Source organism: Bradyrhizobium sp. BWC-3-1 (genome assembly GCF_032917965.1).
Classification (GTDB): Bacteria; Pseudomonadota; Alphaproteobacteria; order Rhizobiales; family Xanthobacteraceae; genus Bradyrhizobium; species Bradyrhizobium canariense_D.
Map to the genome: position 1 here is coordinate 6,364,922 of NZ_CP136625.1, position 57,671 is coordinate 6,422,592.

Below are 57,671 nucleotides of genomic sequence, written 5' to 3' on the forward strand. Positions count from 1 at the left end.
CGAGCTGAGGGCCAGCGCGAGGCCGTCGGCGCGCTCGGCGCCGGCGAGCCAACCGTGGGGCGCTTCGGCGAGGTGCGCGGCGACACCGTGCATTTCGACATCATTGACAAGGTCGGCAACATGGTGTCCTCGACGCCGTCGGGAGGCTGGCTGCAATCCTCGCCTGTCATTCCCGAGCTGGGTTTCTGCCTCGGCAGCCGCGCACAAATGTTCGATTTGGAGGAGAACCAACCGAGCTCGCTCGCGCCGGGCAAACGGCCCCGCACCACGCTGTCGCCGACCATGGCACTGCGCGACGGCGAGCCTTATCTCGCCTGGGGCTCGCCCGGCGGCGACCAGCAGGACCAGTGGATCACGCAGTTTTTCCTCCGACACGTCCACTGCAATCTCAATCTCCAGGAGTCGATCGACGCGCCGGCCTGGCATTCCGAGCATTTCCCGATCTCGTTCTGGCCCCGCACCGCGCGCCCCGGCGTGCTCGTGATCGAGAACCGCGTGCCGAAGGCGACGATCGAGAACCTGCGTGAGCGCGGACATATCGTCGAGGTCGGTCCGGACTGGTCCGAAGGCCGCCTCACCGCGGCCTCGCGCGTCGGTCCGCGCCGCCGCGCCGCCGCCAATCCGCGCGGCATGCAGGGCTACGCCGCAGGACGCTAAAGGCAGCACATGACCTGGTCGATCATCGCGCGCGATTCTGCTACCGGCCAGTTTGGCATCGCCGTTGCCACGCGCTTCTTCGCCGTCGGCGCGCGTGTCCCCTACATCGCGGCGGGCCTTGGCGCCATCGCGACGCAGGCTTTCGTCAATCCTTATTACGGTATCGACGGCGTCAAGCTGCTGCGTGAGGGCCTCAACGCGCACGACGTGCTGGCCGCCCTGCTCGCGACCGACGACGGCCGCGAGAGCCGCCAGATTCACATCATGGACGCCAGCGGCGCGATTGCCGCGCATACCGGGCGCGACTGCGTGGATTGGTGCGGGCACATTGCGGGCAGCGGCTTCTCGATCGCCGGCAACATGCTCGCGGGCGCCGACGTGCTCGACGAGACCGCAAAAACCTATATCGCCAATGACAGCCTGCCCTTCCCGCGCCGCCTGCTTGCCGCGCTGCGCGCGGGCGAGGCCGCTGGCGGCGACAAGCGCGGCAAGCAGTCCGCCGCGCTCCTGATCCACGGCGAGGAGGAATGGCCGGCGCTGGACCTGCGCGCCGACGATCATCCCGATCCGCTCGGCGAGCTCGAGCGGCTCGAGCGCGTCAGCCACGAACTCTGGGTCCACTTCCGCGTTTCCATGCCAACCCGGCAGAACCCTGCCGGCAACACCGATCGCAGCGTCATCGACGCCAGCATCGCCGCAGCGCGCGCAATACGCTCATGAACCCGAGCCCCCTCATCGAGATCAGCGATCTGCGCATTCGTTTTCACGGCGACGACGGCTGCGTCACCCATGCGGTCGACAGCGTCGATCTCAGCGTCGCCAATGGCGCGACGCTCGGCCTCGTCGGCGAATCCGGCTGCGGCAAGAGCGTGACGTCGCTGGCGATCATGGGCCTGCTGCCGAAGCAGAGCGCGGAGATCTCCGGCGCGATCCGCTTCGACGGTTTCGACCTGCTTAAGACGTCGGACCAGACGCTGCGGGACCTCCGCGGCAACCGGCTCGCGATGATCTTTCAGGAGCCGATGACCTCGCTCAATCCGAGCTTCACCATCGGCGACCAGATCATCGAGACGATTTTGCGCCACCGCGGCGGTTCGCGCAGGAGTGCGCGCGAGCGGGCGATCGATCTGCTGCGTCGCGTCCACATCCCCTCGCCCGAGCGGCGGATCGACGAATATCCGCACAAGCTCTCCGGCGGCATGCGCCAGCGCGTCATGATCGCGATGGCGCTCGCCTGCGACCCGCGGCTGCTGATCGCGGACGAGCCGACCACCGCGCTCGATGTCACGCTGCAGGCGCAGATCCTGGAGCTGATGCGCGAATTGAAGGCGGCGAGCGGCGCTGCCATCATCCTGATCACCCACGATCTCGGCGTCGTCGCCGAAGTCTGCGACGAGGTCGCGGTGATGTATGCCGGCGAGATCGTCGAGCGCGCGCCGGTGGACGAGCTGTTCTCAGCGCCGCAGCATCCCTACACCGTCGGCCTGCTCGGCTCGATCCCGCGGCTTGACCATCGCGCCGACCAGCTCGCCACGATCGAGGGCATGGTCCCGAACATGATGCAGCCGCCCGCGGGATGCCGCTTCGCCGCACGCTGCCCCTTCGTGCTGGACGCCTGCACCAAGGCGCCGCCCCCGCTGCTCGAAGTCAGCCCCGGCCACCTCTCGCGCTGCCTGCGCGCCCCGCTCGAACGTCTGGTGTCGTGATGGCTCTGCTCGAGGTTCAGGGTCTGCTCAAGCATTTCGTCGCCGAGCGTTCGCTGTTCGGCCGGGCGCTGGCGCATGTCAAAGCCGTCGATGGCGTTTCCTTCTCGCTCGATGCCGGCAAGACGCTAGCGCTGGTCGGTGAATCCGGCTGCGGCAAATCCACCGTTAGCCGCCTGATGCTGCGGCTGATCGAGCCGGATGCAGGCACGATCCGTTTCGAAGGCCGCGATCTGCTCTCGCTCGACGCCGGCGCACTGCGCGCCTTTCGCCGCGAGGCGCAGATCATCTTCCAGGACCCCTACGCCTCGCTCAATCCGCGCATGACCGTCGGCCAGATCCTGACCGAGCCGCTGGCGCTGCACAATCTGGTGCCGCCCGCCCGGCGGCGCGAACGCGTCGAGGAGATCCTGCGGCTGGTCGGGCTGGAGCCGCGGCTGGCGCGTCGTTACCCGCACGAGTTTTCCGGCGGCCAGCGCCAGCGTATCGCCATCGCCCGCGCGCTCGCGGTCGAGCCGAAACTGATCATCTGCGATGAGCCGGTCTCGGCGCTCGACGTCTCGATCCGCTCGCAGATCCTCAATCTGCTGCGCGAGCTGCAGGACCGGCTCGGGCTGGCCTACATTTTCGTCTCGCACGACCTCGCGGTGGTCAAGCACATCGCCGACCACGTGGCGGTGATGAATCTCGGCCAGATCGTCGAGACGGCGGCGGCGGACGCGCTGTTTGCCGCACCGCGTCATCCCTACAGCCGGGCTCTATTGTCCGCGATTCCCGTGCCTAAACCGCGGGCAAAGCGCAGCCGCATTGTGCTGCAGGGCGAAATCCCCAGCGCGCTCAATCCGCCGCCGGGATGCCGCTTCCACACCCGCTGCCCCTACGTGGTCGACCGTTGCCGCAACGAAATGCCTCAGCTCGTGCAGGATGGCATCGGACATGCAACGGCATGCCACCGAACGTCGGAACTGCCGTCGTCCGAGGCGATCGTCCCAACGGACGGCGGCTTCTCCCCGGTTCTCGAAAAATTGGTCGCCGCCTTCAGCGGCGGCCCGGAAGCAGTCCGCGGCAGCGGGGTTAGTTCATTGGGGACGAACCCGGCATAGCCGTAAAACAGAGGTTGAGAGCGATGAGTCCTATGCGTTTGGCACTCCTGGCGTCGGCATTGCTGACGTCGCTCGTAGGCGCGGCCCAAGCCCAGACCACACTTCGCATCGGCATCGCCGAGGATCCTGACATCCTCGATCCCAGCATCGGCCGCACCTATGTCGGCCGCATCGTGTTCTCCGCCTTCTGCGACAAGCTGTTCGACATCGACGAGAAGCTCAACATCATGCCGCAGCTCGCGCTGTCGCATGAGACCTCGCCCGACGGCAAGGAGATGACGATCAAGCTCCGGCCCAACGTGAAATTCCACGACGGCGAGCCGCTCGACGCGGAAGCCGCAAAGTTCTCGATCGAGCGTCACATGACGCTGCCGACCTCGTTCCGCAAGTCCGAGCTCGCCAGCGTCGACCATGTCGAAATCGTAGACCCTCTGACCATCAAGCTGGTGCTTAAGACACCTTACTCCCCGCTGATCGCCCAGCTGACCGACCGCTCCGGCATGATGGTGTCGCCGAAGGCTGCCAAGGAGGCCGGCGACAAGTTCGGCCTGCATCCGGTCTGCGCCGGTCCCTACAAGTTCGTCGAGCGCGTGCAGCAGGACCGCATGGTCTTCGAAAAATTCGCCGACTATTGGAACAAGGACAACATCCATATCGACCGGGTGGTCTTCCTGCCGATCGTTGACGCCACGGTGCGCCTTGCCAACCTGAAGTCCGGCGGACTCGATCTGATCGAGCGCGTGCTCGCCACCGACATCAAGGACGTGCGTGCGGATTCGCGGCTCGTGCTGTCGACGGCACCGGAGCTCGGCTATTACGGCCTGACCGTCAATATCGGCAACGACAAAGCAAAGGGGCCGCTCAGCCAGTCGGCGAAAGTACGCCAAGCGCTCGATCTGTCGATCGATCGCGAAGCTCTCAACCAAGTTGTCTTTAACGGCGAGTTCACCCCAGGCAATCAATGGGTCAGCCCGACACATCCCTATTACCAGAAGGCGTTCCCGGTCCACGGCCGCGACGTCGCGAAGGCCAAGGCGCTGCTGAAGGAAGCGGGCATCACCTCGCCGGTGACCGTCGACTACATGATCCCCAAGGGCGCGGAGAACGAAGCGGTTGCCCAGGTGATCCAGTCGATGGCGGCGGAAGCGGGCTTCGACATCAAGATCCGCGCGGTCGAATTCGCGACCACCTTCAAGCAGGCCCAGGCCGGCGAGTTCCAGATCTTCCAGATCAACTGGAGCGGCCGCATCGATCCCGACGGCAACTCCTACATCTTCATGCGCAGCAAGGCACCGCAGAACGATGGCGTCTATTCGAACCCGGAAGCCGACAAGCTGATGGAAGACGGCCGGCTGACCGCCAAATTCGATGAGCGCAAGGCGATCTACGAACAGCTGACCGGGATCGTGCTCAACGATTTGCCGATCATCTACATCTACCACCGCACGCTCCTGATTGCGCACACGACCAAGCTCCAGGGTTACAGGCAGATGCCCGACGGGCTGGTGCGCGTGGTCGGGCTGAAGTTCAAGTGACGAAGCTGACGATAGATGCGTGTCCCGGACGCGGCGCAGCGCGTAAGCGCTGCTCCGCAGAGCCGGGACCCATAGTGACGGCACATCGTGAAAGATGGGTCCCGGTTCAGCAGCGCAACATTGCATGTTGCGCTGCGCCCGGGACACGGGCCGGACCATGCTGAACTTCCTCGCCCGCCGCATCGCGCAGATCGTGCCGACACTGTTCTTCGTGTCGGTGCTGATCTTCTCGCTCCAGCAATTGTTGCCAGGTGATCCAGCGCTGGTGATGGCCGGTGAGGAGCGCGATCCCGCCGTGATCGAGCAGATGCGCCAGCAATACCGGCTCGATCAGCCGATCCCCGTGCAGTACGTTTATTGGCTCAAGGGCGTTCTATCAGGCAATTTCGGTGAATCGCTGCGCAACAAGATGCCGGTGCGCGAGCTGATCGCGCAGAAGCTGCCGGTGACGCTCCAGCTCGGCTCGATGGCGATGTTGATCGCGCTCTTGATCGGCATTCCCGCCGGCATCGTCTCCGCCGTGAAAAGGGGCACCGTCTGGGATTATGGTGCCAATTTGTTCGCGCTGTGGGGCATCTCGACGCCGAATTTCTGGCTCGGCATCATGCTGATCTTCCTGTTCTCGATCGAACTCGGCTGGCTGCCGGCGTCCGGCTACGTGCCGTTGACTGAGAACTGGCGCGCGAGCCTCGCCGCCACCATCATGCCGGCCTTCGTGCTCGGCAACGCAATTTCCGCGGTCCTAATGCGGCACACCCGGAGCGCCATGCTGCAGGTGCTGGAAAGCGACTATGTCCGCACCGCGCGCGCCAAGGGATTGTCCGAACGCTCGGTCATCCTCAAGCACGCCATGCGCAACGCACTCACGCCAATCATTACGCTCGGCGCGCTCGAGCTCGGCACGCTCTTGTCGGGCGCGGTTCTGACTGAGCAGATCTTCTCCATTCCGGGCTTCGGCAAACTGATCGTGGACGCCGTGTTCAACCGCGACTACGCGGTGGTACAGGGCGTCGTGCTGGTGACGGCGACGGTCTACATCACACTGAACCTGGTTGCCGATGTCGCCTACATCCTCGTCAATCCGCGGCTACGGGGCTAGACTCATGACCGATGCCGCCCTGCCCGCTGCTCCCATCGCGCAAGCTGACGAGCTGGACAGCCCGGCGCGTCGCGCCCGGCGGCGCCTGTTCAAACGCAAGGCCGCAGTGTTCGGACTTGTCATGATCAGTTTGTTCGTCGGCTTCGCGGCTCTCGCGCCGCTCGTCGTTCCCTACGATCCCATCGCGACGAGCTGGAGCCTGGTTCGCAAGCCGCCCACGACGGCGCACTGGTTCGGCACCGACGAGCTCGGTCGCGACATCCTGAGCCGCGTCGTCTACGGCGCCCGCGCCTCGCTGCTCGCCGGCCTCACCTCGGTGGCGATCGCTCTGGGCGTCGGCGTTCCGCTCGGCCTGCTTGCCGGCTATCGCGGCGGCTTCGTCGATGCACTGATCAGCCGGATGACTGACGCGATGCTGGCCTGCCCATTCCTGATCCTGGCGATCGCACTCGCCGCATTCCTCGGTCCGAGCCTTGGCAACGCCATGATCGCGATCGGCATCTCGGCAACCCCGATTTTCATCCGCCTGACCCGCGGCCAGGTGCTGGTTGTCAAGGCTGAGGACTATGTCGAGGCGGCGCGCGCGCTCGGCAATCCGCCGTGGCGGATCGCGTTCTCGCACATCCTGCCGAACATCCTGCCGGCGCTGCTAGTGCAGGCGACGCTGTCGATTGCGGCCGCCATTATCGCCGAAGCCGCGCTGTCCTTCCTTGGCCTCGGCCAGCAGCCGCCGGCGCCATCCTGGGGCAGCATGCTCAACGCAGCGCAGCGCTTCCTGACCCAGGCGCCGTGGATGGCGATCTGGCCGGGGCTTGCGATCTTCCTCGTGGTGCTGTCGCTGAACCTGCTCGGCGACGGCCTGCGCGACGCGCTCGATCCACGCCAGCGCTAGATCACGACCTCGCGCATCACGCGGCGGCAATCCATCTCGTATTCGAGATCGACCACCGGCGGCCGGGCATAGTGCCAGGTCAGGCCGGACCGCAACGCCCCGCGGCGGACGAGTTCGTCGACCAGCGCGTGGTGGAAGTCGTGCACGGAATAGGCCTGCACGCCGGTCGTGTCCTTCCAGCCGAAGCCGAAGGCCGTCATCCTGTTCTCCATCTGGGACGTCGTCGTGAAGCGCACCTTCTCGCGAAGGCCTTCCGGGCTGAGGTCGCGGTAGCGCACGGTGCGCTCGACATAGGTCCCGCCGCCCTCGCGCGCCTCGGCGCCGCCGGAAATCACGAAGCTCGGCGTCTTCGAGCTTGTCGGCCGCGTGAAGGAGAACGCGTAGAACGACGGCTCGGCCGGTGGATCGATCTCTGGACAGACATTGCTGCGCGCCACCGGATTGGTGGTGCCGTCGAAGATGCCCCATTCGGACAACGTCTTCACATAGTGCAGGTTGAACGCGCGAAAACCTTCTTCGCTGAAGGCCGCGGGCGAGCGCAGTTCGCAAGCGCAGAAGGCCGTCAGCGGCCGCCCCGCCTCCTGGATATGCTTCGCGGCAAGCGCAAAGCCTTCGGCGAGCGGCACCAGCCGGTCGAAGCGGACGCGCTCGATCTCATAGCCATCGTCTGCGGCCGCACCGGCCGAATACTGGAATACGGACGGAATGAAACGGTAGTTGCCGGCGGAGAATTCACCAATCATGTCGGACTCCTATTCCAGTTGCATGCGAATGCCCTTGTCGCCGTTAAGCAGGCGCTTCAGGTGAAAGCCGGCCAGGGAATCGCCGGCATGCATGCCGACCAGCGCCGCGAAAGCCGGCATGGCGGCGGCATCACCGGCTTCCATCTTGGCAAAAGCTTCGGAATACAGCGCCGTTTCCGGCGCAGCGAATTGGGCCGGCGTCAGCGGCTCGAACGCGCGCAACGCTTCGCTGCGTCCGCGCAGCATCAGCTCCCCGACGGGACGACCTCGAAAATTCTCAGCCGCCTCGGCGATGCCGGCACTGACGCAAATCCGCGTGCCCAGATGCTTGTTCGCGGCTTCCAGTCGCGCCGCGATGTTGATGGAGTCGCCATACGCGGTGTAGTCGAAAAACCGGTTGCCGCCGAAATTTCCGACCAGTGCCGGCCCGGCGTGAATGCCGATGCGGGTGGTGCCGAAATTCACCCCTCTCGGCTTCCAGCGCGCGGAAAAATCCTCCGCCCAGGCGTCGAGCTCGTGCGCGCAGGCAACCGCACGCGTCGCATAATCGGGCTGATCTCCGGGCGCATTGAAGAGCACCTGGATTGCATCGCCGATGATCTTGGCAACCGTCCCCTCATGCGTGAAGACGATTTCGGTCATGCCGCCGACATATTCGTTGAGAAGCGCGCCCAGCGTCTCCGGCGGCGCACTCTCGACCAGCGAGGTGAAGCCCGTTATATCCGTGAAGATGGTCGCGATATCGCGCCACTGCACTTCGATTCCCTCGCTCTCACCGCCGGCCGCCAGACGCTTGGCGAGCTCGGGCGAGAAATGACGCGAGAGCGCGGCGTGAGCGCGCTCGGCTTCCGTCTGGCGGCGCCGCGCCTCCCGCAGCATCTCGATATGGCGGATGGTCTTCTCGATCGTCATCTCCAGGTCGGCGAAATCGATCGGTTTGGTCAGAAAGTCGAACGCGCCGCGGTTCATCGCAGTGCGAATGTTGCTCATATCGCCATAGGCCGACAAGATGATGGTGGACTTCTTGTCGTCCGCTTCCTGGAGCTTCGCCAGCAGTGACAACCCATCCATCCTTGGCATGTTGATGTCGGAGACCACCATGTCGACATGCGGATTCTGCTCGAGCGATTGCAACGCCTCGACGCCGTCTCGCGCGAACATGATGGTCACCGACCCATCGCGAATCTGCTTGCGGAATTTTTGCAGGACCAACGCCTCGAGATCCGGCTCGTCGTCGACGAAGAGGATGGTCGCGGTCATGCGGCTTTCTCGAGCCTTGTGTCGATTTCCTGCCGCAGCAGCGCGAAATCGATCGGCTTGGTGAGGAGTGCGACCGCGCCGCGCTCGATCGCCTTCCGGCGCGTCTCGGCGTCGCCATAGGCGGTGATCATGATGACGGGAACGTTCGGATGCGCAAGACGCACCTTCGGCAGCATGTCGAGCCCGCTCATGCCGGGCATGTTGATGTCGGACAAAATCAGGATCAACGAGGGATCGCGCACCTCGGCGGCGAGCTTCAGCGCATCGGGTGCCGACGACGCGAATTCCATCTGGAAGCGGCCGGCGCGCAAATCGCGCCGAAACTGCTGCCGGAACAGCGCCTCGACGTCGGGCTCGTCATCGACGACCAGGATGTAAACGTTCAAGTCTTGCCTCCGGAAGTGCCGTCCGCCGCCATTACGCGCGGCAGGGTGATGATGAATTCGGTGAATACGCCTGGTGCGGTGTTCACGTCGATCGTGCCGCCGTGCTGTTTCACCACGATGTCATGGCTCATGGAAAGGCCGAGCCCGGTGCCCTCGCCGGCCGGCTTGGTGGTGAAGAAGGGATTGAACATCTTCTCCTTCACCTCGGACGGGATCCCGGTGCCGTTGTCGCGAATGCGGATTTCGACCCTGTCGCCGAGCGTTCTGGTTGCTGCGCGCAGGGTGGGCTCGAAGGCGTCTGCGGCGCTCTCCTTGCGCTGGGCAGTGGCGTAGAAGCCATTCGAGATCAGATTGAGGACGACTCGCGTAATTTCCTGCGGATAGATATCGACCATGCCTGCGGCGGGGTCGAAGCCGCGCTCTATCGTGACGTTGAAGCCGGGCTTCTCGGCTCGCGCGCCGTGATAGGCGAGGTTGAGGCTTTCCTCGACGATGGCATTGATGTCCGCCGGACGGCGCTCTCCGGAGCCCTCGCGCGAATGCAGGAGCATGTTCCTGACGATGGAATCGGCGCGCTTGCCGTGCTGCACCACCTTTTCGAGGTTGCTCCTGAGCATGCCAGTCAGCTCGTCGACCTCCGCCTTCGTCTTGCCGTCGAGCGAGGCCGCCTGCAGCGCCTCGTTGAGCTCGTCGATCAACTCGGTCGACACCGCCGAGAAATTGTTGACGAAATTGAGTGGGTTCTTGATCTCGTGCGCGATTCCCGCCGTGAGCTGGCCGAGCGACGCGAGCTTCTCGGTCTGGACCAGGCGGTCCTGCGCGGTGCGAAGATCGTCGAGGGATTGCGACAGCTCCGTCGTGCGCTTGCGCAATTCGTTCAGCAGTCGCGTATTCTCGATGGCGATGACGGCTTGCTTCGTGAAGTTCTCAACCAACGCGATTTGCTTGTCGGTGAACGGCCGGACCTCCTTGCGATAAACCGCGACGGTTCCGATCAGCTCGCTTTCCCTCATCATGGGCACGATTACGATCGTACGGGCGCCGGCGACGTCTGAGATTCCACGAATGGTCGGACCTCCGGCAAGATAGGCCGGAGTTTGTTGCACATCGTGAACGTGGACGACTTGACGTGTTCTGACGACCACGGCAAGCGCGCTCTCCGGATGGGGACGGATCGCCATATCTTTCCGCGAAGCCGCGAACGCAGGCGGCACATTGTAGTCCGCAGCAATTGTGAAATTCTCTCCATCCCACAAATTCATGACGCCGAAACTCGCGCCACAGACTCGTGTGGCATTCTCGAGCATCTTGTGGAACACCGGTGCGAGTTCGCCCGGAGACGAACTGATGACCTGCAACACTTCCGACGTCGCCGTCTGCTGCTCGAGCGACTCGGTCAACTCGGCGGTTCTCACCTCGACCTTCTTCTCCAGGTCCGCATAGGATTCCTGCAGGCGCTCGCCCATGTCATTGAACTGGTCCGCGAGCCCCTCCAGTTCGTCTCCGGTTCGGATCGAGATGCGCTGGGAGAAATCGCCACTGCCGATGCGCTCGGCACCGCTGCGCAGCGCCTGGATCGGCCCGACCATGCGGCGCGCGAGGAATATCCCGGCAAGCACCGCGAAGATCGACGCCGCGAGCAGCACGAATGCAAGCCGTTCCAACGCGGCATAGAGCGTCGCATAGGCCTCCTCGACCGGGAGCTCGACGAACATGGTCCAGTGCAGCGGCGCGATCGGGGCCGACGCGGTCAGCACCGTCTGTCCCTGGAGATTGCGCGCTTCGGAAAGCGGGTCGAACGCGGCGCTGCCTCCGGCAAGCGCGGCGCGCACCTGGGTGAGACCAGACATGTCGGTGTTGCGCAGGACCAGGCTGATATCGGGGTGCGCGATCAGGCGTCCCTCCGGACCCACCACGTAGGCGTGTCCGTGCTCGCCGACCTTGATCTGGGAGACGACGTCCCAGATCAGCTTGAGATTGACCTCCGCGATACTGACGCCGGCATCCTTGCGCGACCCAGCCTGCGCCAGGGTCATATACGGCTCGGACTCCCTGCGGAAATAGACCGGACCGTAATAGACCTTGTGCGCGACCGCCTCGGTAAACTTCGGATCCTCCGACAGGTCGATCCCGCTGTCGGTCGCGTCCATGGCAAGCCGCGAGACCCGGAGCCGCTCCTTGCCGGTCGCATCGACCTGCGCGAGCTCGGTGACCGCAGGGACTTGGCGCAGCAGCCGCAGCGCATCGAAGCGGCGCTGCTCGAGCGAGCCCGCCGACCAGGGCAGCTGCGTGGTCCAGCCGAGCTGGCTCTCGATCTCCTTGACGAACTGACCGATCTTGGCAGCGGCCGCCTCGGCTTGTTCATGCTGAACCCGGATCAGCGCGGCCTTGTGCTCGCGATAATAGAAGAGGACCTCGAACAGGCCGTTGGCCAGCAGCGCGATCGCGACGACGGCCACGAACAACGCGACATATTTGGTGAACAGCCGCGTCCTGATCCCCTGCCCCGGCATCGTACCGGACGCGACGCCATCCCGCGCGGCGCTCGGCAGCGTCCGTGCTTGCGGGGTGTCGGGATGGAGGGGAAGGCTCATCCCGCTGAACCTAGCAAGAAGACCGGACCTTGTCTCTCGCGAGCGCGGGAAAGCCTGATGGCAGCCGGGCCCCGAGGCAAATAGAAAAGGGCGGCAGCGGATTGGCCGCTGCCGCCCTCGGGTTCGCTTTATCGGTGGCCTCAGGTCGGCCGCAGCGCCTTGGCGTTGAGGTCGAGGTCGTTGACCTGCTTGTTCCGCTCGGAATCGGCCGCCGCGCGATGGTCGGTCGCCAGCACCACGTAGACCGCCGGCAACACGAACAGCGTGAACAACGTGCCGATCGACATGCCGGCCACGACCACCAGACCGATCGAGAAGCGGCTGGCGGCCCCTGCGCCGGTCGCGGTCAGGAGTGGGATCAGGCCCGTCACCATCGCGGCCGTGGTCATGAGGATCGGCCGCAGACGAATACGGGCCGACATTTCGATGGCGGAGCGGCGATCGAGCCGCTCGTTGATCTGGAGCTCGTTGGCGAACTCCACCATCAGGATGCCGTGCTTGGTGATCAGGCCCACCAAGGTCAGCAGGCCGACCTGGGTGTAGATGTTCATGGTCGCCACGCCGAAGAACAGCGGGATCAGTGCGCCAACGATCGCCATTGGCACCGAGATCATGATGACCAGCGGATCGCGCAAGCTCTCGAACTGCGCCGCCAGCACCAGGAAGATGATGATCAGCGCGAAGCCGAAGGTGATCGCGAGCTGGTTGCCTTCCTGCACATACTGTCTGCTGTCAGCCAGATAAGCATGGCTGAAGCCTTGCGGCAGGTTTTTGGCCTCGCTCTCGAGGAAGTCGACCGCCGCACCGACGGTCACGCCGGGCATCGGCACGGCCGAGAAGGTCGCTGAATTGAGCTGATTGTAATGTGTCAGCGAATTCGGCTCGGTCTTGGTCTCGATCGACACAACCGTCGAGAGCGGAAGCTGCTGGCCGGTATTGGTGGTCACGTAGTAGCCGGCGAGCGATTCCGGCGAGAGCCGCTGGCCGCGCGGCACCTGCGGGATAACTTGATAGGAACGGCCCTCGAGGTTGAAGCGGTTGATGTAGTTGCCGCCGAGCAGCACCGCGAGCGTGCTGCCGAGGTTCTGCATGTTGACGCCGAGATCCTGCGCCTTGGTGCGGTTGATCGTCACCTTCACGTTCGGCTGGTTGTAGGCAAGATCACTGTCGGAGACGATGAACATTCCGCTCTTGCGGGCGGCGGCCTTCAGCTTCTCCATCTGTTCGTAGACAGTCTGGAAGCTGGCGGTGGAGTTGATCACCATCTGCACCGGGAGGCCGCCCGGACCGCCCGGCAGCGGCGGCAGGTTGAAAGCGAACGCCTGCACGCCCTCGATCTTGGAGAGCTCGGCCTGCACCAGCGACTTCAGCTGGATCGACGAGCGCTTGCGCTCCTCCCAGGGCTTGAGCAGCATGCCGGCGATACCGCCCTGCGGGCCGTTGATGCCGTTCAGCACGAAGCGCAGATCGGTCTCGGGGAATTTCTGGAATTCCTTGTCGAGCTTCTCGCCGTAAAAATCGACATAGTCGATATTGGCGTATTTCGGCGCCTTGGTCACCGCGAATACGATACCCTGGTCTTCCTCAGGCGCCAGCTCCTTCGACGTGTGCATGTAAAGGAAGCCGACGAGCCCCAGGATGGTCACCGCAAACAGGCCGGTGATGGCCTTGTAGTCGAGCGAGCGGTCGAGCCTGCGCCCGTACCACCGCGTCAGCGCGCCAAACACCTTGTTGACGAACTTGGCGAAGCGCCCCTCTTCCGTGTTCTTCAGCAGCACCGAGCACATCATCGGCGAGAGCGTCAGCGCGATCACGCCGGACACGATCACCGAGCCCGCAAGTGTGAAGGCGAATTCGCGGAACAGCGAGCCGGTCAGACCGCCGAGGAAACCGATCGGAGCGTACACGGCTGCGAGCGTGATGGTCATCGAGACGACGGGACCCACGATTTCGCGCGCGCCTTCCAGCGACGCCTGGACCGGCGTTTTCCCTTCCTCCAGATGACGATGGATGTTTTCCACCACGACGATGGCGTCGTCGACCACGAGGCCGATCGCCAGCACCATCGCGAGCAGGGTCAACAGGTTGAAGCTGAAGCCCAGCGCCAGCATCAGCGTGCAGACGCCGATCATCGACAACGGGATGGTGACAACGGGAATGATGACCGAACGGAACGACGCCAGGAACAGGAAGATCACCACGATCACGATGATCACGGCTTCACCCAGTGTCTTCTCGACCTCGTCGATCGAGGATTGGATGAACTTGGTCGAATCGTAGGCGACCTTCATCTTCATCGACGGTGGCAGATTGCGCTCCAGCTCGGGGAATAGCGCCCGCACGCCCTTGACCAGCGTCAGCGGGTTGCCCTGCGGCGTTGCCTGCACACCGATGAAGATGGCGTGCTCGCCGTTGAAGGCGACGCTCGCGTCCGTGCTTTGGGCCGCAAGTTCGACGGTGGCGATGTCCTCCATCCGCACGAAGCCGCCGTCCTTGGCCTTGACGATCATCTTCTTGAACTGGTTGACGTCGGTCAGGCCCGTATTCGTCGATACGTTCGAGACGATGAGATAACCCTTGGTCTGCCCCGCCGCTGACTGGAAGTTGTTGGCGGTGATCGCGGTCGCGACATCCGCAGGCGACACGTTGCGGCCGGCCATCTTGAGAGGATCAAGCCACAGCCGCATCGCAAAGGTCTGGCCGCCGAGAATGTCGGCGGAGGCGACGCCGTCGACGGTCGACAGCACCGGTTGCACAACGCGCGTCAGGTAGTCGGAGATCGCCGAGCCCGACAGCTCTTCGGACGAGAATCCGAGATACATCACGGCCGTGGTCTGGCCCGTGGTCTTGGTGACGATGGGATCGTTGGATTCCTTCGGAATCAGGTATTTGACCGAGTTCGTCTTGGCCAGAACTTCGGTCAGCGCCTGGTTCGGATCGAAGTTCAGCTTGATGTAGACCTGGATCGTCGAGGTGCCGAGCACCGAGGACGAGGTGATGTAATCGACACCTTCGGCGGAGGCGACCGCCTGCTCGATCGGCGTGGTGATGAAGCCCTGGATCAGGTCCGCGGACGCGCCCGGATAGACGGTCGTGATGTTGATGACCGTGTTCGACAGCTTCGGATATTGCCGGATCGGCAGCGTCGTCGCCGCGCGCAGGCCGATCAGCAGGATCAGCAGGCTGACGACGACCGACAGGACCGGGCGTTTGATGAAAATATCAGTAAAGCGCATCGCGGCGATCTCGATTTCTTTGACTTGCAAAGCGCGTGACCCGGCCGTGCCGGATCATGCTGCAACGTGTACGATGTCAGTAGCGCGGCGGCTGCGCCGGGATCTGCGGAGCCGGGTCGGTCGAAATCGACACCGCCGCGCCCGATTGCAGCTTGAGCTGGCCGACGGCGACGACCTTGTCGCCCGGCTTCACGCCCTTGACGATTTCGACGCGGCCTTCGACCCGGTTGCCGGTCTGCACGAAAGTGCGCACCGCGCTCAGGCTGGTCTTGCCGTCGGCTTCCTTCTTCTCGGTGATCACGAACACCGAGTCGCCGTACAGCGTGTAGTCGACCGCCGTCTCCGGCACGGTGACTACGGCCGGCTTGTCCGGCAGCACCACCGTGGTGGTCACGAACATGCCGGGCTTCAGGATCTTCTCCGGATTAGCGATGGTCGCCTGCACGCGGATGTTACGGGTGTCGGTCGAGATCTGCGGCTCGATCGTGGTGATTTTGGCGTCGAAGGTGCGGCCGGGATAGGCGTCGACCTTCAGCCGGACCGGTTGACCGACCTTGAGGCTGCCCGAGTCCTTTTCCGTCACCGTGAAGTTGGCCCACAGCTCCGACAGATCCGTCAGCGAAACGATGGCCGTGCCGGCGGTCAGATACTGGCCGACCTCGACCTTGCGGACGCCGAGATCGCCGGAGAACGGCGCGCGAACCAGCTTCTGCGAGATCAACGCTTCGGTCTTGGCGATACCCGCCTGCGCCTGATCGTACGCGGCCTGCGCGGTGTCGACGGTTGCCTGCGGCCCGAACTGGCGCGACGCCAGTTGCTTGGCGCGATCGAGCGACAGCTGTGCGACGGTGGCCTGCGCCTTGTAATTGGCGAGGTCGCCCTGCTCCGGCGCGTCGAACATCTGCACGAGCGGTGTGCCGGCCTCGACATGCGTGCCCGGCTCGAACTTGATCTCGGTGACACGGCCGTTGACGTCGGCGCTGACGTCGACCTGGTGCACGGCGGCGAGACCACCGACGGCGGTCAACAGGTTCGGCACCACCTCGGACTTCGCCTCGGCGGCGCTGACCGCGACCGGCGGCGGCTTGTTGTTGGCGAAGAACTGCTTGATCATCTGGCCGCGGAAATAATTGAACCAGACGAGGCCACCGACGAGCACGGCCAGAAGCGTGCCGACGACGATGAACCAGAGCACCGGCCGGACCGGACGCTTGGGAGCCTTGTTGTCGATCGGTTCGCCCGAAATCTTGTGTTCGGTCACGATGTTCATGTCATGCACTTTCTGCAATCGCCGTCTTGCCCGCACAACCGGCCTGATCGCGGCCCAAATGCGAAACAATTGCGGCGTCGTTAAGTCCGATACCCCTCAGGAGAAACTCACAGAGCTGCCGCTCGAGGTCGTTCGCCTTGCCGTAAGCGAGACACGGCGTGGCCGGCAGCCTGGTCAGCGCAGCCGTCATCACGGTGTGATGCGCAAACCAGAACAGGTTGAGCGGTTCGCCGTTGTATGGCCGCGCGTCCCCCGCGGCAACCGCACGCTCGAGCGAGGCGACGAAGGCCGCCCCGATCAGCGCCTCGATCTTGGCATATAGCAACCGGGCAAATTCGCCATCCTCCAAATGACTCGTGGTCATCAGTCGCAGGCGCTGGGCCTCTTCCTGGTCGGGGCCATCGGCGATGTGCATGAAATGCCCGACCATGCCGCGGATCACTTCGACCAACGTAGCGGTCGACGGCTCACGTTCGAGCAGCTCCATGAGCGCCGGGTCCGCCTCGCATTCATCGCTGAGAATTTCGGCGTAAAGCGCGGCCTTGGACGGGAAATGCTTGAACAGCAGCGCTTCGGAAATGGCAGCGGCGGCCGCCACGCTCTTGGTCGTGGTGCCGGTATAGCCGTGTCGGGCAAAGCAACGCTTTGCGGCGCCGAGGATCAATTGACGCCTCAGGTCGCTCGTCATACGCAATGAGCTCATGCTAGTGAGTAAGCACTCACCCACGCAAAAGTCAAGCCGAATGGTGCGATGCAACCTACAAGAATCGTCTCTTAGAGGTATCCCAAGTTCTAAATCGGGCGGAAGCCGAGGTCGCCGCGGATCCGGTTGAGAATGTAAGTCCCATCCCGGCTGGGCAAAATGCGCTCCAGATTGGCGCTGTCGATCTTCACATTGGCAAAGCGCGGCCCGGCCGTGACGTCGTGGACGGATTTGGCGAAGGCCTCGACCTCGGCCATGGTCGTCACAGACCGGCTGTCTCCGATGCCGCAGGCTCTGGCGATGCCGACGAGGTCGGCGGCCACGGAAGTGTGGCTGGTCTGACCGCCGGTCTCACCATAGGCCTCGTTGTCGAGCACCGCGATCGAGAGATTGGACGGCTTCTGCAGACCGATAGTGGCAAGGCTGCCCATGCCCATCAGCATCTCGCCGTCGCCGGTGATGACCAGCACCGGCAATTTTGGCTGCGCCAGAGCGAGGCCCAACCCGATCATCGCCGCCCCGCCCATGCCGCCCCAGAGGTAGAAATTGCGCGCATGATCGCCGGCCGCGCACATGTCGTTGGTGGAGGCGCCGAGGCCGCCGATCGCAACCACGTCCTTGCGGTCCGCGAGAAGCGTGGACACCACCTGACGGCGGTCGAGGAGATTGGCCTTGCTCATTTGGTGAAAACCTTGGCGCCGATCAGGCGCTGCGACAGCAGGACGGCGGTGGGTGTGAGCGCGTTATAGGCCTGCGCGGCCGCCGCCTCTAACACGGCCGGCACCTCGGCTGCGTTAGACGCCCGCAGCACCTTGACACCCGAGAGCTCGAACACGCCCTGCGTGGTCGATCCCATCGGCACCTGCCATGGATTGAACTCGCCCCACTCGCCACGCATCGTCACCAGCGTGAGGAAGGGAAAGCGCAGGATCGGGATCAGCGAGAGCATGTTAATGCAATTGCCGACCCCGCTCGACTGCATCAACAGCACGCCGCGCTGGCCCCCCGTCCAGGCGCCGGCGAGAAGCGCCACGCCCTCCTCCTCCGTCGTGAGCGGAATGCCGCGCATCGTGGACGATGCCAGCACGCGCTGGATCAGCTTTGAATGGCCGGCGTCGGGCACGTAGGGCACCTGCCGAACGTCGAAGCGTTGCAAGGTCGCGAAAATATCGTCGGGCCAATGAGTGCTGGACTCGGCGGCCGTGTCGGCAGCGTCAGCGCGGGCGTGCATTTTCCTGTCCGGTCGGCTTGCAAATCGCGGCTCGACTGTAGACGGTGAACCGAGCCGCTCAAAAGAGCGAATACAGCATATCGGACTCAACCGGCGAGTATGGCGGCATGAACGCAAGTGCGAATGAACTGGCGGCCAGTTTCGATCTGGAACAGCTGACGGCGGAATTCTACCACAATCCCTACCCGACCTATCGTGCACTGCGGGAGAACGAGCCGGTCAAGCGCCTGCGCAACGGCACCGTGTTCCTGACCCGCTATGACGACCTCGTTACGACCTACAAGAACACAAAATCGTTCAGCTCGGACAAGAAGCGCGAGTTCGCGCCGAAATACGGCGACACCCCGCTCTACGAGCACCACACCACGAGCCTCGTCTTCAACGATCCGCCGGCGCATACCCGCGTGCGGCGTCTGATCATGGGCGCGCTGTCGCCGCGCGCGATCGCGGGGATGGAGCCTGACATCATCAAGCTGGTCGACGGCTTGCTTGACGCCATTGCCGCCAAAGGTGATTGCGAGCTGATCGAGGACTTCGCCGCCTCGATCCCGATCGAGGTGATCGGCAATCTGCTTGACGTGCCCCATGACGAGCGCGCGCCGCTGCGCGACTGGTCGCTGGCGATCCTGGGCGCCCTCGAACCGGTGGTGTCGCCTGAAGTGGCTGCCCGCGGCAACAAGGCGGTGACGGACTTCCTCGCCTACCTCCGAACGCTGGTCGCGCGCCGGCGCGAAAGGCCCGGCACCCCCGAGCGCGACGTGCTGACGCGCCTGATACAGGGTGAAGACAACGGCGAGCGGCTGACCGAGAAGGAGCTGCTGCACAACTGCATCTTCCTGCTCAATGCCGGCCACGAGACCACCACCAACCTGATCGGCAACGGCCTCGTGGCGCTCGACCGGAACCCGGATCAGAAGCGGCGGCTGATCGACAATCCTGAGCTGATCAAGACTGCGGTCGAAGAGATGCTGCGCTACGAGAGCTCGAACCAGCTCGGCAACCGCATGACCACGGAGCGGGTCGAACTCGGCGGCGTCATGCTCGAAGCCGGCACATCCATCACGCTCTGTATCGGCGCTGCCAACCGTGACCCCGCACAGTTTCCGGACCCGGAGAGATTCGACATCGCGCGCACGCCGAACCGGCATCTCGCCTTCGCCACCGGCGCGCATCAATGCGCCGGCATGGCGCTGGCGCGATTGGAAGGCGCCATCGCGGTCTCGCGCTTCTTGGCGCGCTTCCCGAACTATGCCGTGAGCGGACAGCCGGTCAGGGGCGGACGGGTGCGGTTCCGCGGCTTTTTGAGCGTGCCCTGCGCGATCGGCTGAGGCATCAAAACAAAAAATCGCGAAAACAACCCCATGCACAGTAGAAGGTTACCGGCGCGGGATGGGCCAGCGATTCCGCGCAACCATTTGACATCCCAGGCCATCGGCGCCGCCGCGCGCAACAATTGCCGGAAGGCCTAAACCACCGTCTTGTGCCGCGCGATGCAGGTTTGCAGCACCTCGTCCAACGGTTTACCCCACCAGTCGTTGGAGAAGATTTCGATCTCCGAATAGCCGGCAAAGCCCTGCGCTTCGACCGCTGCGCGCACCGATTTGATGTCGATCACGCCGTCGCCCATCATCCCGCGGTCGTTGAGAATGTCCCTGGTCGGCACCAGCCAGTCGCAGACATGGAAGGCGAGCAGGCGATCTTGGCCGGCGCGGGCGATCTGCCCCATCAGCTCCGGATCCCACCAGATGTGATAGACGTCGAGCGCGACGCCCAGCATGCCGCTGCGATCGGGATCGAGCCGGTCGCAGATGTCGAGGGCCTGCTTCGTCGTGTTGACGCAGGCGCGGTCCGCCGCATAGGCCGGATGCAGCGGCTCGATCGCCAGCGGCAGCTTGGCCTGTTTGGCGTAATCGAGCATATCGGCGAGCGCCTCCTCGACCTGCGTCCGCGCGCCGGCAATGTCCTTCGACGCCTCGCTGCCCGGCCGCGAATATTGCGGCAGGCCGCCGACAACGAGCACGATGCAGGGGGCTCCCAGCGCCTTGGCTTCGTCGACGCAGCGCCGGTTGTCGTCGCGCACGTCGCCGCGCCGCGATGCGTCGGAGGTGAACAGACCGCCACGGCAATAGCCCGACAGGTCGAGACCGGCATCGCGCACCGCGCGCGCGGCGCGGTCGAGACCGACGGCGGCGACCTGATCGCGCCAGGGATCGATGGCGCGGATGCCGTGCCTTGCACAGGCCTCGATGATCTCGACGAGGTCACCCTGCTTGCGGATTGTCGCCGTGTTGAGCGACAGCCAACGATGGTCGGACGAGAAATCACGCATCAGGATTCGATTCCGTGCGTTGAGAGCACCGCCTGCATCCGCCGCGTCGCCAGCTCCGGATCGGCGAGCAGTCCGGCCTTGTCGGCCAGCCGGAACAGTTCGGCCAGATGCAGCGTCGAGCGCGTGCTCTCCTGCCCGCCGACCATGGTGAAGTGGTCCTGGTGGCCGTTGAGATAGGCCATGAAAACCACGCCGGTCTTGTAGAACCGCGTCGGCGCCTTGAAGATGTGCCGCGACAGCGGCACTGTCGGCCCCAGCACGTCGTGGAAGCCGGCTTCGTCACCCGCTGCCAGGCGCGACAAGGCGTAGGACGCCGCCGGCGCGATCGCGTCAAAAATGCCGAGCAGCGCGTGCGAAAAGCCTTCGACGTCGCCGGCGATCAGCTCCGCATAATTGAAATCGTCGCCCGTATACATCTTGATGCGCTTGTCGAGACGACGGCGCATGTCGATCTCGCGCTGCTTGTCGAGCAGCGATACCTTGACACCGTCGACCTTGGCGGCGTTGCCGTTGATGATGGCGACCGCAATATCCATCGCCTTGTCGAGATCGTTGGTGCCCCAATATCCCGTCAGCGCCGGATCGAACATGTCGCCGAGCCAGTGGATGATCACGGGCTCGCGAACCTGCGACAGCACGCGATCATAGACCTTTGCGTAATCGTCGGCATTACGGCCAAGCTTCGCCAGCGCGCGCGACGCCATCAAGATGATGCGGCCGCCGACCTTCTCGACCGCCGATGTCTGCTCCTCATAGGCGCGGATCACGTCGTCCATATTTCTGGCGTCCTCCACCGCGAGATGGTCGGTGCCCGCTCCGGAAAACACCAGCGCGTTGCGACGCTTGGCGGCAGACACCGAGCGCGTGATCAGCTCCAGCGAGGTCGGCCAGTCCAGCCCCATGCCGCGTTGCGCGGTGTCCATGGCTTCCGCAACGCCAAGCCCGAGGTCCCAGACGTGCTCGCGGAAGGCGATAGTCTTGTCCCAGTCGACAGCGGCGGAGAGCCACGGGTCGTTGTCGGCAAAGGGATCGGTCACGGTATGGACGGCCGAGAACGCGATGCGGCTCAGCGGCCCCTCGAGCTTTGCCGGAAACGTTCGCGAGGCCGCGAGCCGGTAGGTCTCGATCGAGCGATCGGCTTTCGGCAGCTTGAGCGACAGGGACGACGTTGACGGAACGGGCTTGGGCTGGACGGGCTTGTTCATTATTCCCTCCTCAGACCTTAATCGGCGCGACGTCGATCCAACGCCGCTCCTTCCAGCTCTTCAGCGCGCATTCGGCGAGCTGCACGCCCTTGACGCCTTCGAGCAGCGTGAACTTGTAGGGCGCATCCTCGTAGACGTGGCGGATGAACATCTCCCACTGCTCCTTGAAGCCGTTGTCGTAGGTGACGTTGTCAGGCAGCTTCTGCCAGTCGCTGTAGAAATCGTGCAGCCGCTTCTCGTCGGGATTCCATACCGGCCGGGGCGTCGCCTGCCGCGCCTGGATCATGCAGTCGGAAAGGCCGGCGACGGCCGAGCCCAGCGTGCCGTCGACCTGGAAGGTGACGAGATCGTCGCGATAGACGCGCGTCACCCAGGACATGTTGATGTGGGCGATGGCGCCGCCCTTGAGCTGGAACGTGGCATAGGCGGAGTCGTCGGCGGTCGCCTTGTACTTCTTGCCCTGCTCGTCGAAACGCTCGGGGATGTCGGTGTTGCCGATGCAGCTCACGCTCTCGACCTCGCCAAAGAGATTGTCGAGCACGTAGCGCCAGTGGCAAACCATGTCGAGGATGATGCCGCCGCCATCCTCGTCGCGGTAATTCCATGACGGCCGCTGCGCCTCCTGCCAGCCGCCTTCGAACACCCAATAGCCGAACTCGCCGCGCACCGAGAGAATACGGCCGAAGAAGCCGGAGTCGCGCAGGAAGGCGATCTTCTTCAGGCCGGGCAGGAACAGCTTGTCCTGCACCGTGCCGTGCTTGATGCCCTTGGAATTGGCGAGCTTGACGACCTCGAGCGCCGCCTCGAAGTTCGTCGCGATCGGCTTCTCGCAATAAACGTGCTTGCCGGCATTGATGGCCTGGGTCAGAAGGCCCGGCCGTGCCTGTGTGGTCGCGGCATCGAAGAACATGGTGTCGTTCTTGTCGGCGAGGGCGGCATCGAGATCGGTGGTCCAGCGCGTGACGTTGTAGCGCTTGGCAAGGGCCTCGACCTTCTCGGCGCTGCGGCCGACCAGGATCGGGTCCGGCATCACGCGGTCGCCGTTCTTCAAGCGGACGCCGCCCTGCTCGCGGATCGCGACGATCGAGCGGATCAGATGCTGGTTGAGGCCCATGCGGCCGGTAACGCCGTTCATGATGAGGCCGAGGCGTTGGGTGGTCATGCCGATTGCTCCTGCAGTGATTTGGGCTGTTCGAGCGGGCGTAGCGCCGACCAGTCCGGATGGACCGACGTCGCAAATCCCGTTGCATTGAGCGATCCCGTGAGGAGATCGCCGTTGTGAATAGAGAGGCGGATGCCCTGCCCGGCATCCGCGTAGAGATCGGGATGCGCGACGGCGCAAACCTGGGCCTCCGCGGCGGGCGTATCACCGAAGCCATCGACGTAATGGTGGCCGTTACGTTCGGCATGGGTGATGCCGATGAAGGCACCGAGCGCAAGGTCCTGCTGCACGGCGACGCCCGCCTGGCAGGTCAGGTCCTCGCCGGTCACGAAGAATCTTTCGCCGGCCACGCTCCATTTCGCCGCGCGCGTCGCGTTGACGATGGACTTGTAAAGCCCTTTGCACGATTTCGACGAGATGCCGTGATAGCCAAGCGCCCGTGCCGCAGGAAACGTATCGTAGGAATCGTCGGCTTCGTCGATGATGAAACCGCGCGCAGCGAGAGAGCCGAGCGGCGACAGCCTCGTAACATCGCGCGGCATTGGCTGCTCGATATAGAGCAGCCTGGATGAAATCGATCGCAGCGCAGTGTCATGGTCGAGCCGGCCGATGAGTTCATGCAAGGCTGCGAGATCGGCATATTGCTCGTTGGCATCGAGCGTCAGGTTGTAGTCACGGTCCAGCGCATCGAGCTCCTTGCCGATGCGCGCCAGCCGCGCTGCATCGGCGACGGGGTCCCCCGATAGCTTCAGCTTGAAGTATCTTGCCCCGGAGTTCTCGCGGGCATCGGCCACCCCGCCCTCGCCTTCAACGGTGTCGTCGAGGCCGACGGTATGCCTGATGGCAACACGCGGCAGCGGCTTCCGGCCGGATAGAAACGTCGTGAGATCCGTCTCCTTCAGGTCGGGCGAAAGCCGCGCGTCGATGCCGGCGATGTTGCCGGCCATGCCGTCGAAAAAATTGGTCTCGGCAGCGCGGAGCAGCGCATCGAGGATCGCTTTGTCGATTTCGGCGGGGCCGTAAGCCGCCGCAAGCGCCGGAATGTTCTTTTTCGCACATGTCGCGACCTGGGCACCGATGCACGAGGCATGCAGATCGAATGCCGTCAAAAACCCGGTTCGCGCGAGATAAAGCCCCCGCGCGATCTCCAGCGCGCGGCGCAAATCATCGACAGTCTGCGCCGGCGACAGTTCCGGCCGCTTGTCGAACCATTTCGGCACCAGCAGCTCGGCGCTGGCACCGACCGCGCTTCCCCGGCCCTCCACCTCGATCTCGACCCGCACGAACAGCTGCGGCGTCGCGTTGATCGTGATCGCGCCAAAGCGGAACGGCCGCGCGAACTGCACGGGACGTTCGAAGAACGCGATATCTCGCAGCTTCAGACGCAGCGCCATGGCTTTAGTCCAGCGAACCTTGCGAGAAGAAATGCTTGCGTATGCGCTGTACGAGTTCGGTGAACACAGGGTCGGCCATCACGTCGAGCGAGCGCGGGCGCGGCAGCGGGACGTCGTAGATCGCGGCGACCGCGCCGGGCCGCTCGGTCATGACCAGCACGCGATCGGCGAGGAACACGGCCTCGGGGATCGAATGCGTGATCAGCAGCACCGTCTTTCTGGTCTCGCGCTGGATCCGCATCAGCTCGACATTCATGCGCTCGCGCGTCAACGCGTCGAGGGCGCCGAACGGCTCGTCCATCAGCATGATCCTGGGATCATGCACCAGCGCGCGGCAGATCGAGGCGCGCTGCTGCATGCCCCCGGAGAGCTGCCACGGCAGCTTCTTCTCGAAGCCTTCGAGCCCGACCAGCTTCAACAGCGCCTTGGCGCGGTCGAGATATGTCTGGCGCGGCAGCCGCTTCATGTCGATCGGCAGCATCACGTTGGACAGGATGTTGCGCCATGGCAGCAGCAGCGCGTTCTGGAACACGATGCCGACATTGCCGTGCGGCGTCGTCACCTTCTCGCCCTCGACCAGGATCTCGCCCGTCGTCGGCGGCAGCAGTCCCGAGATCAGCTTGAGCAGCGTGGACTTGCCGCAGCCGGATGGGCCGACCACGACGAAGAACTCGCCGTCGTTGATGTGAAAGTCGAGCGGCCGCAACGACGGCACATCGCCGTCGCGCGTCCGATAGATCTTCGACACGCCGGACAGTTTGATGCCCGACGCGTCGCCCGCAGCCCGGTCGCTCACCAGTCTCAGATGCGCGGCCGGTTGCAGGGTTTCACTCATGGCTGTCGCGGGTTTCACGAACCGCTCTTCGGCAGATAGTCGTTGGTATAGAACGCCTTCGGGTTCTCCTTGGCCTTGGCATCGAGCCCGCCATATTCGACCATCAGGTTGACGCTGTCGGTCATGTTCTGGTCGGTGACCTGGAACGGCCGCTTGCTCTTGGTCTCAGCAGTCCGGTAGAGCGGAATGGTTAGCTCAAAACCCTGCGTCAGCGTGTCGACCTTGCCGCCCTTTGGGTTGGCATCGAGGATCGACTGCGCCGCGGCCTTCGGCTCCTTCTCGGCGGCCTCGACCGCCTTGGTCGTCGCCGACATGAAGCGGCGGACGAGATCGGCATTGGCCTTCACATAATCAGTGTTGGCGATGATGCCCGAGGAGACCATGTTGATGCCGTAGTCGGCGAACTTGATCGGATAGACGTCCTTGCCGGTGGCGTCCTTGATCTTCATGGACTGGTCCATGACGTAGCCGAGCAAGAGATCGGCCTGGCCGTTGATGACCGCGTTGAGCTTGGTCTGGCCGTCGCCGGCAACCGTCTGGAAGTCGCTTTCCTTCAGGCCGGTCTTCTTCAGGAACAACGGCCAGATCTGGGTCATGGAATCGGCCGGCGTGATCGCGACCGTCTTGCCCTTGATATCCTCCGGCTTCCTGATGTTCTTGTCGGCGAAACCCATCGCGGACATCGGGCTGGTCTGGAGCAGCACCCCGGTCGCGACCACCGGCGCACCCTTGATCGCGGCACGCATCATGGTGGGCACGTCGACATAGCCGAAATCGGCGGTCTTGGCGGCCACCGCCTGCGTGGTCGCCGCCGAGCCGCGGCCTTCCTGGATCTCGAGGTCGATGCCTTCGGCGGCGTAGATGCCCTTGGCCTTGCCGTAATAGAACGGCGCGTGCTCGCCATAGACGTACCAGTTCAGCATCAGCACGACCTTGTCGGCCGCTTGCGCCGGCATGGCCGCGAACACCATCAGCGCCGCCGAGACAGCTCCTATCCACCGCTTCATCGTCACTCTCCCTTATCGTTGTTTGCGCCGGCCTTTGGCGGCCGTTCGTTGCTTTGGTTGCTGTTAAGAGGCGAAAATCACGTCCTCGCGCTGGCTGACATGCCAGGGAATGACCAGCTTCTCGATCCGGTCCACGATCCAGAACAGGATGACGCCGAGCAGCGCGAGGATCACGAGCGCTGCGAACATCGTGGGCAGGTCGAAGGTGCCGATCGAGCGCTGCATCACATAGCCGATGCCGGAATTGGAGCCGACGAACTCGCCGACGACGGCGCCGACCACGGCGAGCGTCACCGACACTTTGAGGCCGGAGAAGATCGCGGGCAGCGCATGCGGCAGGTTCACCGCGCAAAACACCTGGAAGCGGCTGCCCTGCATGGCGCGGGCGAGATCGACCATATCTGGATCGACCGATTTGAAGCCCTGCACGGCGGAGACCACCACCGGAAAGAAGCCGAGCAGGAACGCCGAGATCACTTTCGGAATGATGCCGAAGCCGAACCAGACCACGAACAGCGGCGCGATCGCGATCTTCGGCACGGATTGCGAGAACACCAGCAGCGGATAGACGTAGCTCTCCACGGTCTTGGAGCCCGCGATCAGCATCGCGATGGGGATGCCAAACAACGCCGAGAGCGCGAAACCGCAGACGGTGGCATAAGTCGTCGGCCAGGACTGGCGCAACAGTTCCGGCCAATCGGTGCGCAGCACCGCAATGACATCGCCCGGCGACGGGATCTGGTAGGCGGGAATCTTGAACAGCCGGATGGCGAGATCCCAGGCCACGACGATGAACACCAGGAACAAAAACGGCCGAATCCAGGCCGCATTCAGCATCTTGGACACCGCACTCTGCGGCTTCAGCTCAGCCACGTCTCGCTCCCGGCAGTCTTGTTCGTTGGGCGAGAAATTAACCCGTTGGGTAAATACTGTCCAGCGGTTTTCCTGCGACGTTTTGGGCGGGTTCCGGGTGGCTTGAGGGACGCGTCGGCAGCGCCACGTCTTCGGTGTCATTCCCCGCGAAGGCGGGGAATCCAGTACGCCGCGGCCCGTCGGCTCAACCACAACCGTCTCGGAGTACTGGATCGTCCGGTCAAGCCGGACGATGACGGCTGAGTTCGGAGAAGCGCCGATAATCCATCGAGCTGTAGCGAGTTACACCGCTAAACCGTCTGCGCCACCGCGGCGCGCGACTTCGGCGCCTTCGTCATAGCTAACAGTGCGGCCGACTGCCCCGTCAGCGCTGCCAGCACGAGGCCGACCATGTGGTCCAGCCGCTCGTCCTTGGCGTCCTTGGCCAGCAAATCGCGACCGAAGATCACGCTGAGCGTCGCCGAGTTCGACAGATAGAAGAAGCAGAGTCCCGCGATCGAGATGTAGAGCTGGACAGGATCGACCGCGACCTTGAAGTCGCCGCCGGACACACCGCGCCGCACCACGGTGCCGATCATCTCGACGAAGGGCGAGTGCATCGACTTGACCTTGGTCGATTTCTTGAGATGCTTTGCGCGCGCGAGATTCTCGGTCTGGAGCAGCGACAGGAATTCGGGATTGCGCAGGAAATAATTCCAGGTGAACTCGATCAGGCGGCGGATGGCCTCGGGCGGATCGAGATGTTCGAGATCGAGCCCGCGCTCCTCGCTGCGGATCTTGTCATAGGCGCCTTCGAGCACCGCGAGATAGAGCTCGTCCTTGTTGCCGACGTGATAATACAGCATCCGCTTGTTGGCGCCGGCGTTGGCCGCGATGCGGTCGACGCGCGCGCCGGCAAGCCCGTGCGCCGAGAACTCCTGCTTGGCGGCTTCGAGAATACGCAGCCGCATCCCCTCGGGATCGCGCTGCCATTTCAGAGTTCGCTTTGCCTTCGCCAAACCGGTTGCTCGCTGGGTGCTGTCAGGATGGATGTAACACGCGCGCGGCCCGCCGCATAGTTTCGTCATTGCGAGCGTAGCGAAGCAATCCAGACTGCCACCACGGCGACAGTCTGGATTGCTTCGTCGCAAGAGCTCCTCGCAATGACGAGGGGGAGAGACTGAACTTCAATCCACCGGCTTCGGCGAGCGCTCCAGCAGGACCGTCTGGATGCCGCAGGTGCCGGTCCGCACCGTCATCACCCGCGTGCCCGGCTTGCGGCCGTTGCGCACTTCGCTGACGTCGAGGCCGGCGGCGATCAGGCGGGCGCGCGTGGCGTCGATATCGGTCACCCGCCAGCTCAGGCCCCACAGGCGGTCATGCAGGGAATCGCCGCCCGCGACGGGGCGGCGCACCACCTCGACGACGAGATCGCCGCAGCGGAAGAACATCAGCTGGCCCCAATCCTGGTGCGAGCGGTCGAGCGCCAGATCGAGCCCGAGCCGCGCGCCATAGAGCGCGGCGGCGCGATCGGAGTCCTCGGTGGTGATCACGACGTGGTCGAGCGCATCGATCGGCGCGATATCGGTCGCCGGTGAAAGCGGACGCTCATCAGCCAGTTCGAGGAAGAACGTGCGCACGCCGCGCGTGAGCTCCGTGGCGGCGCGCGTCCGCTTCCAGTGCAGGACCGCACCGCTCTCCGCATCGCTGCTTTCGACCTCGGCGACCGGATCCGGCTTGAGCGCCACCCGCTCCAGCCGCCGGTGCATTTTTCTCATGTCCGCGACACGAAAGCACAGGCTGGCGAGCACGCCTTCCTGGTCGTCGAGCAGCGCGCGCATGCGGTCGGCGGCCACGCTGAAGCCGTTCGGCGCCATCAATTCGATCGTCATGTTCGCGAGAGTGAACAGCACCCGGTCAGCGCCCTCGCCCGAGTTCTGCCAGGCCGGCGCGCGCCCGAGCAGCGTCTTATAGGCCGCCTTGGCCGCACCGATATCCCTGACCAGTGCGACGACGTGATCGAGGCCGGTGATCATGCTTCCCCCTGTTGAGCGGCCCGGAACCGTGGACCGAGAGACGGCGTTTGTCCGGGCTTGGCATTGCCCGGTGATGGTCGTATTCCGGCCGCATGCCGACCTCAAGCACTCCCAGCGGCGGTTTTGCGAATAATTTCAGCGGTCCCGCGACGGAACCGGTGTTACAGTAAGCACGCCGGCCGGGACCACAAAGCGCATCACGGACAAGCAATGCAGGCTCTCTTCATCGGACAGACCTATATCGACGTCGTCTTCATCACCGACCACATGCCGACCGGCGACGAGAAGCACGTGGCCTCCGACTACGCGGTTTCCTTCGGCGGCAATGCGGTGACCGCGGCGTTCTGCTGCGCCAAGCTCGGCATCGTGCCCGATCTGATCGCCACCGCGGCCAATGACTGGCTCGGCCGCATGTTCATGGACATGTGCGCGAAATATGCGATTTCGCTCCATGGGCGGAAGGTCAATCAGTCCTCGCTGTCCTTCATCATGCCCAAGGACGGCAAGCGCGCCATCGTCCGCTGCCGCGACGACGACCACATCCATCCCTTCCCGATGCTCAATCTCGGCGGCTGCCGCGCGCTGCATGTCGACGGCCATCAGCCCGATGCCGCGATCCACTACGCAAAAGTCTGCCGCGAGGCCGGCATCTTGACCTCGCTCGACGGTGGCGGCCTGCGCACCAACACGCATGAGCTATTGGAATTCATCGACGTCGCGATCGTCGCCGAGCGCCTGTGCGAGCAGATGGATCTCACGCCGGAAAAGATGCTGGACTATCTCAAGAGCCGCGGCTGCAAGATCGGCGGCATCACCATGGGCGAGAAGGGCCTGCTCTGGTACGACGAGACCGGAACGGTGCAGGTGATGCCGGCGATGCCGATTCCGCGCGAGCGCGTGATCGACACCAACGGCGCCGGCGACGTCTTCCATGGCGCCTATGTCTATTCCTATCTCGCCCATCCCGGCAAAAGCTGGCGCGAGCATTTCGATTTTGCCCGGGCAGCCTCGACCTTCAAGATCCAGCGTCTTGGCAACGAAGCTGGCCTGCCGACTCTTGTCGACATCGCCAAGGTCAGGCACGAGTTCGAGGTTAGGGTCTAGCGCTCGCAGGGGTCTCTCATGGGGCGCGTCTTCGTCGCCGGCAGCATCAACATGGATGTGGTGGCGACAGCCGATCGCCATCCCAGGGTCGGCGAGACCGTCGCCGGCAAGCAGGTGCTGTATTTTCCGGGCGGCAAGGGCGCCAACCAGGCGGTGGCGGCGTCGCGGCTTGGCGCGCGGACCACGCTGATCGGCCGGCTGGGCAAGGATTCGTTCGGCGGTGAGCTGAGGACGTTCCTCGGCGCGCAAGGCATCGATCTCGGCGCGATCCGAGAGACGGCCGAGGCGCACACAGGCACGGCCATCATCACGGTGGCGGAGGCCGACAACACCATCGTCGTCATTCCCGGCAGCAATGCGCTTGTCGGCGTCGATGACGTCGCGGCCGTCCCGCTGGCCAAGGGCGACGTCGCGGTCAGCCAATTCGAGATCCCGCTGCCGACGATCGCCGCGTTCTTCCGGCGGGCTCGCGACATTGGCGCCACGACGCTGCTCAATCCGGCTCCGGCACAAACCATGTCGAGCGAATTGCTCGCGCTGATCGACATCCTCGTGCTGAACGAGACCGAGCTCGGCCTCCTCGCCGGCGTGGAGTTGTCCGACAGTGACGAGGCCGCGCGCATCCTCGACGTCGCACGAAAACTTCAGGCGCGCGAGGACCAGACCATCTGCGTGACCCTCGGCAAGCGCGGCGTGCTGGCGCTCGCGGGACGCGAGGAGATTTCGGTGCAAGGCCGCGTGGTGAAGGCGGTCGACACCACGGGCGCAGGCGATTGTTTTGTGGGAGCACTCGCGGCGCAACTCGCCGACGGCGTCGACTTGCGCGCAGCACTCGCCTTCGCCAATGCCGCCGCCTCGATCTCCGTGCAGCGCATGGGCGCGGGGCCGTCGATGCCGACGGCCGCGGAAGTCGCCGCCGTCCTCAATGCGAACTGATCACGCCAGCGCGCCCTTCAGGTCGAAACTTTCGTCGGCGGCCTGCTCCGGCGTGATCGAGCGATCCAGGCCGAACAGGCGGCGGCCGAACATGTGGTCGCCGGCACGGTTGATCGATTCGATGCCGAGCAGATTTTCGCCCTTGTAGCAGAACGCCGAGAATGCCTTCCTGGTGGGATCGCCGCGCAGGACGACGCGGTCGTAGCCGGTGGTGAGGCCCGCGATCTGGAGCTTGTCCTCGCCCTGGTCGCTCCAGAACCAGGGATGGCTGTCATAGGCCTTGCGGTCGCCAGTCAGCCGCGCCGCGAGGCAGCGCGCGTGATCGGTGGCATTCTGCACCGATTCCAGCCGCTGCGATCCGCCGACGCGCGGGCTGTTGAACAGCGCGCAATCGCCGATCGCCGAGATATCAGGATCGGCCGTCGAGAGATATTCGTCGACGATGATCCCGGCCGCGACCGGCAGCCCCGCCTCCGCCGCAAGCTCGATGTTCGGCAGCACGCCGACGCCGACCACGACAAGATCCGCCGGCAAATGCCTTCCGTCGCTCAAGGAGACGCCGGTGACCTTGCCGTCCTCCGCCTCGATCGCGGTTGCTTGCACGCCGAGGTGGATGCGGATGCCGGCCTCGCGATGCCGCGCCTGAAAATACTCCGACACCTCAGCCGTCACCGCGCGCGCCATCACGCGCGGGGCGAGTTCGAGCACGTCGACCTCTAGCCCCTTGATGCGCGCGGTGGCCGCGAATTCGAGGCCGATGAAGCCGGCGCCGATCACCACGACCCGCGTCTTTGACGGCATGATCTGCCGCAGCGCCTCGCTGTCGTCGAGGATGCGCAGATATTTCACGTCGGGAAGGTTCGCATTGGGCAGATCGAGCAGCCGGTTGCGGGCGCCGGTCGCCAGCACGAGGTGGCCGTAGGGCAGCGGCCTGCCCGAGGCGAGCAGCACCTTGCGCCCCGCGCGGTCGATCGACACGGCGCGGCCCGCGACCAGCTCGATGCTCTGGTCCTGGTAGAATTTCCCCGGCCGGAACATCAGGCTCTCCGGCCCGGCGGTCCCCTTGATGTAAGCCTTGGACAAAGGCGGCCGCTGATAGGGCAGATGCGCCTCGTCGTTGATCAGGCAGATAGCAGCGGAAAATCCCGCCTGACGCAGCGATGCCGCCACCTGGTAGCCGCCATGGCCGGCACCGATAATGACCACCGGACCGTCCGTCATTGGACAGCCCATTTCCGCAAGACACGAGCGTCACCCATGTCGTCTCCTCTCGCGCTGATTTTGGCTTGCTTGCCCAGGAGGAGCCGGCGCTCGTGTCCGTCCCTGACGAAGGCAGGTCCATTTGAACCTATCGTTCCGGCTTGCGCAAGGGCGCCTGCCGGGGATTGTCACCCCTCGCCTTCTGCGATTTAGTCGCACGAACGACCTCATGCCGGGGATTTCAAGATGCCAGCTCCCGTCTCCCAGCCCGACGATCCCGCCTTGCTGCGGATCGACGGGCCGATCGCGACCATCACGCTCAACCGGCCCGCCGCGTTCAACTCGATCAATCTGGCGATTGCACAACAGCTCGAACAGCTCGCGGCTTACATTGAGGGCGCCGACGACATCAGGGTCGTGGTCCTCGAAGGCGAAGGCCGCGCCTTCTCGGCTGGCGGCGATCTGCAGACGATCGGCGCCGCCGCCGAAGCGGGCACGGTGACGCCGGTCGTCGGCGAGCTGTTGAAGCACTATCACGCCTTCATCGAGATCCTCCGGCGCATGCCGAAGGTCTCGCTGTCCAGCGTGCACGGCTCGGCGGCCGGCGCCGGCATGGGCCTCGCCTTCGTCACCGATCTCTGCATCGCCGCCGAGGATGCCAAATTCACGCCGGCCTATGCCAAGATCGGCGTCTCGCCGGATGGCGGATCTACGGTCGGCATCGTCAACACGGTCGGCTCCCGCCGCGCGCTGCAGATTTTCCTCTCCGAGGACAATTTCACCGCGCAGCAGGCCCATGAATGGGGTCTGGTTGCGAAGCTCGTTCCCGCCGCCGAGTTGAAGGCGGCAACGCGAACCCTCGCCGAGCGGCTGGCGCAGAACCCGCTCGCCGCGATTGCCGGCACCAAGTCGCTGGTCTACCAGGCCGCCACGACCCCGGTGAAGCAGCAACTCGACGCCGAGGAGCACAAGATCATCATGGCGATGAACACTGCGGAGTTTCGAACCGCCGTGAAGAAATTCACCAGCAAGAGCAAGTAGCGTTCACTCGAGCAGGCTTACTTGGGACAGATATAGCCCGTGCCCGCCGGCGACTTGAAGCATCCGACCGATTCCGGCAGCACTTTCTGCGGCAGCCACAGCACCACACTCGGGAAATAGATCGCAAACGCGATCGTCCCGAGGAACACCAGATAGATCGGCAAAGCGGCGCGTAGCGCCTTTGCGAAACTGACGCCGACGAATTTCGAGGCCATCAGCAGCACCAAGCCGTAAGGCGGCGTGATCAGGCCGAAGGCGAGCGTGGCGATCAGCACCACGCCCATATGCACGGCGTTGATGTCGCCGGCTTCCGTCAGTGTGTTGACCAGCGGCATGAAAATGATGATGGTCGGCACCGGCTCGATGAAATCGCCGACGACCGTGAACAGCAGCACCATCAGCAGCATGATCAGATGCGGGTCGTTGCCGGCGAGCGAGGTGATGACTTCGGCGATGTAGCTTGCACCGCGCAAATAGGCGAGCATCCAGCCGAACGCATTGGCGGCGCCGATCGTGATCAGCGGCAGCGAGAAGATCAGGCCGGCGAGACAGAAATCGTACGGAATCTTCCTGATATGCCCGCGGTTGAGCGCTGGGATCACGACGACGACAATCCAGACCACGGCGACGACACCGGCTTCCGTCGGCGTGAACCAGCCGGTCAGGATGCCCCCCAACAGGATCACCGGAATCATCAGCGGCAGCGCCGCATCGCCGGCCGCGAACACCACCTGCCGCAGCGGCGCGCGCGGCTTGCGCAGGCCGGACGGGCCGAAGAAATAGCAATAAATCATCAACCCGAAGCCGATCATCAGGCCCGGCACGACGCCTGCCATGAACAGGCCGGCGATCGAGACATTGCCGACGGCGCCATAGACCACCGCGGTGATGCTCGGCGGCACCAGCGCCGCGATGGTCGATGCGGATGCGATGATCGCGGCGATGAAGGCGGGCTCGTAACCCTCGCGCTTCATCGGGCCGCCCAGAGCGCGGCTCATCACAGCGACGTCGGCCGTGGTCGAGCCCGACATTTCCGAGAAGAACATGCTGAAGACGACCACGACCTGCGACAGGCCGCCTCTGATGTGGCCAACGAGGGACACCGAGAGGTTGGCTATTCGAACCACCACATTGGCCGAGCTCATGAGCTCGCCGACCAGCAGGAAGAACGGGATCGCCAGCAGCGCCTCGGAATCGACGCCGTCGAAGATTTTCTGGATGATTGCGGCGAGCGAGACGTCCGACAGCAGCGCGCCGATGAAGACACCGGCCATCAGCGAGAACGGCACGGGCACGCCGAGATAGCCGAACGACAGGAAGCAGACCGTCATCAACGCCAGAACAAGGGGTGCGCTCACGGCTGCGCCCTCATCTGCGCGTCGGTGATAACAGGCGCCCCGTCATCCTCTTCGGGCGGCTCGGGGTGGTCAAAGCCGTTGCGCAGACCGTTGACGAGCTGCTCGATGGTGAACAGGCCGATCAGCACGCCCGACAGAGGGATGATCGCGTAGAGCGAGGCGATCGGCGTGCCCGACGGCAGGCGGAAACTGCCGAAGCCGCGAAGATAGTTCTGATAGCCGTACACGATCAGGCCGAAGGCGACGCCGAGCACCACGATCCGGATGATGACTTCGACGATCAGACGCGGCGTGCCGTGCATCGCCTCGGAGATCGCGGTGAGATAGAGGTGGTCGTTGCGCCGGGTCGCGGCCGCGGTGCCGACGAAAATCGCATAGATGAACAGCGTCGAGGTCACTTCCTGGAGCCAGAGCCAGGGATGGCCGATGGTACGGGTGACGATGTCGGCGGTCACCGACAGCGAGAAGCCGAAGCAGAGCACGCCGCAGAGGATCATCAAGGCGAGCTCGAGCCAGTCCAGCCCGCGCCATTTGAGGTGCCGTTGGCGTTGCACCAGCAGTTTGTCGGCGATTGTCATCACTATCCCCGTCGTCCCGGCGAAAGCCGCGACCCATATCCCCAGCTGCGTGTGGTCAAAGCAAGCTGGCGGCTATCCTGCCCCAAGCGCCGCCGCGGCGTATGGGTCCCGGCTTTCGCCGGGACGACGCGGAGGCAACGGTACGCGGCCTAGTTGATCGAGCGGATCAAATCCTTGATCTTCTCGGCGTGCGGGCCGAGCTCCTTGGCGAGCTTGTCGAGATAGGGATCGGCGATCGCCGTGAAGGTCTTCTTGTCGACGTTGTCGACGATCTTCACGCCCATCTTCTTCAGCTTCTCTGCCGCGGTGCGTTCGAGGTCGAAGGCCTTCTGCGGCTCCTTGGAGCTGACCTCGTTCCCCGCCGCCTGGACCCATTGCTTCTGCTCCGCCGACAGGCTCTGCCAGAGCTTGTCGGAGATGAACACCAGCGCGTTGTTGGCCTCGTGCTCGGTGATGTTCAGGACCGGGGCGACCTCGTAGTGCTTGTTGACGAGGTAGACATTGATGCTGTTCTCGGCGACGTCGACGACGCCGGTCTGCAGGCTCGTGTAGACGCTGCCGAACGGCATGTGCACGGTCTGGGCGCCGTAGGCCGGGAACATGGTGTCCTCGGTCGCAGTCGCCTGCACCCGGATCTTCAGGCCCTTGATGTCGCCGACATTGTGGATCTCCTTCTTGGAGTACATGTGGCGCACGCCCTGCGACCCCGTCGCGATCACATGCAGGCCCTGCGTGGTCTCGTCGATCATGGTCTTGAGCGCCTCGAACACTTTTGGATCGGCCAGACCCTTGACCACGTGGTTCTCGTCGCGGAACAGGAAGTGCAACGACATCACGCCCGCTTGCGGCGAGATCGTCGCGGTGTTCGCCGAGGAGATGATCGAGAACTCGACGTCGCCCGCCTTCACGAGCTGGAGCACCTGCGGCTCCTGCCCCAGCTGCGCGCCCGGATATTGATCGATGATCATGGTGCCTTTGCTCAATTCCTTGAGCTTTTCGGCAAAGAGGTCGCCCGCGATGGAGTAGCCGGTGTTGCGCGGCTGGTCGTAGGCGAAGCGATAATGCTTCACCTCCTGCGCCGATGCGCCCGTCACGAGAAAGATCGCGGCCGTCGCCGCCAGCCGATGTAAGAATCTTGGCATGGATCGTGCAATCATCGTTTCCCCCTGTTTAACGCCCGCCGCTTTAGCGGTCTGGGCTACGCTTCCGGGTGGTTGATCACCCACTCTTAGTTTTCGGCTCAGTCTTCTTCCCAGTCCTCTGCATGAAATCGAAGTCGCAGCCCTCGTCGGCCTGCATGATGGTTTCGTTGAACAGCCACGCATAGCCGCGCCGCGCCTCATCCGGCGCAGCCGCGGGCTTCAATGCCGTACGCCGCCGTTCCAGCTCGGTAGCATCCACCAGAAGCTCGATGCTGCGCTTGGCGACGTCGAGCCGGATCATGTCGCCGTTCTTCACCAGCGCCAGCGGCCCGCCGACGGCGGATTCCGGCGTGATGTGCAGCACGATGGTGCCGAATGCGGTGCCGCTCATGCGCGCGTCGGAAATGCGCACCATGTCCTTGGTCCCAGCGCGCGCGAGCTTCTTCGGGATCGGCAGATAGCCCGCCTCCGGCATGCCGGGCGCGCCCTTGGGGCCGGCATTGCGCAGCACCAGCACGTCATCCGCCGTGACGTCGAGATCGGGATCGTCCACCCGCAGCGTCATATCCTCGACGGATTCGAACACCACCGCACGGCCCGTGTGTTGCAGCAGCTTTGGGCTCGCGGCGGATTGCTTGATAACCGCGCCGCGCGGCGCGAGATTACCGTGCAGCACGGCGAGGCCACCTTCCTTCTTGATCGGATTGTCCCGCGGACGGATCGCGTCCTGGCCGGGCACGTCTTCCGCGTTCGCCGCGATATCGCGCAGCGTCTGGCCGGTGATCGTCTTGGCATCGAGATCGACGAGATCGCCGAGTTGCGCCAGCAGTTTCGGCACGCCGCCGGCGTGATGGAAATGCTCCATGTAATGCTCGCCCGACGGCTTGAGATCGACCAGCACCGGCACCTCGCGGCCGATCTGGTCGAACACCCCGAGGTCGAGCCGGTGTGGCGAACGATGTGCCATCGCGGTCAAATGGATCAGGCCGTTGGTCGAGCCGCCGATCGCCTGGAGCACGACCTGGGCATTCTTGAAAGATGCCGGCGTCAGCAATTCGCTCGGCTTCGGACCTTTGGTCTTGGCCATCTCGGCGGCCACCCTGCCGCTCGCCTCGGCAAGGCGAAAGCGCTCCGCATGCGGGGCGGGAATCGTCGCGCTCATCGGCAGCGACAGGCCCATGGCCTCGATCATGCAGGCCATGGTGGAGGCGGTGCCCATCACCATGCAGGTGCCGACCGACGGCGCAAGGCGGCCGTTCACCGCCTCGATCTCGACATCGTCCATTTCGCCGGCGCGATACTTGCCCCAGAGGCGACGGCAATCGGTGCAGGCGCCCAGCACCTCGCCCTTGTGATGACCAACCACCATGGGGCCAACGGGGATGACCACCGTCGGCAGGTCGGCGCTGATCGCCGCCATCACCTGCGCAGGAAGAGTCTTGTCGCAGCCGCCGATGACGATCACCGAATCCATCGGCTGCGCGCGGATCATCTCCTCGGTGTCCATCGCCATCAGATTGCGCAGATACATCGAGGTCGGATGCGCAAAACTCTCCGCGATCGAGATCGTCGGGAACACGAACGGCATCGCGCCCGACAGCATCACGCCGCGCTTGGCGGCCTCGATGATCTGCGGGACGTTGCCGTGGCAGGGATTGTAGTCGCTATAGGTGTTGGTGATGCCGACGATCGGACGCTCCAGCGCGTCGTCGGAATAGCCCATGGCCTTGATGAACGCCTTGCGCAGGAACAGCGAGAAGCCGGCATCGCCATAGCTCGTCAGCCCTTTGCGCAACCCACTCGTCATCATACCACTCCCATTACCGGGTCATTGTCCTACAGATTGCCCCTTGATTGTCAATAAGACAGACGTTAAACCTGCCATTTACCCGTGTTGCGCGCTGGTGGGAGACCAGATTATTGACAATCAGGGCCTTCCCTGCTCCACAGGACGAACCGGCCAAGCGCCGGGACGCCGAGGGCATGTCCGACATTCACATCGCAGACGCCACGATGGTCCGGCGCGACGATCCGGACGACATCGTCGCGCGGCTCGAAGAGGACATCATCTTCGGCCGACTTGCGCCAGGCGCGCGCCTCACAGAGGACGCGCTGATGTCGGCTTACGGCACTTCGCGCCATTTCGTGCGGCAGGCCTTGGTGGATGCGGAGCGCCGGGGCATCGTCCGCCGCGAGAAGAATGTCGGCGCCACCGTGCGGTTTTACTCGGCCGAAGAGGTCCGGCAGATCTACGAGGTCCGGGAGATGCTGACGCGGCAGGCGGCGCTGATGATTCCCCTGCCCGCGCAACAAGGCCTGATCGACGAGCTCTCCGCATCGCAACGACAATATTGCGCGAGAGCGGATTTGCAGGACCTGCGCGGTATCCACGAGGCCAACGACGCCTTCCACCTCGCGCTGTTCTCGGCCTGCGGCAATCCCTATCTGGTGCGCTCGCTGCAGGACTACATGAACCTGACGCTGCCGATGCGCGCCAAGAACCTCGCCGACCGAGACGGCCTCGCGCAATCAAGGCGCCAGCACGAGCTGATGATCGAGCTGTTGAAAGGCCGTGACAGCTGGGCGCTGGCCCAGCTATGCGTCGATCATATGCAGTTCAGCAAGTCGGACTATCTGGCGCGGATTGGGGGTGAGCAAGCCGAACAGCAGGGCCCGCGTTCATAGATGGGAGACGTTCGCTTCTCGCGGTGGTGCAGTTCACGCGGTACGGGCGCGCTGGATTGCCCGCAATTGCAGGCCGCACGAGCCCATTCGGGCAATAACGCCCGCAGTCCACAACTTCTGGGGAACCTATGGTCGGCTTGGTACTTGGTCTTGCACCAATCCCCCACCATAGGAGCTGCCATGATTTGCCGTTTAGTCGGAGCCGCCGCTGTTGCCGTCGCCGTCCTGCTTCCCGTAACGACCCAGGCCCAGGGCGTTCCCGGAGGCGTCGAACGCGGTGCGCGGGATGGTGAGCGAGCGGCAGGGCCTGTCGGTGCAGTTGTGGGTGGCGTCGTCGGCGGCGTCGTTGGCGGCGTGGCGGGAGTCCTTGGTGTCGATCAACGTCCTCGCTTTCACTCCTACGTCGTCGAACAGCGGCGGCCCTCATATCAGTACCGCGAGGATGTGAGAGTCGGGGCGGTTCTTCCGGAAGAGGGCGTGACCTATTACGAGGTGCCGCCCGAGTACGGCGCCCGTGAGTATCGTTACACGGTGGTGAACGGTCGCACGGTTCTGGTCGAACCGCGAACCCACCGGATCGTTGAGATCGTCGAATAACAACCAAGGGCCGTCTTTCGAGACGGCCCTTTCGTTTGCGCAGATCTGAATCCCTCAAGTCCCGGTTCAGTACCGCCTCAGCAGACCGCGATCCACGCTGGCATCGCCATAGTCGGCGCAGGCTCTCTTCGGGTTTCTGATCAGATCGGTCCGGACGCGCCTGAACGTTTTGCCGGCAGCGTCGGACACTTCGGGGCGGAATTTACCGGGATCGGAGCTCTCGCCATCGCGGGCCTTGATGGCTGCAGCATAGGCGTCGATCATCGCCATCGCGGCATCCGTGCTGCCGAGAAGTCGGGCGCCGAGCTGTACACTGCCGGCACCATTGACCTCGTAGCCGACACATCGTTGTTCGAGCACCGCGGATGCGGTGACGAGCTGGTCGAGAAACGTCGCCTCGGCGTCGCCGAGCATCGCGGCTCGCGCCGGTCCCGACATGAAAGCGTGAGCAGTACGGCGGCTGGCAATTCGATTTTCATTGTCCTGACTCGCGCTGCCGCCGTTGAGCCGTGATCGAGGCACCGATTGCCGAATTGCGGTCTCGCAAAATCGAGAGCCAGACGGCCAGAGCAACGTTGATCTGGATCAATGGCCGGAACGGCCAAAGCGAGGCTCAGGCCTTTGCGTCGCTCGCCCCGTGTGAATCGAGGCACCGCGCTGGGACGGACACTAAAACTGTTTGTCAAGCCATCGAAATTTCGCAGAGCCGGAAATAAATATGGGCCGGGCTCCGGCGCCACGTCGCGCGTCCTCCTCCACTCCCTCCCAAATGAAATGCCATGACCGAACAAACCCTGACGGAGCCGATCGCCGAGCGGCAAGCGCCATCCCGAGGCTTTTCGCGCTACCAGGCGATCCTCGTTGCGCTGCTGGCGCTGGTCCAGTTCACGATCATCATCGATTTCATGATCATGTCGCCGCTCGGCGCCATCATGATGCCGGCGCTCGATATTTCGGCCGCTCAGTTCGGCGTGGCGGTCTCGGCCTATGCGTTCAGCGCGGGGATTTCCGGTATCCTGGCGGCCGGCTTTGCCGACCGGTTTGATCGCAAGCGGCTGCTGTTGTTCTTCTACGCCGGCTTCACCCTTGGCACGATGCTGTGCGCGATCGCGCCCAACTATCATCTGTTGCTGCTGGGGCGGATCGTGACCGGCCTGTTCGGCGGCGTGATCGGCTCGGTCGTGCTCGCCATCGTCACCGATTTGTTCACGCTGCAATTGCGCGGCCGCGTCATGGGTTTCGTGCAAACCGCCTTCGCTGCAAGCCAGGTGCTGGGCATCCCGGCCGGTCTTTTCCTCGCCAACCAGTGGAACTGGCACGTCGCGTTCGGCGCGCTGGTCGGACTGTCGGTGATCGGGATGACCGCAGTGATGCTCCTGATGAAGCCGGTGAACGGCCATCTCGGGCTGAAGCAGGATCGAAATCCGTTCCGGCATCTGATCGCCACGGTCTCGCAGCCGCGTTATTGGATGGCGTTTTCGGTAACGACCCTGCTGGCGACCGGCGGCTACATGCTGATGCCGTTCGGCAGCGCCTACACGGTGCACAATCTCGGCATCGACATCGTGCATCTGCCGACGATCTATCTCGTCTCCGGCCTGTTCAGCATTGTCATCGGCCCGCTGGTGGGACGCGCGAGCGATGCCTTCGGCAAATACCCCACCTTCGTCTTCGGCAGCGCCATGTCCATCGTGATGGTGCTGATCTACACCCATCTCGGCGAGGTGAGCCTGACGGTCGCGATCCTGGTCAACGTCCTGATGTTCGTCGGCATCTTCTCCCGCATGATTCCTTCGCAGGCGTTGATTTCGGCAATCCCCGAGCCGGCGCAACGCGGCTCCTTCAGCGCGGTCGGCGCGTCGCTGCAACAGCTCTCCGGCGGGCTCGGCTCCGTGCTCGCCGCCGCACTCATCGCGCAGGACGCCGACGGTACGCTCCGGCATTTCGACCGGCTGGGATACGTCGTCGTGACGACGGCGGTGATTTCCCTGATCCTGATGTACTTTGTACAGAGGCCCATCGCGGCCCAGGCCGGCAAACGCGTTGTTTAGCGCGTCGATTCCGACACCCTGGATTTGCGAATGCGCTCCTACCGCTTGGTCCAATCGATGATGCGACTTGTGTCGCCGTCGAACTCGTTGCTGCAGAACGCGCCGCCCTGATAGTGATCGCCGACCGGATCGGGCTTCAGCTTGGCCTGCTCGGCCATCGCATGTGCCACATGATCCTCGGAGCGCCCCGTCGGACGGTAACCGAACTCGTAGGCGCGGTGGTTGTCCCACCAGGCACGCTCGTTCAGGGACACGCCGTAGAAGATCTCGAAATGAATGTCGGGATGCTCGAGCCCGATCCGGCAGAGCTGCACCAGATCTTCCGGCTTCAGCCAGATCGAGATCCGGCGATGGTCCAGCGGCACGTCGCCGAAATTGCCAATGCGAAGGCAAGTCACCTTCAGGCCATGCTTGTCAGCATAGAGCGCGCCGACCGCTTCGCCGAATACCTTGCTGACGCCATAGCGGCCATCGGGGCGCGGGGTCACGTCGGTGCCGATCTTGTGGTGGCGGGGATAGAATCCGACGGCATGGTTCGAGGAGGCGAACACCACACGCTTGACGCCCTTGCGATACGCGGCCTCGAACAGATTGTAGCCGCCGATGATGTTGGCCTGGAGGATGTCGTTCCAGGGACCTTCGACCGAATAGCCGCCGAAATGGATGATGCCGTCGACGCCCTCGCAGATCGCCTCGCACTGCGCCAGGTCAGAGAGGTCCGCCGCCTTGAATTGTTCGTTGGGGCCGAGATCGGCGGGCGGGCGGATGTCGCTGAGCAACAGGTCCGGATAGATCGGCGGCAACAGTTTTCGCAGACGCGTTCCTATCCCGCCCGAAGCTCCCGTCATCAAGATGCGCGCCATGTCTTTCCTCGCCTTTGGCAACCAATTTGCGGTCACATGTCTCTAATGATAGCAGGATTGTCCAGAGGGAACGAAACGAGAGAACCGACATGAATGAGGCATCGTCCCATCCCCAGGAGCGGCCAGGCTGGCGGCCGGCGAGCTACTATCCCGATCCGGCGATAAAGGCACTCGATCCCCGCTTCGAAAAATACTGGCTGAAACTCTCGGCGGTGGAGCGGCTGACGACCGGCCTGCGCTGGGCCGAGGGTCCGGTGTGGTTCGGCGACGGGCGCTATCTCCTGTGCAGCGACATTCCGAACCAGCGCATCGTCAAATGGGAAGAGGAGACCGGCGCGGTCTCGGTGTTCCGCAAGCCCTCCAATTTCGCCAACGGCCACACCAGGGATCGCCAGGGTCGGCTCGTCACATGCGAGCATGGCGGGCGACGCGTCACCCGCACCGAATATGACGGCAGCATCACCGTGCTGATGGACTCGTTCGGCGGCAAGAAGCTCAACTCGCCGAACGACGTCGTGGTGAAGTCCGACGGCGCGGTTTGGTTCACCGATCCCACTTTCGGCCTACTCGGCAATTACGAGGGCTACAAGGCCGAGCCCGAGATCGAGCCGAACGTCTACAGGCTCGATCCCGCGACCGGCAAGGCGACCATCGTTGCCGAAGGCGTGCTCGGGCCCAACGGGCTGTGCTTCTCGCCGGACGAGACAATCCTCTACGTCGTGGAATCACGCGGCGTGCCGAACCGGAAAATCCTCGCCTATGACGTCTCGCCTGACGGCGCCACCATCTCCAACAAGCGCGTCCACATCGACGCCGGCCCGGGCACGCCTGATGGCATGCGCTGCGACATCGACGGCAATCTCTGGTGCGGCTGGGGCATGGGCGATCCCGAGCTCGACGGCGTCGTGGTGTTCGCGCCCGACGGCGTCATGATCGGCCGCATCGCGCTGCCCGAACGCTGCGCCAATCTCTGCTTCGGCGGCGTCAAGCGCAACCGCCTGTTCATGGCCGCGAGCCAGTCGATCTACGCATTGTATGTGAACACGCAGGGCGCGGTCGGGGGATAGTTTTTCCTCCGTCACGCCTCTCGTCATTGCGAGCGGAGCGAAGCAATCCAGAATCTTTCCGCGGAGGCAGCCTGGATTGCTTCGTCGCTTCGCTCCTCGCAATGACGAAAGATAGAACAAAAACGCCGGAGCGGTTTCCCGCTCCGGCGTCATGTTCACCCAGGCAGTAACGCCTACGCCGCGTTGAAGCCGGCGACGGCCTTCACTTCGAGGAAGTCCTCGAGGCCATATTTGCCCCACTCGCGGCCGTTGCCGGATTGCTTGTAGCCGCCGAACGGCGCGGAGCGGTCGTTGGGTACGCCCTGCAGGTTGACGTTGCCGGCGCGGATCTGACGGCCGACGCGCTTGGCGTCCTCGACGGAAGCGCCCGTGACGTAGCCGGCAAGCCCATAGGGCGTGTCGTTGGCGATGTGCACGGCCTCGGCTTCGTCCTTGGCGCCGATGATCGTCAGCACCGGTCCGAAGATTTCTTCGCGGGCGATGGTCATGTCGGGGGTGACGTCGGCAAAGATGGTGGGACGGACATAGAAGCCCTTGTTAACGCCTTCGGGCAGGCCCGGACCGCCGGCGACGAGCGTTGCGCCCTCGTCGATGCCCTTCTTGATCAGACCCTGGATCTTGTCCCACTGGCCGCGGTTGACCACGGGACCGATGGTGGTGCCTTCGGCGCGCGGATCGCCTGCCTTGGTCTTGTCGGCGACAGCCTTCGCGATCGCGGCGACTTCCTTCATCTTCGAGGCCGGCACGATCATGCGCGAGGGCGCGTTGCAGGACTGGCCGGAGTTGTTGAACATGTGCATCACGCCGCCCGTCACCGCCTTCGTGAGGTCGGCGCCTTCGAGGATGACGTTCGGTGACTTGCCGCCAAGCTCCTGGCTGACGCGCTTCACGGTCGGTGCCGCACGCTTGGCCACGTCGATGCCGGCGCGGGTCGAGCCGGTGAACGAGATCATGTCGATGTCGGGGTGCTCGCTCATTGCGGCGCCAACCTCGGGGCCGAGACCGTTGACGAGGTTGAACACGCCCTTCGGCACGCCGGCTTCATGGAGGATTTCCGCAAAGATCAAGGCCGAGGTCGGGGTGAACTCCGACGGCTTCAGGATCATGGTGCAGCCGGCGGCGAGCGCGGGCGCGACCTTGCAGGCGATCTGATTGAGCGGCCAGTTCCAGGGCGTGATCATGCCGACCACGCCGACCGGCTCGCGTAGCACCATGGCGGTGCCGACCGGTTCCTCGAAATGATAGTTCTTGAGCACGTCGAGCGTGGTCATGAGGTGGCCAAGGCCGGCGCCGGCCTGCAGCTTTTCGGCCATCGGCAGCGGCGCACCCATCTCGTCCGAGACGGCGGCACCGATCTCCTTGAGGCGGCCCTTGTAGATCTCGATGACCTTGGTGAGCAGCGCGACGCGCTCGTCACGGCTGGTCTGAGAGAACGTCACGAACGCGCGCTTGGCGGCGGCGACGGCTTTGTCAACGTCGGCCTTGGAGCCCAGCGCAACCTCGTACATCGCTTCTTCCGTCGCCGGATTGACCACGGCGGTGGACTTCTTGACGGCGGGATCGACCCAGGCGCCGTCGATGTAGAATTGCATGCGATTGACCATAGTGAACCTCTTCTTGGGGGCTTGGAGGGGGCGTTTCGGCAGGCATCCTTGCACGAAAGCGCCGGCAATTGAACCCGCCATGTGCGGGGCCAGCATTGCGGCGGACGGAGGTTATATGAGCCGATGGCGGAGGGGTGGCAAGGTCTCGATTGCCCCCGTCCTGGCCCAGTGCGCAATTGCGCACGGTGGCTAGGACGACGACGGAGAACTACACCGCCATCTTCCGATGCAACACCGGCGCGCCGGTGGTGAGGCTTTCGGCCGCATCGATGATGGCGTTGGCGTCAATGCCGTGGTGGCGGTAGAGGTCTGCGATGGTGCCGGTCTGGCCGAACTGCTCGACGCCGAGCGCCTCGACGCGATGGCCGCGGATGCTGCCGAGCCAGCCGAGCGCCGCCGGATGGCCGTCGATCACCGTCACGATGCCGCAGTCGCGCGGCAGCGGTGCGAGCAGTTTTTCGATGTGGCTGAGATGCTGCACGCCGCGCCGATCACGGCGCAACTTCCGTGCGGCCGTCCATCCCGCATGCAGACGATCCGCGGACGTGATCGCGAGCAGGCCGATGTCGCGCCGGCTCTCGCCAATGAAGCCGGTCGCTTCGATCGCTTCTGGCGCCACGGCGCCGGTATAGGCGATGACGGCTTCGGCATTGGGCCCCGGCTTGCGCAACCAATACGCGCCGTCGGTGATGCCCTGTGCAAGCTCGGGCGTCATGATCCGCTGCGCCTGCTCGATCGAGCGCGTCGAGAGCCGCAGATAGACCGAGCCGCCCTCACCCGGATCGCGCTGCATGTGATTGAAGCCCCACCCCATGATCACGGCGAGCTCGTCGACAAAGGCCGGCTCGAACGAGGCAAGGCCATCCTGCGCCATGCCGATCAAAGGGGTTGCGATCGACTGATGCGCGCCGCCTTCGGGCGCGAGCGTGATACCTGAGGGGGTCGCCGCCACCATGAAGCGCGCATCCTGGTAACAGGCATAGTTCAGCGCATCGAGACCGCGCTCGATGAAGGGATCGTAGAGCGTGCCGACCGGCAGCAGCCGCTCGCCGTTGATCTGGTGCGACAGGCCGAGCGCCGAGAGCATGATGAACAGGTTCATCTCGGCGATGCCGAGTTCGAGATGCTGGCCCTTGGGCGAGAAGTCCCAGTTGAAGGTGGATGGAATTTTCTCGCTGCGGAATAAGTCCGCCTTCTCGCCGCGCGCAAACAGGCCGCGCCGGTTCACCCACGGACCGAGATTGGTCGAGACGGTGACGTCAGGCGATGTCGTCACGATGCGCTTGGCGAGCTCGCTGTCGCCGCGCGCGATCTCGTTCAGCACCAGCCCAAAACCCTGCTGGGTCGACATCTGCGGCGCCGGCTTGAAGGCAAGCTGCGACGGCACCTCGATAACAGGCGCGGTGAGCCGGCGGCCGTCCTGGTTGAACGGCACGCCCGCGAGGAAGGCGTCGAGCTCGGCGGCACTTTGCGCGAGACCCTCGTATCTGTCCCATTCGTGTCCGGGCCGGATGTTCTGGCTGTCGCGATATTTCTCCATCTGCGCGACCGTCATTAGGCCGGCATGATTGTCCTTGTGGCCCTGGAACGGCAGGCCGACGCCCTTGATGGTGTAGGCGATGAAGCAGACCGGGCGGTCGTGGTCGATGGATTCGAAGGCGTCCAGCATGCTCGCCATGTCATGGCCGCCGAGGTTCGACATCAGCGCCAGCAGCTCGTCGTCGCTGCGCCTGTCGATCAGCTTGGTGATGGGGCCCTGATCGCCGATCTCGTCGTGCAAATGCTTGCGGAACGCCGCGCCGCCCTGAAAACACAATGCGGCGTAGAGTGCGTTCGGACAATTGTCGATCCAGCGCTTCAGCGCCTCGCCGCCAGCTTCCGCAAAGGCCTCGCGCATCAGGCGGCCATATTTCACGATCACCACGTCCCAGCCGAAATTGCGGAACACGGTCTCGAACTTCTCCCAGAGGCCTTCGCGGACGACGGCGTCGAGCGACTGCCTGTTGTAGTCGACCACCCACCAGGTGTTGCGCAGGCCGTGCTTCCAGCCCTCCGCCAGCGCCTCGAAGATGTTGCCCTCGTCCATCTCGGCATCGCCGACCAGAGCGATCATCCGCCCTTCGCGGCGATCCTTCATCCAGCCATGTGCCTTGACGTAGTCCTGCACCAGCGAGGCGAACAGCGTCTGCGCCACGCCAAGGCCGACCGAGCCGGTGGAGAAATCGACGTCGTCGACGTCCTTGGTGCGCGAGGGATAGGACTGCGCGCCTTTGAAGCCACGAAAATTCTCCAGCTTCTCGCGGCTCTGCCGGCCGAACAGATACTGGATGGCGTGGAACACCGGGCTCGCATGCGGCTTCACCGCGACGCGATCTTCGGGCTTCAGCACGTGGAAATACAGCGCCGACATGATGGTGGCGAGCGAGGCCGACGAGGCCTGATGTCCCCCGACTTTCAGGCCGTCCGCATTCGGGCGGATGTGGTTGGCGTGATGGATGGTCCATGACGACAGCCACAGCGTCTTGCGGGCCAGCGCGGTCAAGGTGTCGAGGCGGGCGGTATCAACGGGCATGGCAATGCTCCCGGAAAACAGGTGCCCGATGATACCCCTGCAGGAAGCGCCAAACTTCTCAATTTTTCGCGCAATACCAGCCAATATTGGGATAGCTTACCAATCAGCCGACAAAAACGACAGGTCCATCCCAATGCCTGACCTCGACGCCATCGACCGAAAAATCCTCGCTCTGCTCCAGAACGACAGCCGACTGACCATGCAGGAACTGGCCGACAAGGTCGGGCTGTCGGTGTCGCCCTGTCATCGCCGGGTCAAGCTGCTCGAGGAACGCGGCGTCATCTCGCGCTACATCGCGACCGTGGACCAGAAGGCGCTGGGGCTGCATGTCAGCGTCTTCATCTCGATCAAGCTGGCCCGGCAGAAGGAGGAGGACCTCAACCGCTTCGCGCGCGCGATCTCGAAATGGGACGAGGTGCTGGAATGCTATCTGATGACCGGCAATCGCGACTATCTCTTGCGCGTGGTCGCCGCCGACCTCGCCTCCTACGAGACTTTCCTGAAGACCAAGCTGACCCGGCTCGACGGCATCGCCTCGATCGAGTCCAGCTTTGCGCTCAGCCAGGTGAAATATTCGATCGCGCTGCCGGTGTAAGGCATCACCGCCACGGCTGCACGATGATCTTGGTGTGAGCCTCAGGGTTGGCGAGATCTGCGAAAGCCTTTGCGACACCGTCGATGCCGACTTCCGCCGTCACCATTGCCGCCGCATCCACCTGCCCCTCCGCGATCAGGCGCAGTGACGCCGCGAATTCGTCCGGCGTGTAGCCGAGCACATACTGGACGTTGAGCTCCTTCATGATGCCGAGCATGGGCTCGCTCCTGTCGGTCTCCATGCAGACGCCGACCACGACGATCCTCGCATCGCGCGGAGCGCCCTCGAACACCTGCTGCAAGAGACCGGGCACGCCAACGCATTCGAAGATGATCGCGGGTTTGAGGGCGGGCAGCATCGCCTGCAACGGCGGCCGCGCGGCCTTCTCCGCCTCCGACATCTGCGCATGCTCGGCCCAGGTCAGATAGGGCTGCGACACCCGTGGATCCACGACGACATCGGCGCCGAGCTTTGCCGCAAGCGCGCGCCGCGCCGGCGAATAGTCGGCGGCGACGATCGGATGCAGGCCCTTGAGCTTCAGCGCCGCAATCACCGCGAGCCCGACCGGGCCGCAGCCGATCACGAGCGGCACTTCGCCGCCTCGGATGTTGGCCTTGGCGACCGCGTGAACGCCGACCGCGAGCGGTTCGGTGAGCGCGGCATGCTCCGGCGCGAGACCGTTGGGCACCTCGAGCAGCAGCGCTTCGCTCAGCAGCATCGCCTCGGCATAGCCGCCAATATTGTCGTTGGAGTAACCGATGCCTTCGATGCCCTGCGGCGTTACGAGGGCTGGCAGCGAGCAGACGCGCGTGCACGACTTGAGCTTGCGCACGGTCCCCGGGCCGAAGTCGACGATCTCGCAGCAGAACTCGTGGCCGAACACGACGTCGCGGGCGAGATCCATCGGCTTGCGGCCGGTCTTTCGCGCCATCTCCACCATGCGGTGGGCGTGCTGGCGCGCGTGCAGATCGGAGCCGCAGATGCCGCAGGCGAGCGTCTTGACCAGCACCTGGCCGGGGCCGGGCTTTGGCTCGGCCATCCGGTCGACGACAATCTCACCGTTCCTGAAAATCGCAGCGCGCATCCGGCTCCTCCCGTGGTGTTGGAGCCATTGATAGCACGAAGCGGACGCGCGAACTTGCGTCAGGGGTTCGGGGAACGCTCTTCCAGGATCAGGAGCTGGGCGCGGCGGATGCGCTCGCGATGGGCGATGTAGAGGCCGCTGGCGACGATGAAGGCCGCACCGGTGACGGTCCAGACATCAGGCACTTCGCCGAACAGGAAGAAGCCGAGAATGCTGACCCACAGCAACTGGGTGTACGAGAACGGCGCCAGCACCGAGGCATCGCCGTAGCGATAGGCCAGGACGATGATCCACTGGCCGACGGTGGACGCGACGCCGATCACGATGCCAAGCCCGATCGCGGTCCAGGTCGGCGTGACCCAGACGAACGGTACCATCAGGGAGAGGATCGCAACGCCCGTCAGCGCCGAATAGGCCATCGTGGTGAGGACGGCTTCACGCCCGCTCATCATGCGCGTCAGGATCAGCGCCGCGGCCCAGCAGAACGCCGAGACGATCGGGAAGAAGGCGGCGGCGTGAAACGCGCTGGAGCCCGGGCGCAGGATGATCAGCACGCCGGTCAGGCCGATCGCGGTCGCGATCCAACGGCGCATGCCGACCTTCTCGCTCAGGAAGACGATCGAGAGCGCGGTGACGAACAGCGGCGAGACGAAGCCGGTCGCGGACGCTTCTGCGATCGGCAGGAAGCTCAGGCCGGTGATGAAGAACAGCGAAGAGCCGAGCAATGCCGCGCCGCGCATCAACTGCAGGCCGAGGCGCTCGGTGCGCATCGCATGGAGCGGCGAGCCCGGCAGCATCACCGGCGTGAACATCAGCGCAAACGTCACGAAGCGGATCCAGGTGATCTCGATCGACGGCAGGCTCGACGACAGATATTTCGCGGTAACATCGGAGCAGCCGAGAAAGATCGTCGACAGCAGCACCAGCGCGATGCCTTTGAACGGGTGATCGACGCGCGCCGGCGCCCGTCGCGCCTGCGGCTTCTTTTCCGGCATGGGCATGGGAATACTGTCGAGCCTTGCGGCTGCGGCGGGCGGCGGGGTCACGGCTGGAACCTAGGAATGCGAATCGGGAATGATCGTAAAAAACGATAATTGCGCCGCTTTCACAACTTCCGAAAACAGGATGCCGATATGCGCTCACGTCCGCGCACGTCAAGACCCCATTAATAACGGGCGTTTGTGCACTACAGCATGGGCAGGCCGCGCGGCTTCGGACCGCGCGGAAACGCCGCATCGAGCGCCGCGATCTCGTCTTTCGTCAGCACCAGATCGCCGGCCGCAGCATTGTCGCCGGCATGTTCCGCGGACGACGCCTTCGGGATCGCGAACACCGTAGTTGCACGGGTGAGGAAGCTCAGTGCGACCTGGCGCGGCGTCGCGCGACGCGCCTCCGCGATGCGCGCCAGCACCGCGCCGCCCTTGCTGTTGCTCGCAGGGAAATCATCGTGGCCGAATGGCGAATAGGCGACCACAGCGACACCATGCCGTTCGCACCACGGGATCACCGCGTGCTCGATCGCGCGTTCCTTCAGATGATAGAGCACCTGATTGCAGGCGATGCGGTGTTCGCCGGCGGCGTCGAGGATCTCGTCGAGATCATCGGCATCGAAATTGGAGCCCCAGGATTTGATCTTGCCGGCCTTCACCAGTTCCTCGAATGCGGCGACGGTGTCCTCCAGCGGATACGAGCCGCGCCAATGCAGCAGATAGCAGTCGAGCCGATCGGTTTTCAGCCGCTTCAGCGAGCGCTCACAGGCAGTGATGGTTCCGCGGCGCGAGGCGTTGCTCGGCAGCACCTTTGACACCAAGAAAACCTCGTCGCGTCGGCCCGCGATCGCATCCGCAATGACGAGTTCGGCATCGCCATACATCTCGGCGGTATCGATGTGGGTCATGCCTAGATCGAGCCCGCGCTGAAGCGCCGCGATCGCGCGCTTGCGATCGCCATGGTCGAGATACCAGGTGCCCTGCCCGATGACGGAGACGCTGGCACCCGTTTTGCCGAAGGGTTTCGTGTTCATATTTGCTCCGATACCACTCGTTCGCTGAGGCAACCGCCGTCGCGCTCAAGAGTTCAATCCGCCGATGTCAGCGACCAATACGCTACCGGTTGCGGACTCCGTGATGTAGAGCCGATCCTTCTTCGCGCCACCAATCGCGACATTGGTGCAGTTCGGCCCTGCACACGATTTCACCCGCGCAATCAATTCGCCGTTGGGCGCGAACACGAAGACATGGCCGAGTGAGGCGTGACCGACGAACAGGCGGCCCTTGGCATCCATTGTCATGCCATCAGGGCCACTGGTGCCGAACAGCGAGCAGAAGCGGCCAACCTTCGACACGCTGCCGTCCTTCATGAACGGCAGCCGCCACACCGCGTTGTCGCGCGTCATTGCGACGAACAGCACGGTCTCGGTTGGATCGAGCACCAGGCCATTCGGGCTGATACCAGTGTCGATCAGGCAATCGAGCCGGCCGCTTTGCGTCAGGCGATAGACGCGGCCGCTGGGGTCATGCAGGCCGGTCTGTCCCTGGTCGGTGAAATAGATGTCGCCGTTGGACGCGAGATGCAGATCGTTGCAGCCCCGGAAAGACTCCGAGTTGCGCGAGGTCAGCACCGGCGCAATGCGCCCTGCCCTGGCGTCGAACTCCATGATGCCGTGCCTGTAGTCGGCGACCAGGATGCGGCCGTCGGCCGCGATCTTCAGCCCGTTCGGCCAGCCCTCATATTCAATCGCCAGCGACCACTCGCCGTCAGGCGCAATGCGGAAGATGCGGCCGAAGGGAATGTCGACGATGTAGAGATTGGCATCCTTGTCGAACGACGGCCCTTCGATGAAGGAATCCGTCGGCACACCGGGCCGGTTGGCATCGGCCCAATCGGTGCGCTCGCCCTTGCGGCGGAATTTGTCGGGCATGGCGGAAAAGAGCCTGGTCTCGATCAGGCGCGGCGGCGTTTCCAGGTACATCATTGTTGTTTTTGCGTGTTGAGGGCGAGAGCGCGGCACCATAGGGCACAATGAGGCGTGCGTCGATTGGGCCGAAGCATAGCGCCCCGCCCTCGCTGTCATTCCCCGCGAAAGCAGGGAATCCAGTACGCAGTGGCCTTAGCGCTTGATCACAGGCGTCTCGGCGTACTGGATCGCCCGGTCAAGTGTTTAGACCGGACAGATCACTGACAGGTGTTCGGAGACATAGCTGACACTTCAAACTGGGCTGGAATGGTCGATTCGGGAGGCCTTCCATGCCCTGGAACGAGGTGTCGGTGATGGATCAGCGACGGGAGTTTGTGCGGCTTGCGTTGCAGGAAGGGGCGAACCGGCGGGAGTTGTGCCGGCGGTTCGGGATCAGTCCTGATGTGGGCTACAAATGGCTGCGGCGTTGGCAGGCTGGAGATCATGAACTGGCGGATCAGTTGCGCCGGCCCAAGAGCATGCCCAAGCGGAGCGTGCCTGAGGTCGAGGCGCGGGTTCTGGCTGTGCGTGACAAGCATCCGGCTTGGGGAGCGCGCAAGATTGCCCATTGCCTGAAGCGCGGCGGCCAGACCGTACCGGTGCCCTCCACAGTGCATCGGATCCTGTGCCGGAACGAACGGATCAAGCCGAGCGAGAAAGCCGCGCCGAGCCCTTCAGGCCACCGGTTCGAGAGGGACGCGCCCAATCAACTCTGGCAGATGGACTTCAAGGGCCACATGCCGCTTGCCGACGGAAGGCGTTGCCATCCGCTAACCATGGTCGATGACCACTCCCGCTATGCGCTGTGTTTGAAGGCGTGCGCCAACGAGCAGCGACCTGATGTGCAGAGGCATCTGACCGACACCTTCCGACGCTATGGGCTGCCGGAGGCCTTCTACCTCGACAACGGTTCTCCCTGGGGCGACACCTCGGGCGTTCGCTGGACTGCGCTGAAGGTATGGCTGCTCAAGCTCGGCGTCAGGGTGGTCCATGCCAGGCCACGTCATCCTCAGGGCCGAGGCAAGAACGAACGCTTCCATCGCAGCTTGAAAGCAGAAGTGTTCGCTCTGCGCACGTTCCGCACTTTGGCGGAAGTCCAGCGTGCCCTCGATAGCTGGCGAACGGTCTACAATCTGGAGCGGCCCCACGAGAGCTTGGGCATGGGCATTCCCGCCGATCGCTACCGGCCCAGTTTACGCGCCATGCCGGATCGTGTGCCGAAGATCCAATACGACGCCGGGGAGATCGTTCGCACCGTCTCCTCGACGCGGAGCTACATCGCCTTCAAAGGGCAAATGTGGAAAGTCCCTCAAGCCTTCTGCGGCGAGCAGCTGGCCGTGAGGCCGCTCGACCGCGACGGCCGCTACGGAATCTTCTTTGCCAGTTGGCAGGTCGGATCAATCGACTTGACGCGCAGCCAAACTGTCAGTGATGTGTCCGAACAGGCGTCAGCTATGTCTCCGGTCTAAACATCAAGCCGGGCGATGACGGCGGAGTATGCGCGACGACCGAGAAAGTCGCCCCTACCCCGCCGCGCCCGCGTGCTTGGCATGCTTCGCCGGCGCAATTTCGGTCGTCGCGATCAGGCGCTTCAGCTCGGGGATGCAGGAGCCGCAATTGGTGCCGGCCTTGAGCTTTGCGCCGATCTCGGCGGCTGTGCGCGCGCCTGCGGCGATGGTGTCGCAGATGGTGCCGCGGCCGACGCCGAAGCAGGCACAGACGACAGGACCGGTCGAAGCCGCGCCCTCGCTCGACTTGCCGGACAGCAGCATGCGCCGCTGCTCATCGGTGACGTGGTCGGCCACGAACAGGCTCTTCACCACCTCCCAGTCCCCGGCATCATGCGCGGGGCCGACGAACAGGCAGGTTTCGATGCGGTCGCCGGCAAACGAGGCCGCGCGATAAACGCCGCCGCCGAGGTCGCGATAGTCGGCGACGTCCTCGCCGGCAACGCCACCGAGCCAGGCCGGCCAGCGCGACAGGTCCGCATTGTCGGCGAAGAGGTAGCCGAAGCCGCCGGTAACAGTGACGCGGGTCCACATCAGGTTCGGTGGCAGCTCCAGCTGCTTGCGCGACAACGCAAAGCCGCGGAAGACGTATTCATAAGGCGAAATCGCCGCCGGTGTCGCCTTCGACTCCGGCTGCCCCGAGAACGGATCGGTGAACGGTGCGACCAGCGCCCCGACGCGACCGTGCGAGGCGTTCATCGCACTCCAGTGGATCGGCGCGAACAGCGTGCCGCGCTGCTGGTGGTCGCTGACGACGACCTTGAGGGTGCACTGGCCGTAGTCGGTGGTGATGCGGGCATAGCCGTCATGAACGACGTTGTATCTGCCGGCGTCATCGGGATGAATCTCGACGAACGGCTCGGGCAGATGCGCGCCGAGCCGCGGGCTGAGGCCCGTGCGCGTCATGGTGTGCCACTGGTCGCGGATGCGCCCGGTGTTGAGCCGCAGCGGCCGCGACGGCCCGGTCTCGCCGCGCAGCGCCGGCACCTCCGGCGCGACGAAGCGGCCCTTGCCGTCATTGGTGAAGAACCCGCCGGCCGCGAAGAAGCGCTCGCCGGGCGCCTGGCCTTCGCGCGCGGGCCACTGCACGGGCTTCAACGCGTCGAAGCCCTCGTCGGACAGCGAGGTCAGCGCGCCGATATCGAAGTCGCGGCTGCCATCGTTCTCGAACGCCGAGAGCGCGGCGTGCTCGCGAAAGATGTCGGCTGCGGATTTGTAATTAAAACTGTCGCCGAAGCCGAGGCGTTTTGCGGTTTCGCTCAGGATCCACCAGTCCGGCCGCGCCTCGCCGGGCGCCGGCAGGAACGAACGCTGGCGCGAGATCCGGCGCTCGGAATTGGTCACGGTGCCCGACTTCTCGCCCCAGGCGAGCGCGGGCAGCAGCACGTGCGGGCCAGCATCGACCGTGTCGTTGGAGAGCACGTTCTCGGAGACCACGAACAGCTCGAGCTTCTTCAGCGCCTCGCGCACGAAGTCCGCGTCGGGCAGCGACACTGCGGGGTTGGTGCCCATCACCCACAGCGCCTTGACCTCGCCGCGGTTGATGGCTTCGAACAGCTGCACCGCCTTCAACCCTTCATGGGTCGCGATACGCGGCGCCTTCCAGAACCGCCGCACGCGATCGATGTCCGGCGGCGTGAAGTTCATGTGTGCGGCGAGCTGGTTGGCGAGGCCGCCGACCTCGCGGCCGCCCATCGCGTTGGGCTGGCCGGTGAGCGAGAACGGCGAGGCACCGGGCTTGCCGATGCGCCCCGTGGCGAGATGGCAGTTCAGGATCGCGTTGACCTTGTCGGTGCCCTGCGCCGACTGATTGACACCCTGCGAGTACAGCGTGACGACGCGGGGCGTGTCACGGAACATCTTGAAGAAGGTGGCAACGTCCTGCTCGGAGAGGCCGGTCGCCAGTGCGGTCGCGGTGATGCTGCCGGCGATGCTGCGTGCGCGCGCCAGCGCGTCGTCAAAACCCGACGTGTTTTGCCCGATGTAGTCCTGATCCAGGGCCCCATTGTCGGCGAGGTGAACGAACAGGCCGGAGAACAACGCCGTGTCGGTGCCGGGCTTGAGGCCGAGGAACAGATCGACGTCGGTCGCGGTGTCGGTGCGGCGCGGATCGATCACGATCATGCGCGCGCCGCGCTCCTGCCGGTTCTTCAGCATGCGCTGGAACAGCACGGGATGGCACCAGGCGGCATTCGAGCCGACGAACACCAGAAGATCGGCCTGGTCGAGATCCTCGTAGCAGCCGGGCACGGTGTCGGCGCCGAAGGCGCGGCGGTGACCGGCGACCGATGACGACATGCAGAGCCGCGAATTGGTGTCGACGTTCGCAGTGCCGACAAAGCCCTTCATCAGCTTGTTGGCGACGTAATAGTCCTCGGTCAGCAGCTGGCCCGAGAGATAGAATGCGACCGCGTCGGCGCCGTCGCGCGCGACGATGTGCTGCATGCGGTGGGCGACGTGATCGAGCGCATCGCTCCAGGCGACGCGTTCGAGCACGCCCTTGCAGCGGATCATCGGATAGAGCAGCCGGCTTTCGAGCCCGACCGTCTCGCCGAGCGCCGAGCCCTTGGAGCACAGCCGGCCGAAATTGGCAGGATGATCGGGATCGCCCGCGATCGCCGCGCCGCCCTTGCCGTCTGGCGTCGCCAGCACGCCGCAGCCGACGCCGCAATACGGACAGGTCGTTTTGGTAGCGCGGAGCGTGGGATCGATCGCCGTCATATCGAGCCGCCTCAATCAAGCCGCTTTGGAGGGACGCGCGAGCGCGCGGCCGAACATCATGTCGGTGCGGATCGCCGCCACCTTGTCACGATTGCGGATCAGCTCGAGATACCAGAGCGCATCGACGGTATCGCCGATCAGCACCGCGCCGGTGAGCCGGCCGTCGGAGATGACGAGCTTCTTGTAGGTGCCGCGCCTGCGGTCTGACAGCACGAGGCTCTCGCTGCCCTCCCCGCCCATGAAGTCGCCCGCGGAGAATACGCTGACGCCCGACACCTTCAGATTGGTCGAGACCACGCTGCCCTGATAGGCCGCGGGACGGCCCGCGAGATGCCGCGCCAGCACGCGCGCCTGCTCGTAGGCAGGCTCGACGAGGCCGTAGCAGGTGCCGCGATGCTCGGCGCATTCGCCAAGCGCGTAGATATCGGGTGACGCCGTCTGCATCTCGTCGTTGACGACGATGCCGCGGTTGACTGCGATGCCGGCGTCCTTTGCGAGCGCAATGTTGGGCCTGATGCCGGCGGCGAAGATCACCGCATCGGCCTCGATGCGGCTGCCGTCGGCAAGCTCGACCGCTTGGACATGACCTTCGCCGTGGATGCGCGCTGTGGATGCATTGAGCAGGATACGAATGCCCTTGCGCTCGACCAGTGTCTTGAGCAGGTCCGCGGCGGAGGCATCGAGCTGGCGCTCCATCAGCCGGTCCATCAGGTGCAGCAGCGTCACCGGCGCTCCGGCCTTGGCGAGGCCGTAGGCCGCTTCGAGTCCGAGCAGACC

Annotated in this window: 50 protein-coding genes (2 of these 50 running past the window's edge); 17 read left to right on the forward strand and 33 right to left on the reverse strand. The window is 64.3% G+C overall.

The features are described from left to right. From RX329_RS30780 to RX329_RS30810, 7 genes are all read left to right on the forward strand, one after another. Positions 1–657, forward strand: partial view of a gamma-glutamyltransferase family protein gene (locus RX329_RS30780; RefSeq protein WP_317244767.1) — the 3' end only. 1,149 nt of this gene lie to the left of the window's left edge; the window shows 657 of its 1,806 coding nt (coding positions 1,150–1,806); its start codon lies off the left edge, out of view; the stop codon is at positions 655–657. A 9-nt stretch (positions 658–666) separates the two neighbouring features. Continuing rightward, the gene (locus tag RX329_RS30785; RefSeq protein WP_085362288.1) at positions 667–1,377 is read left to right on the forward strand and encodes a DUF1028 domain-containing protein; all 711 of its coding nucleotides are present in this window, start codon (positions 667–669) and stop codon (positions 1,375–1,377) included. Beyond that, on the forward strand, positions 1,374–2,363 hold the full coding sequence (locus RX329_RS30790; RefSeq protein WP_317244768.1) for an ABC transporter ATP-binding protein: 990 nt from the start codon (positions 1,374–1,376) through the stop codon (positions 2,361–2,363). The genes RX329_RS30785 and RX329_RS30790 overlap by 4 nt, the downstream gene beginning before the upstream one ends. Beyond that, the gene (locus RX329_RS30795; RefSeq protein ID WP_317244769.1) at positions 2,363–3,463 is read left to right on the forward strand and encodes a dipeptide ABC transporter ATP-binding protein; all 1,101 of its coding nucleotides are present in this window, start codon (positions 2,363–2,365) and stop codon (positions 3,461–3,463) included. The genes RX329_RS30790 and RX329_RS30795 overlap by 1 nt, the downstream gene beginning before the upstream one ends. 23 nt (positions 3,464–3,486) lie before the next feature. Then, on the forward strand, positions 3,487–4,998 hold the full coding sequence (locus tag RX329_RS30800) for an ABC transporter substrate-binding protein (RefSeq protein ID WP_317244770.1): 1,512 nt from the start codon (positions 3,487–3,489) through the stop codon (positions 4,996–4,998). Positions 4,999–5,155: 157 nt separating this feature from the next. After that, entirely contained in the window at positions 5,156–6,097 is a 942-nt protein-coding gene (locus RX329_RS30805) for an ABC transporter permease (RefSeq protein ID WP_317244771.1), read from the forward strand. 4 nt (positions 6,098–6,101) lie between these two features. Continuing rightward, positions 6,102–6,989 carry an ABC transporter permease gene (locus tag RX329_RS30810; protein WP_085352146.1) on the forward strand — a complete coding sequence of 296 codons (888 nt, stop codon included), beginning with the start codon at positions 6,102–6,104 and terminating at the stop codon, positions 6,987–6,989. Here the strand turns inward: RX329_RS30810 and RX329_RS30815 are convergent. From RX329_RS30815 to RX329_RS30855, 9 genes are all read right to left on the reverse strand, one after another. Continuing rightward, positions 6,986–7,732, reverse strand: coding sequence for a hypothetical protein (locus tag RX329_RS30815; RefSeq protein ID WP_085352145.1), 747 nt, complete (start codon positions 7,730–7,732; stop codon positions 6,986–6,988). The genes RX329_RS30810 and RX329_RS30815 overlap by 4 nt on opposite strands. A 9-nt stretch (positions 7,733–7,741) precedes the next feature. After that, entirely contained in the window at positions 7,742–8,992 is a 1,251-nt protein-coding gene (locus RX329_RS30820) for an adenylate/guanylate cyclase domain-containing protein (protein WP_317244772.1), read from the reverse strand. After that, a complete protein-coding gene (locus RX329_RS30825) occupies positions 8,989–9,378 on the reverse strand; it encodes a response regulator (RefSeq protein WP_317244773.1) in 390 nt (129 codons plus the stop codon). Before RX329_RS30825 ends, RX329_RS30820 begins: the two co-directional genes overlap by 4 nt. Beyond that, positions 9,375–11,972 (reverse strand): ATP-binding protein, encoded by a 2,598-nt coding sequence (locus RX329_RS30830; protein WP_317244774.1) that lies wholly within the window; start codon positions 11,970–11,972, stop codon positions 9,375–9,377. Before RX329_RS30830 ends, RX329_RS30825 begins: the two co-directional genes overlap by 4 nt. Before the next feature lie 140 nt (positions 11,973–12,112). Further along, positions 12,113–15,208, reverse strand: coding sequence for a MexW/MexI family multidrug efflux RND transporter permease subunit (locus tag RX329_RS30835; RefSeq protein ID WP_026233289.1), 3,096 nt, complete (start codon positions 15,206–15,208; stop codon positions 12,113–12,115). 76 nt (positions 15,209–15,284) lie between these two features. Beyond that, the gene (locus RX329_RS30840; protein ID WP_018457051.1) at positions 15,285–16,478 is read right to left on the reverse strand and encodes an efflux RND transporter periplasmic adaptor subunit; all 1,194 of its coding nucleotides are present in this window, start codon (positions 16,476–16,478) and stop codon (positions 15,285–15,287) included. 1 nt (position 16,479) lies between these two features. Beyond that, positions 16,480–17,181, reverse strand: coding sequence for a TetR/AcrR family transcriptional regulator (locus RX329_RS30845; RefSeq protein ID WP_083926457.1), 702 nt, complete (start codon positions 17,179–17,181; stop codon positions 16,480–16,482). Positions 17,182–17,270: 89 nt separating this feature from the next. After that, entirely contained in the window at positions 17,271–17,861 is a 591-nt protein-coding gene (locus RX329_RS30850; RefSeq protein ID WP_085362286.1) for a thiamine pyrophosphate-dependent enzyme, read from the reverse strand. Continuing rightward, positions 17,858–18,412 carry a sulfopyruvate decarboxylase gene (locus RX329_RS30855; RefSeq protein WP_018457054.1) on the reverse strand — a complete coding sequence of 185 codons (555 nt, stop codon included), beginning with the start codon at positions 18,410–18,412 and terminating at the stop codon, positions 17,858–17,860. Before RX329_RS30855 ends, RX329_RS30850 begins: the two co-directional genes overlap by 4 nt. A 107-nt stretch (positions 18,413–18,519) precedes the next feature. Between RX329_RS30855 and RX329_RS30860 the strand changes: the two genes are divergently transcribed. Continuing rightward, the gene (locus tag RX329_RS30860; RefSeq protein WP_018457055.1) at positions 18,520–19,740 is read left to right on the forward strand and encodes a cytochrome P450; all 1,221 of its coding nucleotides are present in this window, start codon (positions 18,520–18,522) and stop codon (positions 19,738–19,740) included. A 137-nt stretch (positions 19,741–19,877) separates the two neighbouring features. Here the strand turns inward: RX329_RS30860 and RX329_RS30865 are convergent, their stop codons facing one another. The 9 genes from RX329_RS30865 to RX329_RS30905 all read right to left on the reverse strand — a co-directional run bounded on the left by RX329_RS30865 (position 19,878) and on the right by RX329_RS30905 (position 29,232). Continuing rightward, positions 19,878–20,741, reverse strand: a complete 864-nt coding sequence (locus tag RX329_RS30865) for a sugar phosphate isomerase/epimerase family protein (protein WP_247300244.1) — start codon at positions 20,739–20,741, stop codon at positions 19,878–19,880. Then, positions 20,741–21,946, reverse strand: a complete 1,206-nt coding sequence (locus RX329_RS30870) for a dihydrodipicolinate synthase family protein (RefSeq protein WP_018457057.1) — start codon at positions 21,944–21,946, stop codon at positions 20,741–20,743. Before RX329_RS30870 ends, RX329_RS30865 begins: the two co-directional genes overlap by 1 nt. Before the next feature lie 10 nt (positions 21,947–21,956). Beyond that, complete coding sequence (locus RX329_RS30875) at positions 21,957–23,108, reverse strand: Gfo/Idh/MocA family oxidoreductase (RefSeq protein ID WP_317244776.1); 1,152 nt, start codon at positions 23,106–23,108, stop codon at positions 21,957–21,959. Further along, entirely contained in the window at positions 23,105–24,502 is a 1,398-nt protein-coding gene (locus tag RX329_RS30880; RefSeq protein WP_317244777.1) for a hypothetical protein, read from the reverse strand. The genes RX329_RS30875 and RX329_RS30880 overlap by 4 nt, the downstream gene beginning before the upstream one ends. A 4-nt stretch (positions 24,503–24,506) precedes the next feature. Further along, positions 24,507–25,337, reverse strand: a complete 831-nt coding sequence (locus RX329_RS30885; protein WP_249802247.1) for an ABC transporter ATP-binding protein — start codon at positions 25,335–25,337, stop codon at positions 24,507–24,509. A gap of 14 nt (positions 25,338–25,351) precedes the next feature. Beyond that, positions 25,352–26,344 (reverse strand): ABC transporter substrate-binding protein, encoded by a 993-nt coding sequence (locus RX329_RS30890; protein WP_247300253.1) that lies wholly within the window; start codon positions 26,342–26,344, stop codon positions 25,352–25,354. Positions 26,345–26,407: 63 nt separating this feature from the next. Next, positions 26,408–27,217 carry an ABC transporter permease gene (locus RX329_RS30895; RefSeq protein WP_007593901.1) on the reverse strand — a complete coding sequence of 270 codons (810 nt, stop codon included), beginning with the start codon at positions 27,215–27,217 and terminating at the stop codon, positions 26,408–26,410. Between the two features lie 290 nt (positions 27,218–27,507). Further along, positions 27,508–28,215 (reverse strand): TetR/AcrR family transcriptional regulator, encoded by a 708-nt coding sequence (locus tag RX329_RS30900; protein ID WP_247300255.1) that lies wholly within the window; start codon positions 28,213–28,215, stop codon positions 27,508–27,510. 168 nt (positions 28,216–28,383) lie between these two features. Next, complete coding sequence (locus RX329_RS30905) at positions 28,384–29,232, reverse strand: VOC family protein (RefSeq protein ID WP_247300258.1); 849 nt, start codon at positions 29,230–29,232, stop codon at positions 28,384–28,386. A 210-nt stretch (positions 29,233–29,442) separates the two neighbouring features. Here RX329_RS30905 and RX329_RS30910 point away from each other — a divergent pair, with 210 nt between their 5' ends. Both RX329_RS30910 and RX329_RS30915 read left to right on the forward strand, forming a co-directional pair. After that, positions 29,443–30,336 (forward strand): sugar kinase, encoded by an 894-nt coding sequence (locus tag RX329_RS30910; protein WP_007593904.1) that lies wholly within the window; start codon positions 29,443–29,445, stop codon positions 30,334–30,336. An 18-nt stretch (positions 30,337–30,354) separates the two neighbouring features. After that, positions 30,355–31,272: a ribokinase gene (locus tag RX329_RS30915; protein WP_018457065.1), complete on the forward strand. Its 918-nt coding sequence runs from the start codon at positions 30,355–30,357 to the stop codon at positions 31,270–31,272. Here RX329_RS30915 and RX329_RS30920 read toward each other — a convergent pair whose 3' ends face one another. After that, a complete protein-coding gene (locus tag RX329_RS30920; RefSeq protein ID WP_317244778.1) occupies positions 31,273–32,493 on the reverse strand; it encodes an NAD(P)/FAD-dependent oxidoreductase in 1,221 nt (406 codons plus the stop codon). It lies immediately after the preceding gene. A gap of 225 nt (positions 32,494–32,718) precedes the next feature. On the opposite strand from RX329_RS30920, the gene RX329_RS30925 reads away from it, so the two are divergent. Then, positions 32,719–33,513 carry an enoyl-CoA hydratase/isomerase family protein gene (locus tag RX329_RS30925; RefSeq protein ID WP_317244779.1) on the forward strand — a complete coding sequence of 265 codons (795 nt, stop codon included), beginning with the start codon at positions 32,719–32,721 and terminating at the stop codon, positions 33,511–33,513. Between the two features lie 17 nt (positions 33,514–33,530). Here the strand turns inward: RX329_RS30925 and RX329_RS30930 are convergent, their stop codons facing one another. From RX329_RS30930 to RX329_RS30945, 4 genes are all read right to left on the reverse strand, one after another. Continuing rightward, on the reverse strand, positions 33,531–34,871 hold the full coding sequence (locus RX329_RS30930; protein WP_026233292.1) for a TRAP transporter large permease: 1,341 nt from the start codon (positions 34,869–34,871) through the stop codon (positions 33,531–33,533). Beyond that, a complete protein-coding gene (locus RX329_RS30935) occupies positions 34,868–35,449 on the reverse strand; it encodes a TRAP transporter small permease (protein ID WP_085352138.1) in 582 nt (193 codons plus the stop codon). The genes RX329_RS30930 and RX329_RS30935 overlap by 4 nt, the downstream gene beginning before the upstream one ends. Positions 35,450–35,598: 149 nt before the next feature. Then, entirely contained in the window at positions 35,599–36,606 is a 1,008-nt protein-coding gene (locus RX329_RS30940) for a TRAP transporter substrate-binding protein (protein ID WP_317244780.1), read from the reverse strand. A gap of 61 nt (positions 36,607–36,667) precedes the next feature. Beyond that, a complete protein-coding gene (locus tag RX329_RS30945; protein ID WP_317244781.1) occupies positions 36,668–38,398 on the reverse strand; it encodes an IlvD/Edd family dehydratase in 1,731 nt (576 codons plus the stop codon). 176 nt (positions 38,399–38,574) lie between these two features. On the opposite strand from RX329_RS30945, the gene RX329_RS30950 reads away from it, so the two are divergent. Further along, positions 38,575–39,276: a GntR family transcriptional regulator gene (locus RX329_RS30950; protein ID WP_317244782.1), complete on the forward strand. Its 702-nt coding sequence runs from the start codon at positions 38,575–38,577 to the stop codon at positions 39,274–39,276. A 180-nt stretch (positions 39,277–39,456) separates the two neighbouring features. Continuing rightward, positions 39,457–39,873, forward strand: coding sequence for a DUF1236 domain-containing protein (locus RX329_RS30955; RefSeq protein ID WP_026233295.1), 417 nt, complete (start codon positions 39,457–39,459; stop codon positions 39,871–39,873). Positions 39,874–39,939: 66 nt separating this feature from the next. Here the strand turns inward: RX329_RS30955 and RX329_RS30960 are convergent, their stop codons facing one another. After that, positions 39,940–40,287, reverse strand: coding sequence for a hypothetical protein (locus RX329_RS30960; RefSeq protein WP_317244783.1), 348 nt, complete (start codon positions 40,285–40,287; stop codon positions 39,940–39,942). Positions 40,288–40,652: 365 nt separating this feature from the next. Between RX329_RS30960 and RX329_RS30965 the strand changes: the two genes are divergently transcribed. After that, entirely contained in the window at positions 40,653–41,924 is a 1,272-nt protein-coding gene (locus RX329_RS30965) for an MFS transporter (RefSeq protein WP_085362273.1), read from the forward strand. A 38-nt stretch (positions 41,925–41,962) separates the two neighbouring features. On the opposite strand, the gene RX329_RS30970 is transcribed toward RX329_RS30965, so the two are convergent. Next, positions 41,963–42,787 carry an NAD-dependent epimerase/dehydratase family protein gene (locus tag RX329_RS30970; protein WP_085362272.1) on the reverse strand — a complete coding sequence of 275 codons (825 nt, stop codon included), beginning with the start codon at positions 42,785–42,787 and terminating at the stop codon, positions 41,963–41,965. Between the two features lie 89 nt (positions 42,788–42,876). Between RX329_RS30970 and RX329_RS30975 the strand changes: the two genes are divergently transcribed. Continuing rightward, complete coding sequence (locus tag RX329_RS30975; protein WP_085352132.1) at positions 42,877–43,854, forward strand: SMP-30/gluconolactonase/LRE family protein; 978 nt, start codon at positions 42,877–42,879, stop codon at positions 43,852–43,854. A 173-nt stretch (positions 43,855–44,027) separates the two neighbouring features. On the opposite strand, the gene RX329_RS30980 is transcribed toward RX329_RS30975, so the two are convergent. Beyond that, the gene (locus tag RX329_RS30980; RefSeq protein WP_085352131.1) at positions 44,028–45,458 is read right to left on the reverse strand and encodes an aldehyde dehydrogenase family protein; all 1,431 of its coding nucleotides are present in this window, start codon (positions 45,456–45,458) and stop codon (positions 44,028–44,030) included. A 208-nt stretch (positions 45,459–45,666) separates the two neighbouring features. Beyond that, on the reverse strand, positions 45,667–48,030 hold the full coding sequence (locus tag RX329_RS30985) for a transketolase (protein WP_085352130.1): 2,364 nt from the start codon (positions 48,028–48,030) through the stop codon (positions 45,667–45,669). A gap of 133 nt (positions 48,031–48,163) precedes the next feature. Here RX329_RS30985 and RX329_RS30990 point away from each other — a divergent pair, with 133 nt between their 5' ends. After that, positions 48,164–48,625: an Lrp/AsnC family transcriptional regulator gene (locus tag RX329_RS30990; RefSeq protein ID WP_014497003.1), complete on the forward strand. Its 462-nt coding sequence runs from the start codon at positions 48,164–48,166 to the stop codon at positions 48,623–48,625. Between the two features lie 4 nt (positions 48,626–48,629). On the opposite strand, the gene RX329_RS30995 is transcribed toward RX329_RS30990, so the two are convergent. From RX329_RS30995 to RX329_RS31010, 4 genes are all read right to left on the reverse strand, one after another. After that, on the reverse strand, positions 48,630–49,709 hold the full coding sequence (locus tag RX329_RS30995; RefSeq protein ID WP_085362271.1) for a zinc-binding dehydrogenase: 1,080 nt from the start codon (positions 49,707–49,709) through the stop codon (positions 48,630–48,632). A 59-nt stretch (positions 49,710–49,768) separates the two neighbouring features. Next, entirely contained in the window at positions 49,769–50,710 is a 942-nt protein-coding gene (locus tag RX329_RS31000; protein WP_018457082.1) for a DMT family transporter, read from the reverse strand. A gap of 185 nt (positions 50,711–50,895) precedes the next feature. Then, positions 50,896–51,732: an aldo/keto reductase gene (locus tag RX329_RS31005; protein WP_317244784.1), complete on the reverse strand. Its 837-nt coding sequence runs from the start codon at positions 51,730–51,732 to the stop codon at positions 50,896–50,898. 45 nt (positions 51,733–51,777) lie between these two features. Then, a complete protein-coding gene (locus RX329_RS31010; protein ID WP_085352126.1) occupies positions 51,778–52,680 on the reverse strand; it encodes an SMP-30/gluconolactonase/LRE family protein in 903 nt (300 codons plus the stop codon). A gap of 275 nt (positions 52,681–52,955) precedes the next feature. Between RX329_RS31010 and RX329_RS31015 the strand changes: the two genes are divergently transcribed. Next, the gene (locus RX329_RS31015) at positions 52,956–54,134 is read left to right on the forward strand and encodes an IS481 family transposase (protein WP_317244478.1); all 1,179 of its coding nucleotides are present in this window, start codon (positions 52,956–52,958) and stop codon (positions 54,132–54,134) included. A 54-nt stretch (positions 54,135–54,188) separates the two neighbouring features. Here the strand turns inward: RX329_RS31015 and RX329_RS31020 are convergent, their stop codons facing one another. Further along, positions 54,189–56,894, reverse strand: a complete 2,706-nt coding sequence (locus RX329_RS31020) for a nitrate reductase (RefSeq protein WP_085362270.1) — start codon at positions 56,892–56,894, stop codon at positions 54,189–54,191. A 15-nt stretch (positions 56,895–56,909) separates the two neighbouring features. Beyond that, positions 56,910–57,671, reverse strand: partial view of an NAD(P)/FAD-dependent oxidoreductase gene (locus tag RX329_RS31025; RefSeq protein WP_231190911.1) — the 3' portion only. 423 nt of this gene lie beyond the right edge of the window; 762 of the gene's 1,185 nt are visible here — the last part of the coding sequence; its start codon lies beyond the right edge, outside the window; it ends in the stop codon at positions 56,910–56,912.

What these genes read in the sequence shown, in the direction of transcription:
- RX329_RS30785 (WP_085362288.1), top strand. Translation starts at nt 667, where the DNA reads ATGACCTGGTCGATCATCGCGCGCGATTCTGCTACCGGCCAGTTTGGC.
- RX329_RS30790 (WP_317244768.1), top strand. Translation starts at nt 1,374, where the DNA reads ATGAACCCGAGCCCCCTCATCGAGATCAGCGATCTGCGCATTCGTTTT.
- RX329_RS30795 (WP_317244769.1), top strand. Translation starts at nt 2,363, where the DNA reads ATGGCTCTGCTCGAGGTTCAGGGTCTGCTCAAGCATTTCGTCGCCGAG.
- RX329_RS30800 (WP_317244770.1), top strand. Translation starts at nt 3,487, where the DNA reads ATGAGTCCTATGCGTTTGGCACTCCTGGCGTCGGCATTGCTGACGTCG.
- RX329_RS30805 (WP_317244771.1), top strand. Translation starts at nt 5,156, where the DNA reads ATGCTGAACTTCCTCGCCCGCCGCATCGCGCAGATCGTGCCGACACTG.
- RX329_RS30810 (WP_085352146.1), top strand. Translation starts at nt 6,102, where the DNA reads ATGACCGATGCCGCCCTGCCCGCTGCTCCCATCGCGCAAGCTGACGAG.
- RX329_RS30815 (WP_085352145.1), bottom strand. Translation starts at nt 7,732, where the DNA reads ATGATTGGTGAATTCTCCGCCGGCAACTACCGTTTCATTCCGTCCGTA.
- RX329_RS30820 (WP_317244772.1), bottom strand. Translation starts at nt 8,992, where the DNA reads ATGACCGCGACCATCCTCTTCGTCGACGACGAGCCGGATCTCGAGGCG.
- RX329_RS30830 (WP_317244774.1), bottom strand. Translation starts at nt 11,972, where the DNA reads ATGAGCCTTCCCCTCCATCCCGACACCCCGCAAGCACGGACGCTGCCG.
- RX329_RS30835 (WP_026233289.1), bottom strand. Translation starts at nt 15,208, where the DNA reads ATGCGCTTTACTGATATTTTCATCAAACGCCCGGTCCTGTCGGTCGTC.
- RX329_RS30840 (WP_018457051.1), bottom strand. Translation starts at nt 16,478, where the DNA reads ATGAACATCGTGACCGAACACAAGATTTCGGGCGAACCGATCGACAAC.
- RX329_RS30845 (WP_083926457.1), bottom strand. Translation starts at nt 17,181, where the DNA reads ATGAGCTCATTGCGTATGACGAGCGACCTGAGGCGTCAATTGATCCTC.
- RX329_RS30850 (WP_085362286.1), bottom strand. Translation starts at nt 17,861, where the DNA reads ATGAGCAAGGCCAATCTCCTCGACCGCCGTCAGGTGGTGTCCACGCTT.
- RX329_RS30855 (WP_018457054.1), bottom strand. Translation starts at nt 18,412, where the DNA reads ATGCACGCCCGCGCTGACGCTGCCGACACGGCCGCCGAGTCCAGCACT.
- RX329_RS30860 (WP_018457055.1), top strand. Translation starts at nt 18,520, where the DNA reads ATGAACGCAAGTGCGAATGAACTGGCGGCCAGTTTCGATCTGGAACAG.
- RX329_RS30865 (WP_247300244.1), bottom strand. Translation starts at nt 20,741, where the DNA reads ATGCGTGATTTCTCGTCCGACCATCGTTGGCTGTCGCTCAACACGGCG.
- RX329_RS30870 (WP_018457057.1), bottom strand. Translation starts at nt 21,946, where the DNA reads ATGAACAAGCCCGTCCAGCCCAAGCCCGTTCCGTCAACGTCGTCCCTG.
- RX329_RS30875 (WP_317244776.1), bottom strand. Translation starts at nt 23,108, where the DNA reads ATGACCACCCAACGCCTCGGCCTCATCATGAACGGCGTTACCGGCCGC.
- RX329_RS30880 (WP_317244777.1), bottom strand. Translation starts at nt 24,502, where the DNA reads ATGGCGCTGCGTCTGAAGCTGCGAGATATCGCGTTCTTCGAACGTCCC.
- RX329_RS30885 (WP_249802247.1), bottom strand. Translation starts at nt 25,337, where the DNA reads ATGAGTGAAACCCTGCAACCGGCCGCGCATCTGAGACTGGTGAGCGAC.
- RX329_RS30890 (WP_247300253.1), bottom strand. Translation starts at nt 26,344, where the DNA reads ATGAAGCGGTGGATAGGAGCTGTCTCGGCGGCGCTGATGGTGTTCGCG.
- RX329_RS30905 (WP_247300258.1), bottom strand. Translation starts at nt 29,232, where the DNA reads ATGATCACCGGCCTCGATCACGTCGTCGCACTGGTCAGGGATATCGGT.
- RX329_RS30910 (WP_007593904.1), top strand. Translation starts at nt 29,443, where the DNA reads ATGCAGGCTCTCTTCATCGGACAGACCTATATCGACGTCGTCTTCATC.
- RX329_RS30915 (WP_018457065.1), top strand. Translation starts at nt 30,355, where the DNA reads ATGGGGCGCGTCTTCGTCGCCGGCAGCATCAACATGGATGTGGTGGCG.
- RX329_RS30920 (WP_317244778.1), bottom strand. Translation starts at nt 32,493, where the DNA reads ATGACGGACGGTCCGGTGGTCATTATCGGTGCCGGCCATGGCGGCTAC.
- RX329_RS30925 (WP_317244779.1), top strand. Translation starts at nt 32,719, where the DNA reads ATGCCAGCTCCCGTCTCCCAGCCCGACGATCCCGCCTTGCTGCGGATC.
- RX329_RS30935 (WP_085352138.1), bottom strand. Translation starts at nt 35,449, where the DNA reads ATGACAATCGCCGACAAACTGCTGGTGCAACGCCAACGGCACCTCAAA.
- RX329_RS30940 (WP_317244780.1), bottom strand. Translation starts at nt 36,606, where the DNA reads ATGATTGCACGATCCATGCCAAGATTCTTACATCGGCTGGCGGCGACG.
- RX329_RS30945 (WP_317244781.1), bottom strand. Translation starts at nt 38,398, where the DNA reads ATGACGAGTGGGTTGCGCAAAGGGCTGACGAGCTATGGCGATGCCGGC.
- RX329_RS30950 (WP_317244782.1), top strand. Translation starts at nt 38,575, where the DNA reads ATGTCCGACATTCACATCGCAGACGCCACGATGGTCCGGCGCGACGAT.
- RX329_RS30955 (WP_026233295.1), top strand. Translation starts at nt 39,457, where the DNA reads ATGATTTGCCGTTTAGTCGGAGCCGCCGCTGTTGCCGTCGCCGTCCTG.
- RX329_RS30960 (WP_317244783.1), bottom strand. Translation starts at nt 40,287, where the DNA reads ATGCTCGGCGACGCCGAGGCGACGTTTCTCGACCAGCTCGTCACCGCA.
- RX329_RS30965 (WP_085362273.1), top strand. Translation starts at nt 40,653, where the DNA reads ATGACCGAACAAACCCTGACGGAGCCGATCGCCGAGCGGCAAGCGCCA.
- RX329_RS30970 (WP_085362272.1), bottom strand. Translation starts at nt 42,787, where the DNA reads ATGGCGCGCATCTTGATGACGGGAGCTTCGGGCGGGATAGGAACGCGT.
- RX329_RS30975 (WP_085352132.1), top strand. Translation starts at nt 42,877, where the DNA reads ATGAATGAGGCATCGTCCCATCCCCAGGAGCGGCCAGGCTGGCGGCCG.
- RX329_RS30980 (WP_085352131.1), bottom strand. Translation starts at nt 45,458, where the DNA reads ATGGTCAATCGCATGCAATTCTACATCGACGGCGCCTGGGTCGATCCC.
- RX329_RS30985 (WP_085352130.1), bottom strand. Translation starts at nt 48,030, where the DNA reads ATGCCCGTTGATACCGCCCGCCTCGACACCTTGACCGCGCTGGCCCGC.
- RX329_RS30990 (WP_014497003.1), top strand. Translation starts at nt 48,164, where the DNA reads ATGCCTGACCTCGACGCCATCGACCGAAAAATCCTCGCTCTGCTCCAG.
- RX329_RS30995 (WP_085362271.1), bottom strand. Translation starts at nt 49,709, where the DNA reads ATGCGCGCTGCGATTTTCAGGAACGGTGAGATTGTCGTCGACCGGATG.
- RX329_RS31000 (WP_018457082.1), bottom strand. Translation starts at nt 50,710, where the DNA reads ATGCCCATGCCGGAAAAGAAGCCGCAGGCGCGACGGGCGCCGGCGCGC.
- RX329_RS31005 (WP_317244784.1), bottom strand. Translation starts at nt 51,732, where the DNA reads ATGAACACGAAACCCTTCGGCAAAACGGGTGCCAGCGTCTCCGTCATC.
- RX329_RS31010 (WP_085352126.1), bottom strand. Translation starts at nt 52,680, where the DNA reads ATGTACCTGGAAACGCCGCCGCGCCTGATCGAGACCAGGCTCTTTTCC.
- RX329_RS31015 (WP_317244478.1), top strand. Translation starts at nt 52,956, where the DNA reads ATGCCCTGGAACGAGGTGTCGGTGATGGATCAGCGACGGGAGTTTGTG.
- RX329_RS31020 (WP_085362270.1), bottom strand. Translation starts at nt 56,894, where the DNA reads ATGACGGCGATCGATCCCACGCTCCGCGCTACCAAAACGACCTGTCCG.